General features: G+C 38.3%; 52 protein-coding genes. 25 read left to right on the forward strand and 27 right to left on the reverse strand.

Annotation, left to right across the window (positions count from 1 at the left end; genetic code table 11):
* Positions 1–189: 189 nt before the first annotated feature.
* Together F9U64_RS13795 and F9U64_RS13800 are read right to left on the reverse strand one after the other, a co-directional pair.
* A complete protein-coding gene (locus F9U64_RS13795) occupies positions 190–900 on the reverse strand; it encodes an EcsC family protein (protein ID WP_153404674.1) in 711 nt (236 codons plus the stop codon).
* A 131-nt stretch (positions 901–1,031) separates the two neighbouring features.
* Complete coding sequence (locus F9U64_RS13800) at positions 1,032–2,615, reverse strand: hypothetical protein (protein WP_153404677.1); 1,584 nt, start codon at positions 2,613–2,615, stop codon at positions 1,032–1,034.
* Positions 2,616–2,922: 307 nt separating this feature from the next.
* Between F9U64_RS13800 and F9U64_RS13805 the strand changes: the two genes are divergently transcribed.
* The 4 genes from F9U64_RS13805 (at position 2,923) to F9U64_RS13820 (ending at position 5,736) form a co-directional block, all read left to right on the forward strand.
* On the forward strand, positions 2,923–3,636 hold the full coding sequence (locus F9U64_RS13805; RefSeq protein WP_153404680.1) for a DUF421 domain-containing protein: 714 nt from the start codon (positions 2,923–2,925) through the stop codon (positions 3,634–3,636).
* An 83-nt stretch (positions 3,637–3,719) separates the two neighbouring features.
* A complete protein-coding gene (locus tag F9U64_RS13810; RefSeq protein ID WP_194287377.1) occupies positions 3,720–4,352 on the forward strand; it encodes an SIMPL domain-containing protein in 633 nt (210 codons plus the stop codon).
* 164 nt (positions 4,353–4,516) lie between these two features.
* Positions 4,517–5,383, forward strand: a complete 867-nt coding sequence (locus F9U64_RS13815) for an SDR family oxidoreductase (protein WP_153404685.1) — start codon at positions 4,517–4,519, stop codon at positions 5,381–5,383.
* Positions 5,384–5,556: 173 nt separating this feature from the next.
* Entirely contained in the window at positions 5,557–5,736 is a 180-nt protein-coding gene (locus F9U64_RS13820) for a hypothetical protein (protein WP_153404688.1), read from the forward strand.
* A 161-nt stretch (positions 5,737–5,897) separates the two neighbouring features.
* Here F9U64_RS13820 and F9U64_RS13825 read toward each other — a convergent pair whose 3' ends face one another.
* Positions 5,898–7,949, reverse strand: a complete 2,052-nt coding sequence (locus tag F9U64_RS13825; protein WP_153404691.1) for a catalase — start codon at positions 7,947–7,949, stop codon at positions 5,898–5,900.
* Between the two features lie 166 nt (positions 7,950–8,115).
* Here F9U64_RS13825 and F9U64_RS13830 point away from each other — a divergent pair, with 166 nt between their 5' ends.
* Positions 8,116–8,409 carry a phospholipase A2 family protein gene (locus F9U64_RS13830; RefSeq protein ID WP_153404693.1) on the forward strand — a complete coding sequence of 98 codons (294 nt, stop codon included), beginning with the start codon at positions 8,116–8,118 and terminating at the stop codon, positions 8,407–8,409.
* A gap of 77 nt (positions 8,410–8,486) precedes the next feature.
* On the opposite strand, the gene F9U64_RS13835 is transcribed toward F9U64_RS13830, so the two are convergent.
* Positions 8,487–9,719 (reverse strand): MFS transporter, encoded by a 1,233-nt coding sequence (locus F9U64_RS13835; protein ID WP_153404696.1) that lies wholly within the window; start codon positions 9,717–9,719, stop codon positions 8,487–8,489.
* A gap of 127 nt (positions 9,720–9,846) precedes the next feature.
* Here F9U64_RS13835 and F9U64_RS13840 point away from each other — a divergent pair, with 127 nt between their 5' ends.
* Positions 9,847–10,278: a MarR family winged helix-turn-helix transcriptional regulator gene (locus F9U64_RS13840; RefSeq protein WP_153404699.1), complete on the forward strand. Its 432-nt coding sequence runs from the start codon at positions 9,847–9,849 to the stop codon at positions 10,276–10,278.
* Positions 10,279–10,303: 25 nt separating this feature from the next.
* Here F9U64_RS13840 and F9U64_RS13845 read toward each other — a convergent pair whose 3' ends face one another.
* From F9U64_RS13845 to F9U64_RS13855, 3 genes are all read right to left on the reverse strand, one after another.
* Complete coding sequence (locus F9U64_RS13845; RefSeq protein ID WP_153404702.1) at positions 10,304–11,959, reverse strand: ABC1 kinase family protein; 1,656 nt, start codon at positions 11,957–11,959, stop codon at positions 10,304–10,306.
* Positions 11,960–12,018: 59 nt separating this feature from the next.
* Positions 12,019–12,315 (reverse strand): phasin family protein, encoded by a 297-nt coding sequence (locus tag F9U64_RS13850; RefSeq protein WP_153404704.1) that lies wholly within the window; start codon positions 12,313–12,315, stop codon positions 12,019–12,021.
* Positions 12,316–12,751: 436 nt separating this feature from the next.
* On the reverse strand, positions 12,752–13,555 hold the full coding sequence (locus F9U64_RS13855; RefSeq protein ID WP_228275728.1) for a glycerophosphodiester phosphodiesterase: 804 nt from the start codon (positions 13,553–13,555) through the stop codon (positions 12,752–12,754).
* Between the two features lie 311 nt (positions 13,556–13,866).
* Between F9U64_RS13855 and F9U64_RS13860 the strand changes: the two genes are divergently transcribed.
* The 7 genes from F9U64_RS13860 to F9U64_RS13890 all read left to right on the forward strand — a co-directional run bounded on the left by F9U64_RS13860 (position 13,867) and on the right by F9U64_RS13890 (position 19,182).
* A complete protein-coding gene (locus tag F9U64_RS13860; RefSeq protein WP_153404707.1) occupies positions 13,867–14,193 on the forward strand; it encodes a PadR family transcriptional regulator in 327 nt (108 codons plus the stop codon).
* Positions 14,193–14,609, forward strand: coding sequence for a permease prefix domain 1-containing protein (locus tag F9U64_RS13865; RefSeq protein WP_153404710.1), 417 nt, complete (start codon positions 14,193–14,195; stop codon positions 14,607–14,609). The genes F9U64_RS13860 and F9U64_RS13865 overlap by 1 nt, the downstream gene beginning before the upstream one ends.
* The gene (locus F9U64_RS13870; protein ID WP_153404713.1) at positions 14,606–15,244 is read left to right on the forward strand and encodes a hypothetical protein; all 639 of its coding nucleotides are present in this window, start codon (positions 14,606–14,608) and stop codon (positions 15,242–15,244) included. Before F9U64_RS13865 ends, F9U64_RS13870 begins: the two co-directional genes overlap by 4 nt.
* A gap of 411 nt (positions 15,245–15,655) precedes the next feature.
* Positions 15,656–16,858, forward strand: a complete 1,203-nt coding sequence (locus F9U64_RS13875) for a glycosyltransferase family 4 protein (protein WP_153404716.1) — start codon at positions 15,656–15,658, stop codon at positions 16,856–16,858.
* Positions 16,855–17,463 (forward strand): TVP38/TMEM64 family protein, encoded by a 609-nt coding sequence (locus tag F9U64_RS13880; RefSeq protein ID WP_153404718.1) that lies wholly within the window; start codon positions 16,855–16,857, stop codon positions 17,461–17,463. The genes F9U64_RS13875 and F9U64_RS13880 overlap by 4 nt, the downstream gene beginning before the upstream one ends.
* A gap of 25 nt (positions 17,464–17,488) precedes the next feature.
* Positions 17,489–18,520 (forward strand): LTA glycolipid anchor biosynthesis glycosyltransferase, IagA/BgsA family, encoded by a 1,032-nt coding sequence (locus F9U64_RS13885; protein ID WP_153404721.1) that lies wholly within the window; start codon positions 17,489–17,491, stop codon positions 18,518–18,520.
* Positions 18,521–18,645: 125 nt separating this feature from the next.
* Complete coding sequence (locus F9U64_RS13890) at positions 18,646–19,182, forward strand: HAD-IIIA family hydrolase (protein ID WP_407647328.1); 537 nt, start codon at positions 18,646–18,648, stop codon at positions 19,180–19,182.
* 38 nt (positions 19,183–19,220) lie between these two features.
* Here F9U64_RS13890 and F9U64_RS13895 read toward each other — a convergent pair whose 3' ends face one another.
* From F9U64_RS13895 to F9U64_RS13905, 3 genes are all read right to left on the reverse strand, one after another.
* Positions 19,221–19,799 carry a 2-phosphoglycerate kinase gene (locus tag F9U64_RS13895; protein WP_153404726.1) on the reverse strand — a complete coding sequence of 193 codons (579 nt, stop codon included), beginning with the start codon at positions 19,797–19,799 and terminating at the stop codon, positions 19,221–19,223.
* A gap of 118 nt (positions 19,800–19,917) precedes the next feature.
* Positions 19,918–21,018 (reverse strand): hypothetical protein, encoded by a 1,101-nt coding sequence (locus tag F9U64_RS13900; protein WP_153404729.1) that lies wholly within the window; start codon positions 21,016–21,018, stop codon positions 19,918–19,920.
* Between the two features lie 173 nt (positions 21,019–21,191).
* A complete protein-coding gene (locus tag F9U64_RS13905) occupies positions 21,192–21,962 on the reverse strand; it encodes an MBL fold metallo-hydrolase (protein ID WP_153404732.1) in 771 nt (256 codons plus the stop codon).
* 197 nt (positions 21,963–22,159) lie between these two features.
* Here F9U64_RS13905 and F9U64_RS13910 point away from each other — a divergent pair, with 197 nt between their 5' ends.
* Entirely contained in the window at positions 22,160–23,278 is a 1,119-nt protein-coding gene (locus F9U64_RS13910; protein WP_153404735.1) for a DUF4317 domain-containing protein, read from the forward strand.
* A gap of 197 nt (positions 23,279–23,475) precedes the next feature.
* Here F9U64_RS13910 and uvsE read toward each other — a convergent pair whose 3' ends face one another.
* The 5 genes from uvsE to F9U64_RS13935 form a co-directional block, all read right to left on the reverse strand.
* Complete coding sequence (gene uvsE, locus F9U64_RS13915) at positions 23,476–24,441, reverse strand: UV DNA damage repair endonuclease UvsE (protein WP_153404737.1); 966 nt, start codon at positions 24,439–24,441, stop codon at positions 23,476–23,478.
* A gap of 142 nt (positions 24,442–24,583) precedes the next feature.
* On the reverse strand, positions 24,584–25,312 hold the full coding sequence (locus F9U64_RS13920) for a nucleotidyltransferase domain-containing protein (protein WP_153404740.1): 729 nt from the start codon (positions 25,310–25,312) through the stop codon (positions 24,584–24,586).
* 22 nt (positions 25,313–25,334) lie between these two features.
* Positions 25,335–26,051, reverse strand: coding sequence for a YoaK family protein (locus F9U64_RS13925; protein ID WP_153404744.1), 717 nt, complete (start codon positions 26,049–26,051; stop codon positions 25,335–25,337).
* A 258-nt stretch (positions 26,052–26,309) separates the two neighbouring features.
* A complete protein-coding gene (gene chrA, locus F9U64_RS13930; protein WP_153404747.1) occupies positions 26,310–27,497 on the reverse strand; it encodes a chromate efflux transporter in 1,188 nt (395 codons plus the stop codon).
* Positions 27,498–27,643: 146 nt separating this feature from the next.
* Positions 27,644–28,663, reverse strand: coding sequence for an NADP-dependent oxidoreductase (locus F9U64_RS13935; RefSeq protein WP_153404750.1), 1,020 nt, complete (start codon positions 28,661–28,663; stop codon positions 27,644–27,646).
* Positions 28,664–28,808: 145 nt separating this feature from the next.
* On the opposite strand from F9U64_RS13935, the gene F9U64_RS13940 reads away from it, so the two are divergent.
* The 3 genes from F9U64_RS13940 to F9U64_RS13950 all read left to right on the forward strand — a co-directional run bounded on the left by F9U64_RS13940 (position 28,809) and on the right by F9U64_RS13950 (position 31,414).
* A complete protein-coding gene (locus tag F9U64_RS13940; RefSeq protein WP_153404753.1) occupies positions 28,809–29,249 on the forward strand; it encodes an Rrf2 family transcriptional regulator in 441 nt (146 codons plus the stop codon).
* A 59-nt stretch (positions 29,250–29,308) separates the two neighbouring features.
* Positions 29,309–30,211: an NAD(P)/FAD-dependent oxidoreductase gene (locus F9U64_RS13945; RefSeq protein WP_153404756.1), complete on the forward strand. Its 903-nt coding sequence runs from the start codon at positions 29,309–29,311 to the stop codon at positions 30,209–30,211.
* A 663-nt stretch (positions 30,212–30,874) separates the two neighbouring features.
* A complete protein-coding gene (locus F9U64_RS13950) occupies positions 30,875–31,414 on the forward strand; it encodes a hypothetical protein (RefSeq protein WP_153404759.1) in 540 nt (179 codons plus the stop codon).
* Positions 31,415–31,594: 180 nt separating this feature from the next.
* Here the strand turns inward: F9U64_RS13950 and F9U64_RS13955 are convergent, their stop codons facing one another.
* Both F9U64_RS13955 and F9U64_RS13960 read right to left on the reverse strand, forming a co-directional pair.
* Complete coding sequence (locus tag F9U64_RS13955; RefSeq protein WP_194287378.1) at positions 31,595–33,658, reverse strand: 5'-nucleotidase C-terminal domain-containing protein; 2,064 nt, start codon at positions 33,656–33,658, stop codon at positions 31,595–31,597.
* 93 nt (positions 33,659–33,751) lie between these two features.
* On the reverse strand, positions 33,752–35,725 hold the full coding sequence (locus F9U64_RS13960; RefSeq protein WP_228275729.1) for a purple acid phosphatase family protein: 1,974 nt from the start codon (positions 35,723–35,725) through the stop codon (positions 33,752–33,754).
* Between the two features lie 513 nt (positions 35,726–36,238).
* Between F9U64_RS13960 and F9U64_RS13965 the strand changes: the two genes are divergently transcribed.
* Both F9U64_RS13965 and F9U64_RS13970 read left to right on the forward strand, forming a co-directional pair.
* A complete protein-coding gene (locus tag F9U64_RS13965; protein WP_153404765.1) occupies positions 36,239–37,222 on the forward strand; it encodes a glycoside hydrolase family 43 protein in 984 nt (327 codons plus the stop codon).
* A gap of 177 nt (positions 37,223–37,399) precedes the next feature.
* Entirely contained in the window at positions 37,400–38,647 is a 1,248-nt protein-coding gene (locus tag F9U64_RS13970; protein WP_153404768.1) for an oligosaccharide MFS transporter, read from the forward strand.
* A gap of 47 nt (positions 38,648–38,694) precedes the next feature.
* On the opposite strand, the gene F9U64_RS13975 is transcribed toward F9U64_RS13970, so the two are convergent.
* Entirely contained in the window at positions 38,695–39,072 is a 378-nt protein-coding gene (locus F9U64_RS13975; protein ID WP_228275730.1) for a hypothetical protein, read from the reverse strand.
* A 147-nt stretch (positions 39,073–39,219) separates the two neighbouring features.
* On the opposite strand from F9U64_RS13975, the gene F9U64_RS13980 reads away from it, so the two are divergent.
* A complete protein-coding gene (locus tag F9U64_RS13980; protein ID WP_153404771.1) occupies positions 39,220–39,561 on the forward strand; it encodes a DoxX family protein in 342 nt (113 codons plus the stop codon).
* Between the two features lie 71 nt (positions 39,562–39,632).
* Here F9U64_RS13980 and F9U64_RS13985 read toward each other — a convergent pair whose 3' ends face one another.
* The gene (locus F9U64_RS13985) at positions 39,633–40,574 is read right to left on the reverse strand and encodes an NADP-dependent oxidoreductase (protein ID WP_153404773.1); all 942 of its coding nucleotides are present in this window, start codon (positions 40,572–40,574) and stop codon (positions 39,633–39,635) included.
* A 231-nt stretch (positions 40,575–40,805) separates the two neighbouring features.
* A complete protein-coding gene (locus F9U64_RS13990; protein WP_153404776.1) occupies positions 40,806–42,737 on the reverse strand; it encodes a fructose-1,6-bisphosphatase in 1,932 nt (643 codons plus the stop codon).
* Between the two features lie 256 nt (positions 42,738–42,993).
* Between F9U64_RS13990 and F9U64_RS13995 the strand changes: the two genes are divergently transcribed.
* Positions 42,994–43,203: a hypothetical protein gene (locus F9U64_RS13995; protein ID WP_153404778.1), complete on the forward strand. Its 210-nt coding sequence runs from the start codon at positions 42,994–42,996 to the stop codon at positions 43,201–43,203.
* Positions 43,204–43,849: 646 nt separating this feature from the next.
* A complete protein-coding gene (locus tag F9U64_RS14000) occupies positions 43,850–43,996 on the forward strand; it encodes a BH0509 family protein (RefSeq protein WP_153404781.1) in 147 nt (48 codons plus the stop codon).
* A 104-nt stretch (positions 43,997–44,100) separates the two neighbouring features.
* On the opposite strand, the gene F9U64_RS14005 is transcribed toward F9U64_RS14000, so the two are convergent.
* From F9U64_RS14005 to F9U64_RS14025, 5 genes are all read right to left on the reverse strand, one after another.
* The gene (locus F9U64_RS14005; protein ID WP_153404784.1) at positions 44,101–45,771 is read right to left on the reverse strand and encodes a glycoside hydrolase family 13 protein; all 1,671 of its coding nucleotides are present in this window, start codon (positions 45,769–45,771) and stop codon (positions 44,101–44,103) included.
* Positions 45,772–46,013: 242 nt separating this feature from the next.
* On the reverse strand, positions 46,014–47,039 hold the full coding sequence (locus tag F9U64_RS14010) for a LacI family DNA-binding transcriptional regulator (RefSeq protein WP_153404787.1): 1,026 nt from the start codon (positions 47,037–47,039) through the stop codon (positions 46,014–46,016).
* A 130-nt stretch (positions 47,040–47,169) separates the two neighbouring features.
* The gene (locus F9U64_RS14015; RefSeq protein ID WP_153404977.1) at positions 47,170–48,012 is read right to left on the reverse strand and encodes a sugar ABC transporter permease; all 843 of its coding nucleotides are present in this window, start codon (positions 48,010–48,012) and stop codon (positions 47,170–47,172) included.
* Positions 48,013–48,017: 5 nt separating this feature from the next.
* Entirely contained in the window at positions 48,018–49,265 is a 1,248-nt protein-coding gene (locus F9U64_RS14020; RefSeq protein ID WP_153404980.1) for a carbohydrate ABC transporter permease, read from the reverse strand.
* Between the two features lie 119 nt (positions 49,266–49,384).
* Complete coding sequence (locus tag F9U64_RS14025) at positions 49,385–50,677, reverse strand: sugar ABC transporter substrate-binding protein (RefSeq protein WP_153404790.1); 1,293 nt, start codon at positions 50,675–50,677, stop codon at positions 49,385–49,387.
* 313 nt (positions 50,678–50,990) lie between these two features.
* On the opposite strand from F9U64_RS14025, the gene F9U64_RS14030 reads away from it, so the two are divergent.
* Complete coding sequence (locus F9U64_RS14030; protein ID WP_153404793.1) at positions 50,991–52,745, forward strand: alpha-glycosidase; 1,755 nt, start codon at positions 50,991–50,993, stop codon at positions 52,743–52,745.
* A gap of 128 nt (positions 52,746–52,873) precedes the next feature.
* On the opposite strand, the gene F9U64_RS14035 is transcribed toward F9U64_RS14030, so the two are convergent.
* Positions 52,874–53,719: an alpha/beta hydrolase gene (locus F9U64_RS14035; RefSeq protein WP_153404796.1), complete on the reverse strand. Its 846-nt coding sequence runs from the start codon at positions 53,717–53,719 to the stop codon at positions 52,874–52,876.
* A 388-nt stretch (positions 53,720–54,107) separates the two neighbouring features.
* Between F9U64_RS14035 and F9U64_RS14040 the strand changes: the two genes are divergently transcribed.
* Positions 54,108–54,734, forward strand: a complete 627-nt coding sequence (locus F9U64_RS14040; RefSeq protein ID WP_153404799.1) for a flavodoxin family protein — start codon at positions 54,108–54,110, stop codon at positions 54,732–54,734.
* A gap of 185 nt (positions 54,735–54,919) precedes the next feature.
* Here F9U64_RS14040 and F9U64_RS14045 read toward each other — a convergent pair whose 3' ends face one another.
* Entirely contained in the window at positions 54,920–55,639 is a 720-nt protein-coding gene (locus F9U64_RS14045) for a 3-ketoacyl-ACP reductase (RefSeq protein WP_153404801.1), read from the reverse strand.
* Positions 55,640–55,917: 278 nt separating this feature from the next.
* On the opposite strand from F9U64_RS14045, the gene F9U64_RS14050 reads away from it, so the two are divergent.
* Positions 55,918–57,462, forward strand: coding sequence for a methyl-accepting chemotaxis protein (locus F9U64_RS14050; RefSeq protein WP_194287379.1), 1,545 nt, complete (start codon positions 55,918–55,920; stop codon positions 57,460–57,462).
* Positions 57,463–57,671 lie beyond the last annotated feature (209 nt).

The following is a 57,671-nucleotide window of genomic DNA, read 5'->3' on the forward strand; positions in this document are numbered from 1 at the left end:
TAAAAGAACAAATATGTATTATGTGAATTAGGTTGTTAACATTGTATCTATATTTACACATAAAAAAGGACTTGACTTTCAGAGACCTTCTCAATGCCTTGAGCGGATCAAAGATAGTGCGCTTTGGCATTGAAAGGTGGTTAAGCCAGAATACTTTCACTTGTCCAGAAGAATTGCTATACACTTTGCTTAATCCGTCAAAATTCTCAGTCGATAACAATTTTTCGCTGTCACCCCAAGCTGGTCGAGCAAATTATAATTCGCATATGCACCGACAGCGGCACCGATTCCAGGTATCATTTGAAATAATTTTACCAAGTCAATATAATCACGATATTCTTGTTGGAAACTGCGCCAGTCCATGTCGAGTAACTTCCCTTTTTCATCTTCCCAATTTCTCACTATATGGTAAGTTTCCCGTCGTTTATCATCATTCGAGAAAGCCAGCTGAAATACGTGGAGGAGGAATAGCCGCTCTTCATATTCTTTTGTATCAAAACCATAAGATGCAGCAACTTCAAACAAGAACTTCATCTTAATTGACAGCAGAAGCGGAAAGTCTGCCAATCCCAGCAAAATGCCTCCAGCACCTGTGCCAGCACCTTCAACTGCTGCTGTTCTTCGGTAGGAAGATAACTTTGCCTGGACTAAAGCTTCTTTTTCTTCTAAGCTTAAACCATCTGTTTTTCCTTTAGCTGTTGTAAAATCAGAACCAGTTAAGGTTGCTTTCACCATATGCTTTATTGCTTCCGTCACAACCTGGTGTGCTTTCTCCGGTATAAAACTGTTAAATTTATTTTGAGCCTTTTTGGAAAGAGATTGCACTAAACTTTTGTTTTTCAGTAACTTTAATTCCCAGTCCAGCATTTCTTGATATGCTGTTTGTTCATATTGATTCATCGTGTCATCTCCTTAAGGGTTTATTTTATTTACGCACTATAAGACAAAAGGTTTCTGCTTTTACCATAAAAAAGTTTTATTTCACTAGTAAGAAAAGCCCTCACTTTTCAGACAATAGTGAAGGCTTTTTTCTATAATTTAAAACGGGATATTTGCTTTAAAAGGCTGTCTGCGATGTGGGTAAGCTGGGAAGACTGGCCATGCAATGATGTCAACAGGTCTGCAAGCGCAACGGTAGTATCAGTTGTGGTTGCCGTTTGCTCTTTCAACATTTGGCGAATTGTCTCCATTTTCTTATAGACTTCTTCCACATCTTCCGTTGAAGAATCTTGATTTTTTTCTCTCACATACACTTCTAATTGATCAAGAAATTCGATAATATCGTCCAATTGTTCTCTTAATTGCTTTGTTTCCTTCATAGAGACAGTATACAAATGCTCAACAGACTTGGCTGCATCAGCTTCTAACAATACCGCCAGCCGTTGGGTTTGATATGCCTTGTTACTCGTTTCTTCCAATACATGATTTAAAGTCCTGACCATCTTATTCGCACTTTGGGAAAGCTGACTGAATTCATTTTCCTCATTTATCACACTTTTAGCTGTGAAATCTCCTGTCCCCAGCAATTGAACTTGTGTATTAATCGTTTGGATGTTTTGGAAAATACGATTAAAGAAAGTTGTAGTTAGTAAAAATAATAATAGAATAGAAAGAAGTCCAGAAATAACGAGTAATATTGAATGACGGTAAAGCGGCCCGCTTAACTCTCCATAATCCAAAGCAAGATAAATCACTTCTCCTCCTTCTGTCGGGATAAAAGACTTGTACACTCTTTTTCCATCTACTTCTGCATTATATCCTGTTTTTTCAGGTTTAACTGATAAGTCCAGAATCGTCTGTCTGTCTCTTTGCTGAAATAAATTAATTTCACCATATAAAACAGGAGAAGAATATAACCCGCCCTGAAGCGGCGAATTTTGAAATTCGTGCGGAGCTAATACGGCTATATCTAATATGTAAGGATTTATATTATTTGCTTCTGTTAATGCATCCGGCACCACATCATTAATGAAATGATGAATTTCTTTCGTTTTAATAAAAGCATTAATAATATAGTCAGTCCCTTGTACATGGTAATATGAATACTTATTAAAGAACATATCTGTTTCCTTTGCATCTGACTGAGTAATTGATAAAACATACATTCCTTTATCATAATAGCTGAGGATGTCTTGTTCAGAAGGGACTCTATCATTTAATATCGCATGGAGATTCTTGTTAATACTAGACACTTTTTTAAAGCTGAAGCCGACTTCTTCAGGCTCACTTGACTTTGCTACAACAAAATCATCAGCCTCACTGGGAACAATTAATGAAATTCCGGCTACACCTGCCTCTTCACGTATGGAGACTAATTCTTCTTCTCTTATTTCCTCTATCTTTTTGCCACCAAGTTTTTCGCCAATATAACGGGATAAGTAAATGAGGTTTAAATCAATCTGTTGTTCAATTGCTTTACTTGCTATATCCATTTCTTTAATTCCCTGCTCTATTCGGTCTGAGATGATCTCTCCCTGTTCCTTTATCCCTTCTTCTATTTGTTTATGAATAAAATTAAGTTGCATTGCTCCGATCGTAAGCACAACAAATAGTATGACAAGAAGGATTCTTTTAATAAATTGTCCCCTTAGTGTCGGTCTTCCTCTTCGCCCCACAGCTATCCCGCCCCTTTTCTCGTTGTCAACACACAATGTTAAAGAATTCGCTATTTTTCAAAAAATTCCTGCTCCTGCTTTTGCAATAAAGCCACAAATATTTCACTAATGACTAAAGACCTATTCATAGGTTTATAATACCATATTTCATTGCAATATAAATCTTTCTGGCAACTCTTATGATATTCAGTGAGCCACTGATGAATAGCTGATGCAATAAAACTTAGCTGTTCTTGCTTTTTCTATGTATGATTGCTGATTAATGAAACATGCTAAGAATTACCATGAACGGATGGAGGAATGTTCTATGTTGGAGGATATCATGTTAGTTATCGGAAGAGTAATTACTATTCTCCCTCTTATGCTGATTATTACATTATTTATGGGAAGAAGGGCAGTTGCGGAGTTGCCTGTCTTTGATTTTCTCATTATTATTACTTTAGCTTCCGTTGTTGGGGCAGATATTGCTGACCCGAATATTAAGCACTTCCCGACAGTTATTGCCATTATTGCAATTGGTATTTTGCAAAAGAGCGTTTCTTTCCTGAAATTAAAGAACCGTACATTTGGACATAAGATCACCCTCGAACCAATTATTGTGGTTCATGAAGGCATGTTAATCCAGAAAAATATAAAGAAAATCGGTTTTTCTATTGATAATATATTGCAAATGTTACGCCAAAAAGAAATATTTGATATTAGTGAGGTAGAGACAGCCATTATTGAAGCAAACGGATCAATAAGTGTATTGAAAAACAGAAAAAAAAGAGGAGTGACATTAGAGGATCTGCAAATATCCGGGCAAAACTCTTGTATCTCCTATCCTGTTATTGTGGAAGGAAAAATTTATACAAATGTATTAGACACATTTGAGCTTGATGAAACATGGTTACTAGAACAAATCCAGCTTCATAACCACCCTTTACAAGATATCTTTTTCGCAAGCATTAATTCACTGCAAGAATTACACATCTGCGCTTATGATGATATGCCAAAAGAATTGCCGCCAATTTATCACTGATGCAGGAAAAAAATCGTTATCATATTTTATTTCACTCTGCCATAAATAACAATATACTACTATTTAGAATGGAGAGAGAGCAGATGCATCCAATTCATTCATCGAACATTGTTGTTTATGGTACAGGAATTGTTACAGCCATTCCGGACCAGGCCACAGTGCAGCTTGGGGTCGTAACAGAAGGAAAAAGCGCTCAGGCTGTGCAGCAAGAGAACAACAACAGGATGACGCAGGTCTATCAGGCACTATTAGCTTATGGAATTCCCCAAGAGAGGATACAAACAATTGAAGTCTCCATCATTCCCCAGTATGAATATATTGACGGGAACCAGCAATTAATAGGATATCAGGCAACAAACAGAATATCTGTTCAAATAGACAATGTTGATCATATTGGTAATATAATAGACATAGCAGTTACTAATGGAGCAAATCAGATCTCTGATATCCAATTTCAAGTAGCGGATGAAAATCAATACTATCAAAAGGCACTGCAAGCCGCTTTATACAACGGCAGCCAGAAGGCGAGTACCATATCCCATACACTTTCACGTAACATATCCCTGCAGCCTGTCAGTATAAAAGAAATACCAGCTGACTCCCCCGCTCTATATAAAACGTATCAATCCTCCTTCTCTGCTAATGCAGCTGTCCCCGTGTCCCCGGGGCAATTAGAAATCGAAGCTAAAGTAAAAATGATTTACTGCTTCACTTAAGTTGATCATTAACCCTTTCTTCCAACACCGTTTCCCTTCTCTTCCGATCTTTCTAAATATTTCTTTTTGTAAACAAATGTTTATCAACACAAAATATCGGTTATGAAAAATACATGGATAATTTTAAAAACAAAAAGAAATGAGATATAGAGGAGGAGAAAATTATGAAACCACATGAAATGCAAAAAGAAGGAACACCTAGACAGAAACAGGATCGTCAGCCTGGTTTTGAATCAGAAATGACTCCATTGCCACACCAGCCGACAGATTATAAAGGTTCGGACAAATTAAAAGGAAAAGTCGCTTTAATTACTGGCGGAGACAGCGGTATTGGCAGAGCTGTATCCATTCTTTATGCAAAAGAAGGGGCGAAGCTTGCCATTGCCTACCTTGATGAAGATAGTGATGCAGAAGAAACAAAACGATTAGTAGAGCAAGAAGGTGGCGAATGCATTCTGTTACCTGGTGATATTAAAGATCCTGACCATTGTGAAAATTTAGTTAAAAAAACAGTCGATCATTTCGGCAAAATTAATATCCTTGTTAATAACGCAGCCGTTCAATTTGTGAGAGAAGACTTATTAGAAATCTCTAATGACCAACTAGAGGAAACATTTCGCACAAACTTCTTCTCCCAGTTTTATTTAACAAAAGCAGCTGTGCGGAATATGAATGCTGGAGATACGATTATTAGTACTTCTTCCATTAATTCTTACAGAGGACATCCTGTGTTAATTGACTATTCAGCCACAAAAGGTGCGATAACAGCCTTTATCAGAAGTATTGCACAAAATTTGGCTAAAAAAGGGATTCGAGCCAACTCTGTTGCACCAGGGCCTGTTTGGACACCATTAATTCCGTCATCATTTGATGAGGATAGTGTGGAAGAATTTGGTCAGGACAGCTTAATGGGCAGACCTGGACAGCCGTCAGAGCATGCATGGCCATATGTGATGTTGGCTTCTGATGAATCTTCTTATATGACAGGGCAAACCATCCATATTAATGGCGGTTCCTGGACCTCGTCTTAAGAAGATATAATTACAGGAACATTACAATTCCTTCGTTTAGGATTATAACTAAGATAAAGGGGTAATTAAACAATAACCGTTGTAAAGCTCTGATATTGTCAGGGAGGATTAACGGAAAGATTATCACCATCTTGTTGCAGTACAACTTTAAAAAATCCAAAGGAGGAATTGTAATGAAGTGTACAGAATGTGATGGGGTAGGATTAGTGCGTTGTCCAGATTGTTCAGGCGAAGGAATTGATTATGGAATTCATAAGTGTGAAGAATGTGCCGGTGAAGGAGAATTTGCCTGTGAAACATGTGAAGGTACAGGTAAAGTAGGTTTTCTTGATAAGGTCAAATCAAAGCTATAAAATGCAGCAGGATTATCATCAAAAAGTGGATAGAGGATGGGACATTATGTGTCCATACTGAAATCCGGGCGATTGAATGAATCGCCCGGATTATTTTACTTCCATTGCTGGGACTTTTAAATTAAATTATTGTTCGGTAATCAGACTCTCATATCTTTTTTTTAAACTACTTCTCTCTCCCAATGTCTGTGTGAAGCAATGGCGTCAACAAACTTCGGCACAAAGGATTTTTTATCATCTTCAATGATAACTCCAGGGCTTTTGTCCATTTCCGCTGCATTCAGCAATTTTCTGCCTTCCTCAGTTGCACCAATTGCTTTATAGTGTGAGAATGCTTCATAAATAAACAAGGTCGCTTTTTTATAAAATGCCTTATCTTCCTCTTTCCCGCCTATAATATAGACTGCATCAAACAGAACAGAGTCTGCTGTTAAGAAAGTATGTTGAACTTCTAATTCCGCTTTATCTCTTCCCATCACTTTTCCTAATTGATCGCTGACAACTTCTGGCTGTAATCCTTCATTCTTTAAGTCTTCCAGAATTGCCATTACTTCTCCATCTTTAAAACCATCACCTACAATTACAGCAACTTTTCTTGTTTTCGGTGAGTGTGTGGTGTTCTCCTGACTAAGTGCTGGAGATGCTTTTGTTACTGAATTTGATTGTTCCTGTGGCAATTCAGCGCCAATTGCTTTCGCAAAACCTCTTGCTAACTCTGTGCTTACATTTGCAAACATGTCCACAACTTGCTGTTGAACAGACTTACTTTCCACTTTCCCTAATTCAAAACTGAATGCCTGGATCATATGTTCTTTCTCTGCGTCTGACATACTGTTCCAGAAAAGGGTAGCCTGACTGAAATGGTCTTTAAAACTTTCACTGCGGGCACGGATTTTATGCCCCTCTACCTTTTCCTCATAATGCTTATAGCCGCCTTCTGCCTCTGTAGAAGTGGCTGGTGTATTTTGTGCGAGTGAATTTTTGTGATAGCTCACAGGTCCTCGATTGATCGTTTGTCTGCCGTAGCCGTCACGCTGATTGTTATGAAATGGACATACAGGACGATTGATTGGCAGTTCGTGAAAATTCGGGCCACCCAAACGGATTAATTGTGTATCAGTATAAGAGAATAAACGCCCTTGTAATAAAGGATCATTAGAAAAATCAATGCCCGGTACAACATGGCCTGGATGAAAGGCAACCTGTTCTGTTTCGGCAAAGACATTATCAACATTGCGATTTAATGTCATTTTCCCAATCAGCTTTACTGGTACATCTTCCTCTGGCCATAATTTGGTTGGATCTAAAATGTCAAAGTCAAAACGGAATTCATCCTCTTCCGGAACCATTTGCACACCTAATTCAAATTCGGGATAATCACCATTTTCAATCGCTTCCCATAAATCACGGCGGTGAAAATCAGGATCTTTCCCATTAATCTTCTGTGCTTCGTCCCAAACAACAGAATGTGTACCTAAAACTGGTTTCCAGTGAAACTTTACAAAATGGGATTTGCCTGCTTCATTCACAAAGCGGAAGGTGTGCACACCAAACCCTTCCATCATTCGGAAACTTCTCGGAATGGCCCTGTCTGACATTGTCCACATTACCATATGTGCTGATTCCTGGTTATTTGCAACAAAATCCCAAAAGGTATCGTGAGCTGAAGCAGCCTGTGGCATTTCATTATGTGGTTCAGGCTTTACTGCATGAACAAAGTCCGGAAACTTCATTGCATCCTGAATGAAAAATACCGGAATATTATTACCTACTAAATCATAGTTACCTTCTTCAGTATAAAATTTTGTAGCGAACCCTCTTGCATCTCTTGCAAGCTCTCCAGATCCTCTGCTTCCTGCAACTGTTGAGAAGCGGACAAATACTGGCGTTGTTTTCCCAGGGTCCTGCAGAAATCCTGCTTTGGTGAACTCTTTCATTGATTCATATACTTGAAATTCCCCGTGAGCGGCAAAACCGCGAGCATGGACGATTCGTTCTGGTATTCTTTCATGGTCAAAGTGAGTCATTTTTTCACGGAAATGGAAATCTTCCATTAATGTTGGCCCACGTTCACCAGCTTTTAGCGAAAATTCATCTTCAGATACTTTTACTCCTTGATTTGTCGTCAGTTTCTGATTTCTGTCATCTGTAGTAAACTGTTCTAATTGTTCCTTTTTGCTATTGCCGCCATTTACGTTTCGCTCGTTACTCATCATGTCCTTCCTCCCTTTAGGAATATTTCCCCTAAACTTATTTCCCTCAGAAAGTTGAAGTCAAACCAGTTTTCAGGGAACTTAACCTTTTTGTAATAATGTAAGCAAAGGACATAAACAAGCTTTTTAAAGTTCCCATAAAATAGAGAAAAAAGGAGGAATTTCTTTGTCTCATAGAAAAAAACGACTGAAAATCTGTATACCAAGAGGCTATAATTGGTGTGGTCCAGGGTGCAGCGGACAGGGAGCTCCGGTGAATGGTGTTGATGCTCTTTGCAAGCAACATGATTATTGTTATCAACATAGTAAAAATAAGTGTGAATGTGATCAAGCATTTCTAACAAAACTTCAGCCCAAAATAGACATGACTACAAGAGAAGGCAGACATGCCCACCTTATCTATCAATATATGAAGCTGCAAACATTCTTCACCTGTCATCCCACAAGAAAGATGAAATAAAGGGAGACTCAGTGATAAAGGTTGATAAAAAAGAGAAAGCTGCCTTTCCTATTATAAGGAGAAGGCAGCTTCCATCATTAATGTTGTCCCTTAATCTGATCAACATGTCCGATATGTTTGTGATTTAACCACAAGTACAAAACAGATAAAAATACAATAATGGCACCAACATAAAAAGGTACACTTGAATTAAACCTTTCTGCTAATTCACCTGCCAGGAATGGGGCAAGAGCTCCACCAAGAAAACGCAGGAAACTATAAGCCGCAGAAGCTGTTGAACGTTCCACAGGACTTGCATTCATTACAGCAGTTGTAATAAGGGTATTATTATTTCCTAACAGTGCCCCAGCTATGACAACTGCCGCTATTAATAACCATTTGGTAGAATTAAATATTCCCATTACAAGTAACACAAGTGCAAACAAAGTTAACATTGCACCAATTGATTTGATTGTGCCGAATTTTTTTTGTAACACTGGTGCCATAAAAACGGAGGTGATGGCGAGCAACAATCCCCAGCCCAGAAATACATAACCTAATCCATGCTCATCCAGGTGCAAAACAAAAGGAGAATATGCCAGCAATGTAAAGAAGCCAAAATTATAGAGTGCTGCCGTAATGCCTAGTACAAGCAAAGACCGATGTTTTAATGCCCGCAATGGATCGATTATGGATATTCTTTTCTTATTTTTGGACTGATTACCACCAGCTGCTTTCGGCATAAACACAGTAAGTCCTATGAAAGCAATCACCATTAATGCAGCGACACCCAGAAACGGACCTCGCCATGAGATGGCACCTAAAGCCCCGCCGATTAACGGTCCGACAGAAATGCCCAGTCCGATCGCTGCTTCATATAAAATAATGGCTTTTGCATTTCCGCTTGTTGACAGAGTGACGATAGCGGTTAATGCGGTTGCTACAAATAAAGCATTCCCAAGTCCCCAGCCGCCACGGAGAAATACCAGTTCCCAAATACCATTAGATAAGCCGCCTAAAGCGGAGAATAATGCAATAATAATAATTCCAGAAAGCAGTGTTCCTTTCATCCCAATTCGTGACGTGATCGCCCCTGTTATCAGCATCGCGATTGCCATTACGGCATTATAACTAGTAAATAACAGCGTGACCTGGCTTGGCGCTGCATCTAATTGGTCCGCAATCGCAGGCAAGATCGGATCCACCAGCCCAAGACCCATAAATGCGATAATACAAGCAAAAAACACAGCCCATACTGCTTTTGGCTGTGACAGAATATTTCCTTCCGAACTTACTTGAAGTTCTGCTGCCGTATTTATTTTTTTATTCATTCTTAACTTCTCCTAACTAAAAAAGGTTGTATAATACAATTACATTATTGTATCATACAACTAATTATGTTATTGTGTCAAATCTGCTATAATACTTAACAGATACATTAGTCAAGGAGGACCTTGTGTGAACAACAAATCGCTGGAATTAATTGAACAGGAATTAACCGACCTTATTCGGAGAATTGTTATATCAGAAAAAAGAAACGATAGTCTGGAGCGATCTGGCTATATATTGCTGCGCTTATTACTATCACATGGACCGGCTGGTGTGAAACAGCTGGCAGAAAAACTTCAGCTTGATATATCAACAATCAGCAGACAAGCTGCAGCCCTTGAGGCAAAGAAATATGTGGAGAGAGTTCCGAATCCTGCAGATAAAAGGTCTTACTACTATACCATCACAGACAAAGGCATCAAGGAGCTGGAAGAGAATAAACAAAGACGGTTTGACAGACTTGAAAGAATAATGGAAAGCTGGTCAGAGGAAGAGCAATATAATTTCGGCAAACTATTGAAGAAGTATAACGAGCATGTAAAAGAGAATCCAAAACGGTGAACTGTTTGGATTCTCTAACCCTGTACTAAAAGCGTCCTGATTTAAATATCGAGTACATCATCCATGAGAACATTAACATCGCGATAACAAATCCAACTTCAATTGCCGGAATATCCCATAATAGTGAGGTCTGTCTGCCTAACGCAGAACCAATGATTAAACCTACCATAATTAAGCTGAATGCTAATAAGACAATACTGAATGATAACAGATTCCCTATCCTGTCCAGTTTTTTGAAGAATGAATCAGCCTCAGGGATGCTGACTTGAATTGGCAGCTTTCTTTTCTTCACTAATGTTGTCAGTTCCTTTACCGCTATTGGTAAGTCATGGATGACATCCCCATATTCCTGGATCTGTTCAAATAAATCTTCGGCTAACTGTTTTGGGTGATATTGTTCTTTGATTAACTCTTTTCCAAAGGGTTCAGCCGTCCCCACGATGTCAGCCTCAGGGTCCAGCTGCTCAACAACCCCTTCCATTGTCAAAATTGCTTTGCCAACTAATGTTAGATCTGTTGGAATCGCAATATCATGTTTGTTTGCAATAGCATACAAATCTGTTATGGATTCCCCAAGTCTCATGTGTTTTTTCGATATGTTATCATATTTGATTAGAAATTGATCAATATCCCCGCTGAGCACATGATGATTAACACCATCCTTGACAGCACCCATTTTTTGAACTGCCTTTATCACTTCCGAAGATTTCTGTCTTACCAATGCAATCAATAAATGAGCCAACTGTGTTTTCATCTCTTGAGAAAGCCTGCCTGTCATCCCAAAGTCAATCATGGCAATTTTCTCACCAGGCAATGCCAGTAAGTTACCAGTATGCGGGTCACCATGGAAAAACCCTTCTTTAAAAATCTGCTTGTAGACCGCCTGCATGATTCTTTCTGCTAATCGTTTTGTATCATATCCCTTTTCCTGTAATTCAGTGATTGCATTCACTTTGATCCCATCAATATATTCCATTGTTAATACCCTTTTTGTGGTATAATCCCAATAAATATCAGGGATGATAATATGATCATCTGATTCAAATTGTTTTGCCATAAGGTCAGCATTACGGCCTTCACTGACAAAATCTAATTCCCTAATGATCGCATCAGACAATTCTTCGACTATCTCTCTCACCTGATATTTTCTTGCCCAATGAACGCGCTGGTCCGCTCTTTCAGCTAATTCTTTTAAAATCTCTATGTCTGTATGTATCGATTTTTTAATATTTGGTCGCTGAACTTTGACTGCCACCTGCTGTCCTGATTTTAAAACAGCTTGATGAACTTGTCCGATGGAAGCAACCCCAACTGGCTTAAAATCAAATTTCTGAAAAACTTTATCAGCAGGAGCACCAAGTTCCTGTTCTATAATCCGGTTAATATCTTCGTTATCCATTGGCCTGATGCCATCCTGAAGCTTTTCTAATTCCTTTATGATATTCTTTGGAATTAAATCAGGTCTCGTACTTGCCATCTGGCCTAGTTTAATGAAGGTGGGACCAAGCTCTTCCAAAAAGGACCGGATTCGCTCACCGGCAGTTTTCCGATGTTTCTGCTGATTCTTTTGCATAAAAATTCTTCTGGGCAATGAAAAAACCTGATCAAGGCCTAATTCTTTAACAAAAAAACCAAATCCGTTTCTGGAAAAGGCTACAGCAATTTCTCTGTATCGATCCATGTGTCTGATTCTATCTCTAAAAATGTTGTCCACCCCCTTTGCTTATGATCATTCTGTCATTATGGATGTATTTTTTGCTCTAATGCTGCCAGCCGCTGTTCGAGCGCACGTAAATCATCTTTTCTTACCACTTCAAGATCGTCTAACATTGCCTGAAGTTTCTGCTTTACTTTTTCATCCATTTTCCCTTGGCTTTCTTCCCCTTTTTGTCTTAACTGGGCAAAGATATCATTTGAATCTTCTCTAGATAATTCTCCCTTTTTGATTAATTCATCGATTATTTTCTCTGCCTGTTCCTTGCTTACTGCAGCCAGACCTAAGCCCAGCGATACACCTTTTCTGAATGTTTCTTTCATCAGTGAGCGCCTCCCTTATCTTTGAGCTTATCGCATAATTAAACCTTAATAATCACTACCCAAAAACACTTCATTAAAAACCCGTGTTGGATAGGTTTTACCTCTTCTTAAATATAAAAAACATACATACCAAAAAATACCCAAGTGGATTTTCAGCTCGTGCTGTTCCCGCTGGAGTCTCGCATTTTCCCCAGCTTTTTAGGGTTTTCTAAACTAATAAGTGGAACGAATATCATCCTGTTAAGACAGCCTCACTTATGGTAAGTTTAGGACGAACATCAACTCCGCTTAGAAGACTCTCTTCCAAAGCAGGGATCTGAGATGAAGTGGAGGATGAGAGATCCTGTTTTCATAAACACAAATAATCCGAACAGTGTTCGGATTACAGTATAAACAGACAAACTACTCTTGTCCCATCCTCTCTACTTCGCTTCTTTTATTTCCCTAAAACTTCACTCAATCGATCAGGGTAGTTAGTAAATATTCCTGTAACTCCCCAGTTTATTAATGCATTCATTTCTCGTTTTTCGTTAACAGTGTAAGCATGGAGTAACAGGTCTGCTTCACGGACATCTTTGATGAAAGATTCATTAAGATAGAGATAATTAACTCCTATTCCTGTTGCATATTCCCTCAGCTCACTTAATTCCCTTTCCGTTATTTGTGCAGGTTGTTTGTAGCTCAATAATTGAATAAGAGGGAGATCAGGTTCTTGTTGATGAATCTCCAGTAAACTTTCCTTACTGAACGATTGGATAACGATGGCACCCTCCCGCTCTGCTGGTATAAGCTGATACTCTTTCAATATCCTGATTAAGGCTGCCGTCATTCCCGGAGATTCGTCCGGCTGCTTTATTTCAATATAATAATTGGCATCTGATCCGAAATGTTCAAATACTTCTTGAAGTGTTGGGATCTTAAGCCCTTTGTAAGCCTCTTGTGCTGCTCCCGGAGATTCAAGGTTAAACCATGAACCAGCATCCATTTCTTTCAGTTCTTTTAATGTAAACGAATGGACAAAGCCAGTCTTGTCTGTTGTGCGGTCAATATCAGCATCATGCATGGCAACTAATTCGCCATCTTTAGTCATTTGCAAATCAATTTCTATGTAATCCGCTCCCATCTTCTCTCCTAATTCATATGCCTTTATCGTATGTTCAGGAGCATGACCTGACGCACCTCTGTGGGCAATGTTAATCATACGATTGACAGATAAAAGGGATTCAGATGAATTTTTCATGAAGGAAACTTCCTCTATTTTCTCCTCTTGTGGAATGATTAAATAGAGGACGAAAAAAAATAATACAATAAATACAGCAGCAAACATCCACTTTTTCTTCAGTTTTATCACCTGGCCATTGTAAGTAATTTCTATTCATTATCTCAGTCTGAACGGTAAGCGTTCGAGAAGATCTTAACACAATTTTCTTAAAAATCAACATCAGGACTGACCCGACAGGAAAAAAAAGTTAATAATTACTTTGACAGATAGAGCAATTTACAGTATTATTACTCTATGAGATAGAATAGTTAGGAGGAAGATACTGTCCAATGATAAGAAGTGATATTATACGCGGCCATTTAGATTCGATCATCTTGCGCTTAATTTTGGAAAAAGACAGGTATGGTTATGAAATATCCAAGGAAATCAGCACACGTACAAATAATCGATTCCAGATTAAAGAAGCAACCTTGTATGCAGTATTCCAACGGTTAGAAAAGAAAGATCTAATTGAATCCTATTTTGGTGATGTTTCTAAAGGAGGAAAAAGAAAATACTATAAAATTACTACACTAGGAAAAGCATATTTAAAAGAAGTGGTTGTTGAGTGGGGAGAAACAAAGGAAATAATTGATTTATTTATGGAGGGTTTATAGTGAAAAAAATTAGAGATTACGTAGATTATTTATTTAAAGATATACCAGAAAGTGAAAAAAAAGACGCTGTAAAAGAGGAAGTGATACAAAATTTAGAAGAAAAAGTCTGGGATTTGATGGATCAAGGCAAAGAGGAAGAGGATGCTGTAAATAAAGCAATTGTCGAATTTGGTGATATAGAAGATTTAAAGCAAGAGTTAGGGAGCAAGCCGCCAATAAAGAAAAAGAAGAATATGACAAAAATAAATCTTGGTTACTCTGTATGGGGCAGTGCTCTCATTATCGCCATGTTTGTGTTTATGAATTTCTACTATTCTCCTAATGTCATCTGGTTTGTCTACCCAACCTTTGCAGTAGTATGGTGGCCGTTAACAATGTATTTCCGCTGGTTGCGTACAAAGGAGAATGTAAAATGAAAAAATATGAATTAAGTTTTGCAGTTGTTGCGAGTGTAATCACGATCGCCTTTTTACTTGTCGTTAATTTAATCACAAGCACTGCTCATCTCTGGTTTATCTATCCGGCATTTGTGATCTTATTTTGGCCAGTTAGTTTATACAGTCTGAAAAAAGGCAAGCATAAGCAATTTTCCATCCTCTGCAGTTTGCTTCTTATTGCCTTTCTTGTTGTAATGAATTACATCAATACTCCAGAATATCCCTGGGTGATTTTTGGACTCTTTCCTATTTTGTGGTGGCCTATTCTTGTATTACTAGGAGACCGCGCGAAAACAATCCAAGTAGCGTTGATTGGAAGTTCCAGTATTATTCTCTACTACATCTGCTTAAATATTATTATGGGAGCACAGCATCCCTGGGTTATTTACCCGGCATTTGTAGTGTTATGGTGGCCGCTCGCTGTCTACCATGGACAAAGAAAAAGCTATTTTGCATTCTCTATACAAGCAAGCATCTTAATAAGTGTTTTCTTTATTACTGTTAATGCGATCACCTCACCACAAGCGATATGGGCAATCTATCCAATCTTCTGTGTGCTATGGTGGCCGTTAAGCATGTATTACTTTGTTTACAAGAAGAAGGCAGGAATTTAATGCTTGAAGGGATGGTTACATGATCAAAAAAATGATTTATTTTCTGTTCAAGGTACCATTACATCAACAGACATGCAGATTTGACAGGATAGCTTTAACAAATTATAGTGATATTTCATTTCAAAAAATTAATCCTTCATGATCATATTTCAGCATTTAATCGCGTATTTGCAGCTGCACCCTCTGGGAATAAAATTTTTTTGAAACTTTTACCTAAGAGTTTTCGTCATATATATATAGGTAAGAATTAATATGTTATTATAATACTAAAATAAAATAAATTTCCAAATTGTTAATAAAACTTTATCGTTTTTTTATATTTAATTAATACAATGTTAAGAATACTCAATTATACTATTTATGGACTATAAAGCATATTGTTTTTCATGAGTAAAAACTGGGGGACTACATATGAAAATTTTAATTACAACGGAATGGTATTCTCCTGTAATTAATGGAGTGGTGACTTCAATTGTCAACCTGAAGAAGGAATTAGAGAAATTAGGCCACGAAGTCCGGGTTCTCACATTATCAGATGAAGCAAAATCCTACGTAAAAGATGACGTCACATATATTAGTTCTTTAGGTGTTGGTAAAATTTATCCTGGCGCACGTGTCACATTATTTAAGAATTACAAATACCTGCAACAATTAATAGATTGGCGTCCAGATGTTATTCACTCGCAATGTGAGTTCAGCACCTTCCGCTTAGCAAAACATTTAGCGAAGTGTCTTCGTATTCCAATCATTCATACCTATCATACGGTATACGAAGATTACACACATTATTTCTCTCCAAACCAAAAATGGGGAAAAGCAATGGTAGCCATTTTTTCGAGAAAAGTTCTTAAAAATGCTACATATGTTATCGCACCGACAGAAAAAGTTAGCAATTTATTGCAGGATTACGGGGTAAAGCAGCCGATTAAAGTAATTCCAACAGGGATTGATTTATCCAGCTATCAACAATTTAAAACAGACCAAACAAGAAATACTATACGTAAACAACTAAATATTCCTGAGCAGGATAACTTACTGATCTTTGTCGGCCGCTTAGCAAAAGAAAAGAATCTGGAAGAAATTTTGTCTTATTTTTCACAAATAGATAATAAGAACATGTCATTACTGATTGTCGGAGATGGGCCGCAAAGGCAGCATCTTGAGAAGTATGCCAAAAAACTGAATATTGAAAACAAGGTTATCTTTACAGGGATGGTACCACCAAAGGATATTCCATCTTATTATCGGACCGCAGATGTTTTTGTGAGTGCATCCAATAGTGAGACGCAAGGACTGACCTATATTGAAGCACTGGCAAGCGGCCTGCCTGCATTATGCAGAAAGGATCCTTGTTTAGAAAGTGTTGTGGAAAATGGCGTAAATGGATGGCTTTTCGAAACTTTCCGTGAATTTGAACACTATATGAAGAATATATTTGAAGAGCAAACTGTCTACAAAGAGCTTTCAGCAAATGCAGAAAAGACTGCTTATGATAATTATTCTTCTGTTGCCTTTGCGAAAAACATAGAAGACACGTATTATGACGCAATATCTTTATATAATCATCCGAAAAAGGATATTGTTTATTTCAACCATAGTGGAATTAACCAATGAACGACACACAACTAAAAAATCAAAGGCTATTCAAGTTTATATGGAACACCATTACAACCATTAGTTTAATCGGTTGTATTCTCTTTTTCATTTATGGGATCAAGAGTGAACTTTTTTACTCACAAGAAGCATTAGAAGACTTTCTCAAACAGTTTGGTGTATGGGCACCTTTGCTTTTTGTCGCCCTTCAATTTGTCCAGGTGATTATACCAATCGTACCAGGCGGGATCAGCTGCCTTGGCGGTATTTTAGTTTTCGGACCTGTTATGGGATTGATTTATAATTATGTTGGAATTTGTTTAGGTTCCATTGCAGCGTTTCTCATTGCGAAGAAGTACGGCGACACCGTTATGTACTTTTTGTTTAAACCCAAACTGCGGGAGAAATATCGCCGCTGGGTTGACGATCGGAGATTTGGACTTTTTTTTACAATCATGATTTTCTCTCCGATTGCACCAGATGATTTTCTCTGTTATTTAGCTGGCACAACTAAGATGTCATTAACAAGATTCACCATCATTATATTAGTCGGAAAACCATTGCCAATTGCTATCTACAGCTTTGGACTTGAGTTGATTTTCCGTTATATCGTTACTTTCTTTTAACAGTTAACACAAGGGGGATTTGAGTGTGAAAGTTTTATTGTACGCAGGGTCATTAAATCTTGTGAATAAAAGCGGGATTGGTCAGGCGATCCGTCATCAGAAGAAAGCATTAGAACATTTAAATATTACACATACAACCGATAGGAAAGAGGATTTTGACATCGTACATTTAAACACGATTTTCCCTAATTCTTTATTGATGAGCTGGTGGGCAAAAAGAAAAGGCAAGAAAGTTGTCTATTATGCTCACTCTACAATGGACGATTTCCGCAATTCTTTTATTGGTTCGAACCTGATCGCACCATTCTTTAAAAAATGGATTTCTTTTTGTTACAAAAGTGGAGATATTATTATCACACCGACAGAATATTCAAAGTCCATCCTTGATACTTATGGTTTGGACCGCCCTATTTTCAGCCTTTCCAATGGAATAGATACTCAATTTTTCCAAAGGAATGCTGAAGCAAGAGACAGGTTCCGCAAAAAATATAATATAGATGATAAGGAAAAAGTAGTCATCTCTGTCGGACACTTTATGGAGCGAAAAGGAATTGATGATTTTATTGAGTTAGCAAAACAATTGCCGGAGTACAAATTCTACTGGTTTGGCCATACAAGCATGAATCTTGTTCCAGCAAAGATAAAGAAAGCAATGAGGCAGGAGATCCCTAACCTGTATTTTCCAGGGTTTATTAACCGTGAGGATCTGCGCGATGCTTATTGTGGCAGTGATTTATTTCTCTTCCTGACACACGAAGAAACAGAAGGCATTGTCCTGCTTGAAGCATTAGCTGCAAAAATACCAATCCTTGTCCGCGACATACCGATTTATGAACAATGGCTTACTGACAATATTCATGTCTACAAAGCAAAACAGTTTGATTCGTTTAAAGAGCAAATTGCCAACATTGTCGAACAGAAAGCAACAGATCTGACAGACAATGGGTACAAGCTTGCTTTGGAGAAGGATATTACCAATATCAGCAAAAGACTAGTCGAATTATATTATGTGAGTGATAAGGCAACAGCGGAGAATGAAAGAGCCGCAGAACGATAATCGCGTTTGGACAGAGAAATATCGTAATGAACCAGCAGCATCCTTTTCTTGACATTAGTCAATGTGAAAAAAGGGTGCTGTTTATCAGCTTTTAAAAAAATCCATTTTATCAGGAGGAGATCTATTTGCCAAAAGCAATTTTCATCGATCGGGATGGTACAATCGGAGGAACAGATAAGGTTGTTTATCCAGGTGAATTTCAACTCTTTCCCTTTGTTGACAACACTATATCGAGATTAAAAGAGGCCGGAAACCTTATTTTCTCTTTTACAAATCAACCAGGAATCTCCAGAGGAGAAGCAACCAGAGAAGACTTTGAAAAAGAACTGAAAAGCTTTGGATTTGATCAGATCTATCTATGCCCCCATCAGCATAATGAAGGTTGTCTGTGCCGAAAACCTTCCGCTGCAATGCTGTCTCAAGCTGCATTAGAAAATGATTTGAATCTAACAGAATGCATCGTCATTGGTGACAGGTGGACAGATATGCTTGCAGCCCAAGAAGCAGGTTGTATGAAAATCTTAGTCAAAACAGGTGCTGGAGCAGAAGCTTTTCAGAAATATAAAAATAACGATTATTATGGTAAATATGCTGAAGTAACTCCTGACTATATCGCATCAAATTTTAAAGAGGCTGTTGATTGGGTTATTTCCGCTACATAATGATGGTAGAAGGATTTATTGAAGACAGGGAAGTCACCTCAAGCTCTTTTGTTATTAGTTTTTTCATTTAATAACACTTTTTCTTCGATATATGCATAGGCTTTTTTTATTTCTTGTGCATAATCTTGTGTAATTTCGAAAAAATTGGCACTATGAGCTATACAATTGTTTCTCAGTTCCGCATGTTCTGCGATAAATTGGCTGATCGGACGTTCTTCCTCCCCTCTTTTTTCAATAATGTTTCGATAGGGAACAATATGGGAGGCAAAATGCTGTTCAATGTAATCTGCTGAAAAAAGCAGATAAAGAGAAACAATATCATCTGGATAGATCTTTCGTAATGATTCCACCTGTTCTGGCAACATGTAGCAGCCTTCGATAACAGCATGTTGCTGATTTTCTATCATTGTTTTAATCATTTCCCTTACTATCGGCCATAATTTTTCTGCTATCTTTTCTTCACTGTCTTCAGGCGTAAACCCGCAATTCTTATCACTTCGGTAAATGCCCATCTTCAGATGATCAATCGAATAATAAGGAACATGATATTTCTCCAAAAGTTTCTGGGCCATATTCGTTTTTCCTGTACAACTGACCCCGCCGATTAAAATAATCATTACTATATCTCTCCTTCGAGAAGTTTTATTCCGCCCAAGGCTGCTTCACTTAATTCTCAAATATATCTGGCGCCAAATCCCGCCACATCAATAAGGCTAAATTTGCTTACTACTCTATTCATTTAAGATCCCTTTTCGCTAAATAATCAGTGACTGTCTCAAAAAACAGGTGTGATTGATCCATTTTAAAGTAAATGGAACGGATGATTTTCTTCAAACCAAATAGTTGGCGAATCTCGACAGGTTCATTTAATTCAATCACATAGGGAATTGGCTCTTGTTCGAGACCATGCAGTGCAAGCGAGATACTCTCACGGTCTTTTGCTGTTTCTTTTGGTGATTTCTCATTTTTTCTTAGTTCACTAATTTGTTCCCATGTGATAAAACCATATTGTCTTATCCCTTTTTGAAAATGAAGCCCTTTTTCATCAAGTACTACTGGTGACAGACGAATGGCCTGATAATCAGCGATAATAAACAATAATGCAAATATATCAAAGAATGTCAGAATCCATGCAGCAACATGGCTAACCTGTGAAACTAAAATGTGGACAGCGATAACTTCAAGCACCATTGCATGGACAAGCATAAAAAATACACCTTGATAGCCGCCATCTTTATGGAAAGTAAAGGTATGTCCGCTATCCGCAACAGGAGCTTTTTTCCGCCAGCTGAACAGACTATAGTAGATTGCCGCAATATCTGTAGCAAAAACCCTTAATATCAGCTGGAATTTATTGATGTGTTTATTTTTAAAAGTAAAGGTTTTGACAATCGCAACGGAAAAACTGCTTAGAAAATGATAATGCTGTTTCTTTTCGGTGTGATAACTTTGAATAAGCCTTGGCATTCTTCTTACAATAGCGATAAATAAAATAACTTCAACCAAAATGACAGCAGCTTCTAACATAATGACAGAATAATTAAAATAGGTGAGGTATCCATCAGCTTCATTTGGAATCATCCAATTAGCGAGAAGCAATCCCCAGAAGATAAATGCACACAACACAAGCCATGATACTCTTTTCTTAAAGCCAAGAAAATAGATTGCTAATGGCAGAATGATCACAAGATCAATCGCTGTACCAATCCCAACCAAATCATCAACAGGACCGACCAGCTGCACCTGCATGACGAGATAATTGGGTACTAGAATAATGAGCAAAAATATGATAATGCGCTTCCAATCAATATTGTTTACTGGAAAAGTTCCAACCATTTTATCCCTCTTCTCCCTTTTTCCATTTATTATATAGGAATTAGATGGGGAATTTCAGGTTTTTTTAATGAAAGTCCGAAAATGTTCACAAGTGTATAAAGAAGAGTGAATATGCACTTAAAAAAACTACAAAAAAACCGACAGAACTATCTCCATTCTGTCGGTTTTCTCTATTAAAATTTGAATGATTCTCCATTTTCTGCTACTTCTACGCTAGAAGCGAATCCATTTTCTTCAATAAAGCTTTTCAGTTCAGCTTTGGATAATGTCCAGTGGTTTACAGCTTCCATATGGACAGCAATAATTTTTGCATCTGGTGCCGCGTTGTGCACTTCTTTGACATCCTCTGTGCTCATTACAAGTGATCCACCTTGAACAAATTGGTTGTCTCCAGCATTGACGATAATCACTTCTGGATTATGCTTAGCGATTTCTTGTTGCACCCCATCATACCAAACAGTATCTCCAGCAACATACAATGTTTTCTCTGATTCATGCTTGAATACAATACCACATACATGTCCAGCCGCTTTCAGGATTTCTCCTCTGCCGTGCTCGCCTTGTGTTTTAACTAACTGGATACCTTCAAAAGTGGTCTCTTCTGATAGAACTTCTACGTTTTTGAAACCAGCATCGCGGATAGCAGTTGCATCTTCTTCGTTTTGCGTAAACAGTTTAATTTCTTTAGGCATCATTTCTTTCGCTGCTTCATCCCAATGGTCAGGGTGAGTATGTGTCACGATAACTGCATCTACATTAATAATATCGCTAACAGATACTGGAAGATCTTCTAAAGGAAAGTTTTGATCTCCTTGCGGCGCATCTGGAGATGGATTTGGCATCGGAGGATAAGCACCCTTGTCTGCCAGCATCGGATCAATCAGGAATTTTTTCCCTGCATATTCGACAATAATAGTTGCATTACGTATTTCTTGTATCTTCATCTATAAAAACTCCTTTTAATATAAATTCATATTAACTGCTACATGTCTATTCTAACCTGTCTCCACCCGAGCGTTACAGAGATTAAATAAAGAGTTTTGCCCTTTTCACTTTATTATTTAAATTGTTTCACTAAATAAATCCGTGTTGGAAATATATTTGATCAATAAGGTATAATAAAACTTGGGAGTGGATGATAATGAATAAAAAAGATATTGCTGCAATTCGCAGACAATTTAAAGTGGAAAATGATTTATTGAGAATACACGATATTTACAATGTTTATATTATGAAAGAATCGAGCGACATTTATCATCAGGAATTCCAGCCTTTTTCTTTGCTTGAACAAGACCAGCAAGAGCTATTTATGACTAATTTTAAAAAAGTGCTGACAGGTAATTTAGATGAAAAACTATTTGAACTCAAATTCCAGTCCAATATAGAAAATTCCAGTCAGCTGATTTTACATAAAGGATTACTTAGTGGAGAAGTAACAGAATGGCAGACGCAAATGCTTGAGCTTGTTGAGAAAATGCTGCATGAAAGACAGTATGAAGTAGATATTGTTGTTACATTTATCCGCGCTGAATATATGAAACCAATGAAACGAAGCAATGAGGAAACAGAAGAAAGTGACCGGGATTCCGTCTACTCGCATCCCTTTATCCTCTGCAGTATCAATAAAACACAAGATCCGAAAAAAGAGCTTCACTTCGATTATGTTGAGAAGGAGTTCAAATACCATGTTGTGGTGGATCCTGTGATTAATCTGAATGCACCTATTGGAGGGTTTTTATTCCCATGTTTCACGGACAATGAGCCTGATCCGGAATTTATTGAAGATGTCCTCAACGCAGAAGAAACACTTACTGCAAAAGATGATAAAATTGTTTTCGAAGAAGTTGTCAGAGATGCTGTCGGCCATCAAATCAGTACAGAAAAACTCGCGAATATGTATGAGGAAATTAACCGTGTGGTCGAAGAAAATGAAGAGGGAGATACACCAAAGCTTGATTACAGAGATGTAGAAAAAGTTCTTAAGACAAGCGGGATTGATGATGTTACTCCGGAGAAAGTAGAAACTGCCTTCAAAAATGTCCTTGATGACGAAAAATATGAGCTGAAAGCACGAAATATTGTACCAAAATTCACATCTAAATCAATTAAAATAAACACAAAAGTAGCCAACATTGCTGTAAGTCCCCAAGATCTGAAATTCGTCAAACAAATTCAGCTGGATGGTAAACGTTATTTAATGATCGAGGTAGAAGAAGAAACGATTGTCGATGGATTTACGATGATTCCGGAAGCATTTTAAGGGAAAGATGTTGAGACAAAAATAGTTTGGCCATACTGTACCACCGCCCCCCGGTAAAGACAGATCTACTCAAGAGACGTTTGCTTGAGTAGATCCATTGGATGCAAGCGAGTATTCCCCCAACGGTATTGGCATCACTATCTATATAAGTACTTATTGTTCGTCTTTTAGTCTGTTTTGTTCTGTATAAAATGTCTCTACTTTAATTCAAACGTCGATCCATTGATCATTTTAACGTCATCCCTTAGTTGGATTTGTTTTATCAGCTTAAATAGTGCTGCATCTTTTTGCTTTGCCTCGATCATGCAATCAATTTGCGGCACTGTGCCGTTTATTTCTTTTAAAAAGTCAAAGAACATGTCGATATCAATATAATCTGCATGGTGTCGTATCTTTTCATTATCTTTCGGACTGGATATATGCATTTTGACTGGTAGGTTGGAATGCTTCCATGTCTGCAAAATACGGACCCAGTTTTCTGCCCAATTTTCCGTTTTGTGATGGACTATGTGATGATGATAGTCAAACACAAGGGGGATTCCTAATTTTTCGCATAAAAACAGGGTATCATCAAGTGTAAATGAGGTATCATCATTTTCCAGCATGATCATCTTTTGAATGGCACTTGGAACGACCATCCAGTTATCAACAAATCGTTCCAGTGATTTCTCTGTTTCTTTGTAGTTTCCGCCAACATGCATCACACAGCGGTGCTCAGGATCAATTCCCATTCCTTTCAGTAATAAATAATGCATTTTTAATGTCTTTACTGAATTTTTCAATACTTCCTCTTTAACAGAATTCAGCAGGACAAAATGATCCGGATGAAAGTCAACACGCATCTGGTGCCGCTGCACAAACTCTCCTATCTCTTTTAATTTCTCCTTAAGTGGCTTGATATAATTCCAATCAGGCAGTTCTTCATGGTTCGCTAATGGAATCAATCTTGATGTCAGTCGGTAGAAGAAGATATCTGAGGCTGCATTATGCTTCAGAATTCTTGATGTGTTATGTAAATTATCTAAGGCAATTCGCTCTAATTTGCGAATGGCCGCCTCTCTGTCACGAATCTTTTCGAATTGCTTAAAGGTCATCGTCTGGGATGGTGAGGCATTTTTAATATATTTACTCATTGCAACATAGCCAAGGCGAACAATGGTCATTTTTACCTCCGGGTTATTTTTGAATGTTTTTACCTATAGCTTTGCCTAATAGAGAGGAAATTATTATGTAAGTCACTATAATATTATACGGAGTTAAAATATCATCCATCATATTCATTGCATTAGGGGATTACAGACACTGTCATAATGTCAGTGCTTTTCGGTTAATATCGATTAATACATTGTTGATCTTTTTATAATCGGCTGTGGCGGGCAATGCAGATTGTTCCCCCGCTGTCTTTAATTCATCGTTATATATATCAATCATCTCCAGTGCCTCTTTTAAAGAATATTTTCCATTCCGGCAATCAAGCAACAACTTCCGATTCGGTCTGTATGTACAAAAATCGCCTGTATTCAATATTTCGATCGCACTTGTCAGAAGCCTGATACTGTGCATAAAAAGCTTAGTATCATATTTACCATCATGATCTGCCCCATTTTTCAGCTTTTGAATTTGCGAGTACGCATAGCCGCTAAACCGCTTTTGAATATATTTAGACAAAAAAAGATGCCGATTATCTATTAACACTTGCCCAGATTCTGTTACTTTCAGGTAATCTTCTGGACGGACAAACAAAAGTTCAATATTATTCGGCACACCTTGCATCGCATCTTTGACAAATTTGTTAATATGCATAATGATAATGTCAACATCATCTTTCGTGTTTTTAAAATTCTTGCCGCCTGTTGTATTGTATTCATTGAATGATTGTAAGCCAAGATAATAATCTACTGGCGGGATACAAATGCCTTTATAGTCGCGATCAGATTGGGCTGTGTTTGTTCCATAGGCATAACTGCCAACAGGCGCTAACAGGATTGTTCTATCCTCAAGCCAGTCAATATTCGAAGCTTCTATCTCTTTCATTTGTGTCTCTCCTTATGTTCGATCAAAAATCGATTCCCTTCTTTTTAACAGGTTTACGGAAATAGCCTTTATCCTTATGGTAAAGAATTAGTGCAACAAATAAAATCGCTGCTGCAATCCAGATAGAGATGTAACCTAAATAGGTTGTGGAAATCGTACCAATAAGGGCACCAATCAGGAATGCTAGTATAATCAGAATAAATTTCTTTGATCTTTCCTTCGCTTCCTTGTCTTTATCGACTATTGCGGAATAGGCTGCTTGAAAGGCTGTGCGCAGGTTCCCTGTCGTCATAGTCGAGTTGTATGACCACTTATCCAGATAGTTGAATGTAGATATTTGAACAGACGAAACAAAAGAAATACTTACTGTCACAACCATATTCGGTATACTGCCAGGCAATAGCCCGACAATGATTAACACAACACATTCCAGTAATAGAATTGTTCTTCTGTAACTATACAGCCAATTTCTCAAGTTGGATTTCTTAAAAAGCTCCGCTACTATAACACCTAGAAAAAAAGCGAGGATCGGCGGAATATATATAAGGCAGTTCTTCCATTCACCAGTTCCTATATTTATTGCAAGTAAGACAATATTGGCTGTCTGCGCATTTGCGAATACTCCGTCCCTGCTGATAAACGTATACGCATCAAGAAATCCCCCGACTAGTGTTAACAAAAATGCAAGATATACCGAGTTTGATGACAATGAAGGAATAATTGTATGTTTATTTTCCATTACCCTATCTCCTTTATCCCAGGAAGATATCCTGCCCGATTTCCTCTCTTTCATCATAATCTCCTGTTCCCGCCATTTCAAATTATTCAAAGAAAGAATAGGACGATCTTTCCCATACCTGACGAAGAATTTTGATGTTTAAAAGACTTTTATTCTTCATTTCTCTAATTTCGGGTGCGGCTTTTGATGTTTATACATATCTATCCCATACTCTTTCCTAAAAAAAACGGAACAAGTCGCCTTATTCCGTTTTTTTCATTATAATAATGTCATCAGTGCGCCACCTGCTGCTCCTGTCACCACCACAATCCATGGTGGAAGCTTCCAGAAAACTAACATACTGAACAAAACAGCAGCGAAAGCAAAATCAATCGGTGCCAGAATAGAACTTGTCCAAATTGGATCATAAAAGGCAGAAATTAAGATCCCGACAACTCCTGCATTGACTCCCATAAGTGCACCTTTTATCTTAGGATTCCTGCGCAAGCCATCCCAAAATGGCAATGTTCCTAGAATAAGTAAAAATGCAGGCAGGAAAATCGCTGCAGTTGCCAGCAAACCGCCAGTCCATCCATTCATAACCGCCCCTAAATAAGCGGCGAAAGTAAACAATGGACCTGGAACAGCCTGAGTTGCCCCATAACCTGCAAGAAACGCCTCTTCACTCAGCCAGCCTGATGGGACAAACTCTTGTTCAAGCAATGGTAAAACAACATGCCCTCCACCAAATACTAAGGCACCAGAACGGTAAAAACTGTCAAACATAGCGATCCACTGAATGGACGTAGCTTCTCTTAACAGGGGAAGCAGAATCAGTAAACTGAAAAACAGCACTAAACAAACAGTCGCGAAACTTTTGGAAATGGCTAACTTAATACTGGATGCAGCTTCATCCTTATGATTACGAAAAATGATAAATCCAATAATTGCTGATAAAAGGATTACTCCAACCTGTGTATAGGTAGTTTGCCATAAAAGTGTTATGACTAGCGCTAATAGTGCGATCGCTTTTCTGCTCAAATCTGGAGTAAGTTTTTGTGCCATCCCTAATATAGCATGTGCAACTACAGCTACTGCCACAATTTTCAGACCGCGAATCCAGCCTAAATCACTAACATCCATTCCTTGCAGTATAATGGCGAATATAATTAGGGCAGCAACAGATGGTAAGGTAAAGCCAAGAAAAGATACAAAGCCGCCCAGGATACCTCCTCTAATCACCCCTATTCCAATACCAACCTGACTGCTGGCAGGGCCAGGAAGGAATTGACATAATGCCACTAAGTCTGCATAGGCTTTTTCGTCCATCCACCTTCTTCTGCGGATATATTCTTCATGGAAATACCCTAAGTGTGCAACAGGACCGCCAAATGATGTGAATCCTAACCTTGTCGATATCATGAGAATCTCTAATAATGTTTTAAATAATCCTTTGTCATTGTTCATTTATTCATCTCCTTCCAAAATAACATTATAAAACGAATCGTACCATAAGAGCATAGACCAAGGAAGCCGTTTACAAAAATTTAATAATAATCTTTCCCCAAAAAAATAGCCCACAACTTTTTGTGAGCTATTAAAGCCATTTTTATTTATTTAGCAGATGGTTCCGAAACTTTCACTAACAATTTCCCAATATTGTTTCCTTTAAACAAATCAAGAAAGGCATCCGGAATATTTTCAAATCCTCCTTTAATCGTTTCTTCATAGGTTAATTTCCCCTCGTCAAGCCATGAAGCAAGAGCTCTTGTCCCTTCATTAAATCTGTCAAAAAAGTCACCAACCGTAAATCCCTGCATAAGAGCACTTTTCTTGATTAACACAGTCTGAACTCTTGGGCCAAGATCTGTTGTCTCTTTATTATAACTGGATATTGCCCCACAAACCGAAATACGGGCAAACTTATTCAATTGGGTGAATACCGCATCAGAGATTTCCCCGCCGACATTATCAAAATAAACATCGACACCATCAGGGCATGCCTCTTCTAAAGCTTTTTCCATATTCTCTGTTGTCTTATAATTGATTGCTTCATCGAAATGCAATTCTTCTTTTAAATACTTTATTTTTTCGTCCGTACCCGCGATTCCAACGACTTTTGCACCTTTGATTTTAGCAATTTGGCCAACAACAGAACCTACCGCACCAGCAGCACCTGAGATAACAACTGTTTCTCCTTCCTGCGGTCTCCCTATCTCAAGCAATCCAAAATAGGCAGTTAATCCTGTCATACCAAGGATACCTAAATGGGTAGATATTGGTGCAATATCTTTATCTATCTTCCGCACTTCATCTTCTTGGGCAGTATAGAATGTTTGCCAGCCGAATCCGCCAATAACAATATCTCCTTCACTAAAATGAGAGGATTTAGATGAAATTACTTCACCGATTGCGCCACCTTCAATCACTTCATTTAATTGATAAGGTGCTACATAAGAAGGGGCATCTACCATTCTTCCGCGCATATATGGATCAACGGAAACATATAATGTGCGAATCAGCAATTCCCCATTCTCGGGCTGATTAATCTCTTTTTCTTCAAATGTAAATGTATCCTGATCTGGCGTACCTTCTGGCCGTTTCGCTAAAAGAATTTGCTTATTTTTTTCCATTCTCCCACTCCTTTGCCTCATGTTATTATAAAAGTAACAAAAAATGGAGAGTAACAAAAGATACATGCTCAGGACGTGCTAATTGACTCTTTTTTGTAATGAGTATATTATAGACTCGTAAAGTCTATAATTAGGGGATGAGAAAGTGAAGTATTCAAAAGCAACAAATTATGCACTCCACACCATTGCTTACATAGCCCTATTGCCATCAGGGAAAACGATTGGTGTGAAACCATTAGCAGAAGTCCAGCAAGTGTCTCCTTCCTATCTTTCTAAAGTGTTAACTAACTTAGTCAAGGCAGGGTTTATCGAATCCATAACAGGTGTCAAAGGTGGCTATAAATTAATCAGGAAAGCTGATCAAATCACTTTTCTAGATATAATTCAAGCAATTGAAGGGACATCTTCATTGTTTCATTGCAGTTTGGATCATGCGACAACAAAGAGAGAGAATTGTCTGATCGAGAAAGTGATGAATGAGGCAGAGCAGAAAATGGTGGACCACCTCAACTCGGTAACCATCCAACAGATTACAAAACAGTTTGACGAAAATATCGTACATTCATTTCTTGGAAAAGCAAACTAATTTTTTTACCCTTATTATAGACTATATATATCTTTAATATCTTTAAAGGAGATGATTCAATGGTTTACGATTGTGCTATTATTGGCGGCGGGCCTGCCGGCTTAAATGCAGCATTAGTCTTAGGGCGGGCTCGAAGAAAGGTTGCTCTCTTTGACAACAATCAGGCAAGGAATTCGGTAACACAAGAGTCCCATGGATTTATTACAAGAGATGGCGTGTCTCCTGCAGAATTCAGAGAATATGCCCATCAGGATATACAGAAATACCCTTCCGTAGAGTTTGAGTCATGCACCATTGAAAAGATTGAAAAACAAGAGGATCATTCTCAATTAACCTCCAACAATGGCAAGACCTTTTCCAGCAAAAAAGTAATTCTTGCCTATGGATTAAAAGAAGATTTACCGGATGTAGAAGGGCTGAAAGATTTTTATGGAAAAAGTGTGTTCAGTTGCCCTTATTGTGATGGCTGGGAATTAAGAGATCAACCGTTAGTATTAATCGCTGAATCAGAGCATGCTGTCCATATGGCGAAAATGATTTATCAATGGAGTAAGGATTTAGTTATTTGTACGAATGGCTTGCAGATCATACCAGATGATGAGGCGGCATCACTGAAGAGCAAAGGACTGCAGATCCAGGAAAACAAGATTTCCCACTTATCAGGTACTGATGGAAAGCTATCAAAAATAGTTTTTGAGGATGGAACTGAATTGCATAGAACTGGCGGCTTTGTTGTTACAGAACTAAAGCAGCCAAATAACCTGGCTAGTTCCCTTGGTTGTGAACTGAAAGGAAACTTAGGAATTATTGTCGACGATTTAGGAAGAACGAATGTAGAAGGTGTCTATGCAGCAGGGGAAACATCGAATATTGGCCCAGCGCAGTTAATCATTGCAGCCGGCCACGGAGTTCGCGCAGCAGCTGGAGTGAATTATGATATGACAATGGAGGAATTTAAATAAGCTTGGGAAGTGTAAATAGAAGAAATATAGTAATGATGAAAAAACAAAGAGGATGGGACAGAAGTAGTTTGTCCATACTGTAATCCGCATGATCATTCCATTGAATTAGTCCGGATTATTACTTACAGAAAAAAGAATTTTTCATCCTCCACTTGATCACAAATCCTTGCTATGGAAGAGAGACTTTCAACAGAATGGATAATCGTTCCAAACTCAGCTTAAGTAATGCTGTCTTAATGGAACAATATTCGTTCCACTTATTAGTCTAGAAATTATAAAAAGCTGGGGAAAATGCGAGACTCCAGTGGGAACAGCACGAGCTGAAAATCCACTTGGTAAAGTGACTTTCTTTACCAAGTTAGTTGAAGCCGTGCCCACGGAAAGCGAGTATTTTCCCCAGCGGTGATTTAGCATTACCTATATTAGTACATTAGTGAATGGCTATCTTGTGTATTTATTGTTCGTTTTTTTGATTATCTATTTTCGTTATGTGCCATCCTCGTTTAGATTTTAATTTTCTTCCATTTCTTTTCGGTTTTTCTTCATCAATTTAGACAATATCTCATACACGATTGGTACGATGATTCTGAGAAGCTATTATTTCAATTTTATTATACTTATTTTTCCAGCTATGAAACCAGATTTGATTTCGCCAGAGTCTTAGTGAAGGATCAGGCTATTTCACTTGAAATCGAGCCACTATCAAAATTAATTAAATATGACAAACATATGAATGCAATTGTTTTTTCATTAGTATCCAAACAATTCAGTCATATACCTCCATTAATGCATCCTGATATTGTTTATACAATTAAAGGATTCCTTAAGTTATATTCAGAGCTATTATTTTTATCTAACTATCCTATTGATTTGGAGATACTGTGCAACACATTAGTGGAACGAACACACGTTATTGCTGAACACTCAACTATACCAATTCTTACTGAAGAGTTCTTTGCTATTCCTTACCCTGAAGTATTGACACCGACCAATGACCAGCTAGAGGATTTATTAATAAAGACTAGTAAAGAAATTACGGATGATACAATCCAGGAATCAATCGTATTATTAAAGCAAAACATATATGAAAGAAACCTCCCTAATGCCGTTGTACAAGGACTTTTAAACAATTTAAGAAGGGACCCGCATTGTAAATGGGCTGCATATTTATACGAATTATATATGGAGAAGACGCAAGATTAAGTTATACCACTGAATGAATTCAGAACGCCATTCATTTCTCAGCAAGCAGACCTCTCTTGTCCCGTTCTGCTCCACTGCAAATAAGGTCATGAGTACCATTCAGTTATCTTACCTTGGTACTCATGACCTTTTTACACGTTAGGAAAGCATATAATTACTGCAGGGTCTAGTAAAAGCGTACTATTCTTCAGTTCCGTTCATTATCACAATTCTTCCCTCTAACTCAGGACTGATACTGCCTTGCTCTTTCACATACTCCGAGAATGCATCACGCAGGAAATGCTTCGTTTTCAGCACTTCAACAGTGTCCTCCTTCAGCATTGTGAACAGGTCGCCGCCGCCTGTTAAAAAGTCATTAGCAGCCACTGTGTAGGTCTTATCTACATCAATCGGCTCACCGTTGACAAGGACTTCTACTACTCTGGAACCTGGATCAAGTGAAGCATCAAATGTATATGAAAGTCCCGAGACTTGCAGAAAACTGCCTGATGCAGATGGATATGCTGCGACTCCATGCTCCAATGCTTCCCAAACAGTCTGTCCGCTCGCTTCCACCATAACGACTGTATTATCAAACGGAAGGGATTCATATATATTTTCCAATCTAATCTCACCCTGCGGAATACTGGCCCGGACACCACCACCATTTTGCAAAGCAATATCTGCTCCTGTTAAGGCTCTTAAACTATCCGCAATTGCATTTGCAAGATTTGATTCTTGCAATCTTACTGTTTCACGTTCACCATTTAGCGCAACACTCGACTCGCCAACAACTGTTTTCATTTCTTCATCAATTTGACTTTCATAATTCCGGATAATAGATTCAACTTCAGGATCATTCGCTAGATTATGTGTCATAAAAATGTGGGCAAAATTAAATCCGAGCATTTCATCACCAAGCATATGAATATTGATCTGATTCAACGTTTCCGAATGCTTCCCTGGTGCGATCAGCCATGACTGGTCAATTTTTTGCGGAAAGTCAACGATATCCTCTCCTCCACCGATAATTATGTCAAATCCATCTACCTTTGTTGGCAGAACTTCATTATCTGTATGAAGATGCGATAAACCAATGACAATATCCGCCTGATCTCTCACAGTCTGAACTGTTTCTTCTGCTGATGTAAAGTGATCGTCAAATGAAATCCCCTCTACATTTTTCGGATGTGTAAAATGATGACTCTGATCATCTGTTACACCTACAATCGCAATACTTGTCCCATTGATTTCCTTCATTATATAAGGTTGAAGGAACGCTGGGTGTTCTCCCTCATAAAGCGTATTGGCAGATAAAAAAGAAAATTGAGCTAATCCTTCATTACGCTGCATAACAGAAAACGGAAAGTCAAAATCATGATTACCTAACACCATAGCATCATAACCCATTTCATTCATCACATCTATTGTTGCTGCACCTTCCGAAAGGTTCGCGATATTTGTATTATATGGTGCATCTCCTGCATCAATCAGTAATGTATTCGGTTGTTTTGCACGGAATTCCTTCACAATATGGCTCATCTTAGCCAAACCGCCAATTTCCTGTTCTGCACCTGATGGGACATATGGCTGTAAATGCCCATGAATGTCTGCCGTTGCAAAGACCGTGATAATCTGGAAATCGGGATGTGATAAGATATCATACAAATTTTGCGCTGCTTTCCCACGGGTAATTGGTTCATTTTGCTGTACTTCTTCTTGTGTAAGAAAATCAGCTTCCACAAGCTTTTGATCAAAGTCGATTGTTTGCTGAGCACCGAAGATGACCTTTCCGATCATATCTGCCCATTCCTTATAAGTCACAGCCTCCTCAGGGTCATACTCCTCTTTAGAGAATTCGAGTGCTCTAATTTTAAACAATCCTTCTAACTCTTCCAGCGCCCAGTGAGTCTGCAAATTCTTAACGGTAGGAATAGTGAAAGATTCGTCAATAACGGCGAGGGGATCTTGATAGGTTGTCTTTTTTTGTACCGTGGGGTCTATCGGTGTTGTAGGATGGATTTCTGCTAATTGAAAGCCGCGATTAAGCATAACGGCAGCTTCAGCACGAGTTAAAGCCCGTTCAGGGTCAAAATTTCTATTTGGCATACCATTTAATATGCCCATTGACGCTAATTGATTTATCGCCTTCTTGTAAGAAGAGTCAGCAATGTCATTATAAGCATCACCAGTTGCTGCTGATGCCGGAAAAGCAGTAAGAAAACTTATAAACAGAATTATTGCGAAAACAAATAATTTCTTCAAGATTTCATCTCCTCCATCTTTTTTATAATAGTATCCAAACAAAAGGCAGCACAAGTGTTTACCTTAGCTGCCTTTTGTTGAATCAGCACTCCCTTATTTTGCGGAGATACTTACAATATTGCCACTTTCATCAAAATGAATAGTTTGTACATCATCATAAACTCGACGTTCTGTACTGATTAACTCGTAATTGTCATCAAGAACCGGGAAAATGTACACAGGGGATAATTTTAAAGCTGCACCTGTTTCCGTTTTTTCCAGATCCATTTGTAAGTGCCCGTAATGTAAACCGCCATCAATTAAATGTTTCACACCATTTTCATTTGTCTCCCACAATTCAGGTTCATCTCGTGTGGCACTCCATCTTGTATGGGTGTTATAGCCTTGCGGGACATATTTTCCTTCTTCATCTTTGATCATTTTTTCTCCACGCAACCCATCTGCTGCAACACCAACATCATAAGAATAGAAACCAATACCATCATCATTTAAATCTACGAAGCTGCGTTCAAACATTTCATCATGACCGCTGATAACTACAGATACACCATATTCTTCAAACAATGGCGTATACACTCTCATTGCGATACCTGACTGGTTATCTGCATGCTCATGATTAGGCGGTGCACCGTGAACACCAATAGAGTAAGCAGCATGATGGAATTGAACAAGAATAATCTGACCTTTTTCACGCGCATCTTTCAACTGCTCTTCTACCCATTTATATTGCTCTGTACCCGGGTTAAAGTTTGGTAAATCACTATCTTCTGCTGTTGTCCCTTCAAATACTTTGGTAAATGCCTCATTATAGTCTTCTGTCGTAAACTCACCTTGTGTATCTGTGGAAATATACGGATCACCTGCCGCCCCTTGCTCTGCCCACACTGATTCATTTAATACAGAATCATCCTCACTGTAAACATCGCCAGAGTATGTGTCTGTCTTCGTTGATTCATCAGGTATTCCATTTGTTGAATCTAGTGTTAACAATGTAACAGGACCGATATCAGTTCGATAATAGGAATCTTTATATTGCGGGTTATTCGCATCACCTGGTGTATCAAAATATTCATGGTACTTGTTACGAGAGATAACCGCAGGGCTGCGGTCTTCGTCACTGCCGTATCCGCCATTAATCGAAGCATACGTTTCCCAGTTGCCTAATGCAGTAAGAAGTGGCGTATTTGACGCGATTGTATTAAAGTCACCTGAGAAATGACGCCAGAACTCATCCCAAGCCGGCTGAAAACCAGCCCCTTGTGATAAATCTCCTGCGATTAACAGCGCATCCGGATTTGCTGCCTGAATGTGTTTTAAATTTTCTTTTAATGCTGTTTGCTGGTCAAGCGGATAACGAACCAAAAACATCCCGTTTCTTGATTTATTTCCAAATTTCTGATCGAAAAGTGATGCTTGTCCAGGACGCTCTTCTGATCCGGCAGCATATGGATTGACTGTATGAAGTTCCCACTCACGATGTTCCAGAGCACCATATGGTTCTGTTTCCGTATCCGAGAAGGCAACTAAGGTTAACTTGTCCCAATCACTATTTTCAGGATAAGTTTTAAATGATTCTGTGTGACTTTCTTCTCCTTGCTGTACAGTATATTGGTATGTTGAATTCGGTTCCAACCCTTCAATTGTTACAGAATGTTTATAGTTAGCATTAGACTCTAACCAAGAACCTTTCGTTAACGACTCTCTCGTCCAGTTACCCGGCGCATAAGTTAGTTCCTGTTCCAGTTCTTTGCCCGTATACTCCATTAAATTCATATAGTAGGGGTCTGATGTTAATGTTTCTGTCGCTGAAATTCCAGGACCTGATACAGTTACCGTTCCAGCTTCATCTAGTTCAGATACCCAGTTGATTGTCATAGAAGTACTCATCGGTGACTGCAGATAAGGCAGCACACGGAAACCTGTTTTCGGTTCTCTGAGGACACTCTGTGAAACTTCCTTTTCTGCTGCATTTACAGGTGTGACTCCTGTTGATACAAGGCCAGTTGCAGCGATTGATAGACTTAATGCGGAAATAGCCATTCTTCTTAAAAACAACTTTTCTTTCATAAAATCTTCCTCTCTAGCATATTTTAACTCTATTCTATCAATCGATTATTATAGAATTGATACGTATATGTAAATTGTATGTAAAGTATGATTTTCCATCGTTCTCTTCCCCAAAGAGAAGGAACCGCTTCCCTAGCATTTCCTCTCTCTGCATACCCTTTTCCGCATGCCTGCCAGCAAACTTGTTCGGTAATGATTTTTCCCTCTCACACAAAGTTGTATTACTTGTTGCCCCACCCTTGCACTATAAGGGTTATTTTCCTTGTTTCCAGGCACAATAATAAGTGAAATCATACAACTTCACAGATTTAATATAATAAGTTATACAACTTATTGTTCGATTATAATTGACACTTATACGTATGAGTGGTACTATTCTTGTATAGAAGATTACTTACTCAATTAAAAGGTAAAAGATACTTTAGCGTTCTACCTGAAAGTTTACCAATCTATGAAAAGGTTTAACTTTTTAATCGTTAACAAAATTCGATAAATTAATTAGGAGTGGTTTTTATGGCAAAAGAAATCTTGAATCCAATTGTATTACAGCGAGCTGATCCTTTCGTATACAAACACTCGGACGGCTATTATTACTTTACTGGTTCTCACCCGCTTTATGATCGCATTGTATTAAGAAGAGCAAAAACACTGAATGAACTGCATGACGCAGAAGAAACAGCTGTCTGGTGGAAACATGAAAGCGGTCCATTAAGCGAACTGATTTGGGCACCGGAAATCCACCGCGCGAATGATAAATGGTATATTTACTTCGCCGCAGCACCTGATACGAACATCGATGATGACACATTCAATCACAGGATGTATGTTCTTGAAAGCGCATCAGACAATCCATTGGAAGGCGAATGGGTTGAAAAGGGAGAAGTGGATACAGGAATGTCCACATTTGCATTAGATGCAACAACCTTCTTCCATAAAGGTGAGCTATATTATGTATGGGCACAGCAAGATTTAGAGATTAAAGGACATTCGAATTTATACATTGCAAAGATGGAAAATCCATGGACATTAAAGACAGAGCCTGTAATGCTCACAAAACCAGAACTCCCTTGGGAAATCAAAGGTTTTTGGGTAAATGAGGGACCTGCTGTATTAAGTAAAAATGGCAAAGTCTTTATTACCTTTTCTGGAAGTGCCACTGGAGTGGATTATTGCATGGGGCTTCTCACAGCAAATGAAGATGATGATTTATTGAATCCGGAATCATGGACGAAAAGTCAGGAACCTGTTTTCCAGAGCGCTCCTGAAAACGGCCAATACGGTCCGGGACATAATAGTTTTACAGAGTCTGAGGATGGAAATGATACTATCTTAATCTATCATGCCAGAAATTATACCGAAATAGTTGGAGACCCTTTATACGATCCTAACAGACAAGCTAGAGCACAGAAAATCGAATGGGATGAAAACGGTAACCCTGTCTTCGGCAAACCTGCTCCAGATGACAGATGGACACCGAAAACACGAGACGTTCTATAAGCACGCGGGCAAAAAGTCGGCAAATTAAAAGCAAGAAACTTGAGGCGGTACAGCGAGGAGCATCGGAACCTAGGCTTTGACTACGGGAGAAGCGGACTCGCAAACCAACGAAGAGATTCAGCGCTTATCATTTGTTGGCTTTTTGAACACGCTCTATAAGAGAAAGAAGGTATACACATGAATAATTTAAAACAACTAAAATTTTGGAACTTCGGGGGCATGTATTATTTTTACTTTATGATTTGGGCATTAATATTTGCCTTCCTGCCATTCTGGTTAAATAATGTCGCAGAACTCAGCACAAGTGTAGCTGGTCTGGTATTCTCAGCAATGGCTATTACCGCCTTGATTCTTGAGCCGATATATGGAATTATCCAAGATAAACTTGGCTTGAAAAAATATTTATTTGGATTTGTTGTACTATGTCTATTATTTATTGGTCCTTTTGTCCAATATGCTTTTATACCATTACTTGAAACGAACGCAATATTCGGCGCAATCATTGGTGGCGCCTACCTAAGCTTATGTTTAAATGGCGGGGTCGGGGTCGTAGAGGCATATATCGAGCGCTCATCACGTGCAAGCAATTATGAGTACGGACATGTACGTTTATTCGGTTCACTTGCTGGTGGTACCGCTGCATTTATCGGTGGTATTATGTTTGTTCGAAACCCATACAGCATATTCTGGGCATGTACAGTTTCAGCAGTTTTACTTGGGGTACTCTTATGGACTCTTCGTGTCAAAAATACAGCAGATGAGCCAAATGCTTCTGCAGAAAAAGAAGCTGAAGAACCAGTTACTAAGGAAAACATTCTCCAAGTATTTAAGAATCGCAGTTTTTGGGGTTTCGCAATTATGATGATCGGTATTGCTACAATGTTTGATGTTTTTGATCAGCAATTCCCGAACTATTTTGCCAGCTTTTTTACTGATGAATCTCAGGGAGAATTAGTATTTAGCCGAATCACTTCTGTACAGATTTTCATGGAAGCAGGCTTTATGGTTATCGCACCATGGTTCATCAATAAAATTGGCGCGAAAAACGGTCTTATTCTGGCAGGGGTTGTTCTGTTTATCCGAATTCTCGGATCTGCTTTTCTAACAGAAGTCTGGTTGCTGGCATTTTGGAAACTTTTGGCGGCGGTGGAGATGCCATTAATGCTTGTCTCCATTATGAAATATATTACTGGTGTATTTGATGTTCGTTTATCTGCAACTGTTTATATGCTAGGGTTTAACTTTTCGAAACAGGTTGGAATCACGGTCTTCTCCTATGTAATGGGATTATTATATAGCGAAATCGGATTCCAGAACGGATATATCGCACTATCTGTATTCGTGCTGACCTTCGTCATTGCAGGTGCTTTGATTATGAGAAGCGAAAGTTATTATACGAAGAAAAAGAATCTGTCTGCTGCTTAGTCAGGCAAAAAAAAATGGGACTCTGATAACAGGGTTCCATTTTTTTATTAACTTGCTATGGAAAGATATAAGCACAAAACAAAGGTAAGGAAAGACAACGGCGTCATCACATACCGCTCCTTCTTACTTCGGGAAATCAGATTAGCGATAGTATTTATCCCCAGAAAGACTGTAATTCCCCAAATAAGTATCTTCACAGAAATAAGATCAATGCCGCTGATAATATTAGAATGCAACAAAAGAACAACCGCAAAAATCAACAGTACAAGTGCGTTGACCCCGCTTACCACTCGAAGTTTCACTGGCAACACTTTATAATATCCGCCCAAAGCAAATTCACCTAAAGGATAACCGCATGCAAGCAGGATTTGAAAAACAGAAATGCCGACAAAGATAATAGCAACAACCATCGATAATAAAGCCACTATACCCCCCCTCCATCCTTTTGTTCATATATACGTCAGATTATTAAGAGGGTTTCGTTATTTTTATCATGAATTTCTTAAGATATTATTGGCATAGGTTGTCCTCCCCTTCGCATACATATTAGAAAAAAGGAAGGAGGCTGTTCTATGCATAATCAGCTCATTCGTTATGCTGTAGGCTATGTTTTCATCGCTTCTGCCATGATGAAATTATTTGTTGCAGACTTAACTAGTGCTTTCGCCAGCTACGGGTTACCTTATCCTGATGTTGTTGTATTGATTGTCGCAATAACTGAATTGGTGTGCGGCATTCTGATCGTATGTAATTATTATGTGAGAAAAGCAGCAATGCCATTGTTAGCTATTATGATTGCTGCACTTCTGCTTACCAAAATCCCTCTGCTTCACAACGGCTTTTTTCAGTTTGCTTTTGAAGCACGGTTGGATATCGTGATGTTAATTTTGTTGTATATTCTCTGGAAAAAATAATCCCTCTGGACTGGTGTATGTTCAGAAATACCCAATAGTCAGCATGGCTGCTGACTATTGGGTATTGGGTGTTAATCAATACTGATAACAATTTTCCCTGCTGCATGATGTGTTTCACTTAATGCATGGGCATCATATACACCTTTTCGGGAAAGTGGAAAAGTGCTGCCAACAATGCTTTTCATTTTACCTTTTTCCAGTAAATCAGCCAACTTGCTGAGCTGATTGCCATCCGGCTGAAGCCAAATACCTTTTGCTTCCGCATTCTTTTCTTTTGCTTTATCTTGGTCTGGTTCACCGACGATGGAGATCAGACGCCCATTTTCTTTCAAAACCTCAAAACTGTCATTTTGCGTTTCACCGCCAATAGTATCGAAAACCAGGTCGATATCTTTTAATACATCTTTAATATCTGTTGTATGATAATCAATCACTTCATCCGCTCCCAATGTTTGAAGCAAATCATGATTTTTCGGACTAGCTGTAGTATAAACGTATGCACCGGCTTCTTTTGCTAATTGAATTGCAAATGAGCCAACACCACCGGCACCTGCATGAATGAGTACCTTTTGTCCTTTTTCCAGCTTACCATGATCAAATAATGCCTGATATGCAGTCAATCCAGCAAGCGGCACTGCTGCTGCTTCCGCAAATGAAATGTTGGCAGGTTTCTTCGCTAATAAATGGTCATCTACAATGGTGTATTCTGCATATGTTCCAAGCTTTGTCGTATCAGGTCTGGAAAACACTTCATCTCCTACTTTCCAATCAGTTACCGCTGAACCTGTCTTTTCGATAATCCCGGCAACATCCCAGCCTAGAATAATCGGAAATTCCCAATCAAACATTTGCTTCAAATATCCCTCACGAAGTTTCCAATCAATCGGATTAATGGATGTAGCTTTTTCCCGAACAAGCACCTGGTGTTCACCAAGTTCCGGTAATGTCACTGTGCCTTCTTCTAATACTTCCTTGTTGCCATATTGATTAATGATGACTGCTTTTGTTTGCATTTCCGTTCACTCCCTTTAAAGAATTAGTGTTATCTAAAGCACTATCTATTGTTATTATTACCACAAAATGTTCTCGGCAAATACCAAAATGCTTATACTATGTTGGATACCGAGTGAATGCCGCTTGGCTGGAAGTGCGGTGTTTTGATGCTATGGACTCTCCATTAAACCTATGCCATCTACCATCGATCAAAAAAAGAAAAAGAACACCTCAAAGGCATGCTTTCTAGTTTAATGCATATAACGATATTCCATCAGTTTCTTCAACATTGAAATTTCTTGCTGCAGTTCCTTCCCAACATTGGTTTCACCAACTTTTTTCCGTTCCATTTCCTTATCAACAACGCGTCTGACGGAAAGGACATCTGCTCCGTTATGGATCACTTCGTCTTTTGAATTAAAATGCTGGTGTGCGACAAGCTGCATGCCGAATGAATTATAAAGCAAGGTATAGCCGGCAATTCCTGTTGTGGATTGATAAGCTTTGGAAAAACCGCCGTCAATGACAATCATTTTGCTGTTTGCTTTAATCGGGTTCTCACCCTCCACTTCTTTAACAGGGGTATGACCATTAATAATGTGCCCATGGTCAGGATCCAAATCGAACTCCTCCAAAATTCTGCGGCAGACCTCCTCATTCTCTCTTAAATAATAATAATGATTTTTTACTTCTTTATGGGATGCTTTATCTTTGATAAAATATCGTTCAAATGTTGTCATGGCACGTTTTCCGAATAAGGACGAATACTCTCCCGTCCATAAATACCACACCATATCTGTTGCCAGATCATCTGTCTCCTCACGATGAGAAAAGGCATAACGCAAATAGGATTCAAACAGATCCAGCAGCGCGCGCCCTTTGTATACTTTTCCTTCAATCTCCATCTGTTCCAGTTCACCATCTTCATTAAGCGGAATACAGCCATGAATAAGCAAGTTTCCGTTGTATGGTAAATACAGATTTCCTTTTTTCATTAAAAACTTCATATGGCGGGCCAGTTTCTCTGAATGCTGGACAGAGACTAATAATTTATTGATAACCTCCTCTTCTTCCGCTAACAATTTCGCCGGGTCAGAAGGAACCATTGTGGCAAAACAGGTATTTTCCAGCGGATATGTTTTGCCGTAAACTGTAATCTCATTTTTTTCATAATCAATTTTCTCAAGCACTAAGCGGTCTTCCATGTTAAAAAAGTCGCGCCGTTTGATAATCGGGCTTTCTAATTTAAATTGAATCATGGCAATTGCCTGATGAATTTTGGTAATCTGCAAGGCTTCATGTCCGGATAATGGTCTGTCTTTATGCTCTTTCGGACGGAAAGCCGGATTATCATCATAATATTTTTCCGCCAATGTAAGCAATGGGCGAAGATTAATGCCATAAGCATCTTCAATAATATCCAGATTATTATATCGGGCACAAATCCGGATAATATTGGCAAGGCAAACTTTTGATCCGGCATAGGCACCAAGCCAGAGCACATCATGATTGCCCCACTGGATGTCAAGCGAATGATAATTTATGAGTGTGTCCATAATTTTATCAGGGTCAGGGCCACGGTCATAAATATCCCCAACAACATGAAGATGATCAACAATCAGGCGCTGAATCGTGTAAGCAAGCCCTGTAATCAGCTTATCAGACTGGCCGAGTGTAATAATCTGCTCCAGAATTTGTTCATAGTATGTTTTCTTGTTGGAATATTTATCTGATTTATAGAGCAATTCTTCAATAACAAAAACAAATTGCTCGGGCAATGCTTTTCTCAGCTTAGATCGAGTATATTTGGATGAGGCGTATGGAATCAGTGTGATCATGTCACAGATCACTTTTTGATACCAATCATGCAATTCTTCTTTATTTGTCAATTTACTTTTAATTAATTTGATTTTGTCTTCTGGATAATAGACAAGTGTGGCAAATTCATTAATTTCCTGTGCTGTCATTTTATCTTTAAAGATGTCCATGATTTTTTCCTTCACCTTACCTGAGCCATTGCGAAGAACATGTTGAAAAGCGTGGTATTCTCCGTGTAAGTCACTGACAAAGTGCTCCGTTCCTTTTGGCAGATGGAGAATTGCTTCAAGATTGATGATCTCTGTTACGACTTTTTCTTCGGAATCGTATTTCTCAGCTAATAAATCTAAGTATTTTGTTTTCAACTTGAGGGCTCCTTTCGGTTATCGGTCCATTATTTATACGCTATATTGTATCAATAAATACAACATATATCTAGAATTATTTCTTATTTAGTGCAACACAAATAAAAAATACAACGAAAATAACTTTATATAGTATGCGTTTATTCGAAGTAACATAGCTCTATTAATGTAAAGATTTTTTGCTATCAGATAAATATTATGAAGAATATGCGTCAAACTAAAACAAGCATATATTTTCTTAGAAGGAGGAAAGCCTGTGGATGAAGTACTGAAGTTTCATAAGAAAGATATTAACAACTCTAATAATACAGAGTCTGCCTTTCAAGTATTTCTTGAGGAAAATTTGATTGCAGAAGTACGCGGAACTAATCCAAACCAATTTACGGTTATCCCAATGAGACAATTAGATGGCTATAAGGAAGATAAGCTTGATGAATATATCGTCAAAGTTCTCTCAAGTGAGTAAGAATACAACAAGGTTGAGACACGACATAAATAGTGAATAAAAATTAAAAAACAAGCGATTCATTCACTAATGTACTAATTTAGATATTGCTAGCACACCACTGGGGAAAACACTCGCTCTCCGTGGACACGACTTCAACTGGAGTTTCGTATTTTCCCCAGCTTTTAGTGATTTTCTAGACTAATAAGCGGAACAAATATCAGCCTGTAAAAGCAGCATCACTTCAGGTAAGTATAGGTACGATCATCTATTCCACCTGAGAGCCTCTTTTCCAAAAGCAGGTATCTGAAATTAAGTAGAGAATGATAGTCCTTGTTTTGAGAAATTAAATTATCTAATGGAATCGTCTGGATTACAATATGGACATACTAATTTGCCCCATCCTCAAATAGGAAATTTTATAATAAACAGCAGTAAATCACATGCGGCTAAACGCAGTGATTTCAGCTGTGTTTATACGGGTTAAACTTTCCCACTCCAATCAAACTCTGTTATGAATAACCTAAACATAACAACTTTCTATCACTACAGTTTAATTAATCTCAAATTGATATTTGTATAATCTCATTTATAGATGTATAATAAAATCAATAAATGAAAACGCTTTAAAAATATACAATCTTTCACACTAGGAGGAGGACTTTATATGACACAAATAGAAAGAAATGACAAAATGCAACTTCTGCTAGACAAAAATAAATTTAATAAGGAAACTTTATATAGTTTGACAGACGAGCAAATTGAATATTATCACTGGCTTTATTTCGAAGAATCTGTTTATGATTATATGTGATAATCGACAAGACCCAGTCGCTGTTTCTAGATTGAGAATAATATAAAAAGTGGAACCTTTTATCGAAACGAAAAGATTCCACTTTTTTTTGGTCATGCTGTTAATCAGTCCAGGAGATAAACCCTTGCTTCAAACGGTTGTAGTGTTACCTTTGCTATTGATTCTTTATGAACCACATCATAGTTGGATAACGCCAGTTGTGCTGTGTAACCCTTCAGGTTCTCAGGTAAATGGAACTCTGCATTTTCCTCAAACAAATTGATCATTATTAATGCTTTTTTCTTATCGAATGTACGAGTATAGGCAAAGATCTGTTCATCGTCTTCCAATATCAAATCATAAGATCCATAAATGAGGGTCTCTTCTGCTTTTCTGAGCTCGATTAAACGCTTATAATAGTGGTAGATAGAGTCTGGCTGGTCCAATTGACTGCCTACATTGATTGTTTGATAATTCGGGTTTACCTTTAGCCAAGGGGTTCCAGTGGAAAATCCGGCATTTTTCTTATCATTCCACTGCATCGGTGTCCGGGAATTATCGCGGCCGCTTTTCCAGATATCTTGCATAATCTCCTCATGCGCTTTCCCTTCTTCTCTCTCATTACGGTATTTATTTTTAATCGCCACATCATTATAATCTTCAATCGATTCGAATTGGACATTGGTCATTCCAATCTCTTGCCCTTGATAAATAAATGGCGTTCCTTGCATGAGGAAATATAAAGTTGCCAGACCTTTGGCAGATTTATCCCACAGCTCGCCATCACTTCCCCATGTCGAGACAGAACGCGGCTGGTCATGGTTCTCAAGGAAAAGCGCGTTCCACCCTAATCCATCTAAACCTTTTTGCCATTTTGTTAAGGTTTCTTTCAATGCGGCAAGATCAAGTCCCCCATCAACTTTGTTGTCCCACAAGCCCAGATGTTCAAATTGGAAAATCATATTAAATTTCCCATTCTCCTCGCCAACCCATTCGTCTGCTTGTTCAATAGTAACACCATTCGCTTCTCCGACAGTCATAATATCATATTTATTAAACGTTCTTTCTTTTAATTCTTCCAGGAACGCCTGGATTCCCTCTCGATTCATATGGCCGTCAAATGAAGGTACATATTTTTTCTTTTCGGGGTTTGGCATATCCGGGTAACCAGGTACTTTTTTAATATGAGAAATGGCATCAACCCGGAATCCGTCAATCCCTTTATCCAGCCACCAATTAATCATCTCATATACTTCATTGCGAACCTTTTCATTTTCCCAGTTTAAGTCTGGCTGCTTACGGGAGAATACGTGCATGAAATATTCCTTCGTCTTTTCATCATATTCCCATGCCGAACCTCCGAAGATCGATTCCCAGTTATTCGGTTCTGATCCGTCTTCTTTGCCTTTATGCCAGATATAATAATCTCTGTACGGATTATCTTTAGAAGAGCGGGCTTCAACGAACCATGGATGTTCATCAGAAGTATGATTGATAACCAAATCCATGATAAGTTTCATCCCCCGCTGATGCACCGCTTCCAGCAGTTGATCAAAATCAGCCATTGTACCGAAATCGGCCATGATCCCTTTATAATCACTAATATCATAACCATTATCATCATTCGGAGATTGATAAATCGGGCAAATCCATATAACATCAATCCCCAGCTCTTTAATATAATCTAATTTAGAAATAACTCCCTGAAGATCACCGATTCCGTCACCATTGGAATCCATAAAACTCCGTGGATATATTTGATAGGCAACAGCCTCTTTCCACCACATCTTCTTCATCAAGTTTTCCTCCTCGTTGTCCGTTCCCCGCTTATGACAGATTTCTTTTCGCAAAATAAAGAGAGGTGCACAATACGATTGCACGATTATTCCAGTTTTCCAAAAAGTCAGCGCAATCGATTGCACACAGCGGGATTCTTATCCACCCTAACACCATAGTATAAGGTAAATAAGAAAAATAGTTACCGCAATCCTCTCCCAATCACTTTATCAGGTAATGACGACATCTAATTTATTGTTACTCAATCCTCTATTTTCTTTGTTGACTGACGATACTTTATATAATGAGGTACAATAATTCTTTTTGCAGGCTCATCCTTTATTTTTACTTTTTCGATAAGACATTTGGATGCATGCACACCCATTAAATAAATCTGTATATCTACCGTTGTTAATGGCGGCCTTGTTATTTCAGATAAATACACATTGTTAAAACTAGCGATCGAAATATCCTCAGGCACACTAAAATTGAGCTGCTCAAGCATATTGATAACACCAAGACTAACCAGGTCATCCGCTATGACTAACCCTGTCGGCGGCTGATCTAAAGAAAAAAGCTCTTCTACCGCTTTACGACCGCCAGACTCCAGAAATTCTGTCTGGATCTTGTATTCATCCCTGTCAGGCAATCCAGCTTCTTTTAACGCAGACACATACCCCTGCATCCTGTCTACAGTTACCAGACGCTCTGTAGAACCTCCAATAAAGCCAATATGCTGGTGTCCAAGATCAATCAGATGCTGGGTAAGCTCTCTGCTGGCCCGCACATTGTCATTATCAACATAGGTGATTTGATTTTCATCGCGGTAAGGCTTGCCTACAATGACAAAAGGAAAATTCTTTTCGAACAGAAAATTCGTTACTTCATCATTTGCACGGGAATACAAAAGGATAATCCCATCTACTCTGTTACCAAACACCATCCGTTTTACTTCTTCAAATTGCTCTTCTTCTGTCCCGCCTGTTGATACATATAAGGAATATTCCATTTCATGGGCAACTGAGCCAATCCCTCTTAAAATCTCAGGGAAAAATGGGTTTTGTAAAGCCTTGTCAGTAGAGGAAGGCATTACTACACCGATTGCCTGAGTAGAACGTATCGCCAGGTTCCTTGCATTTACATTTGGATGATAGCCCAAATCCTTCATTGCTTTTCTTACTTTCTTCTTTGTCTCCAAACTGATGCGAGAATTATCTGCTATTACTCTAGATACAGTGGATGGAGCGACTCCTGCTAATTTTGCTACATCTTTAATTGTTACGGCCACAATTCTCACCCTCAAATAGCTGTTCAATACAGCCAATCCTAATTTTTTAGTACAATTATACAAGATTTCTACTTATTTATATACCTATTGATAGATACATCATCCACTATTCAATCTTCTAATCTCTAACCTATCCTTTTGTTGCCCCGGCAGTTAACCCGCCGATCAGGTATCGTTGCAATAACAAGAATACTAACGCAATTGGTACTGCAATTAAAATGGCACCTGCTGCGAATATCGTAAAGTTGGTCGAGAACTGATCATTGATAAAGTTATATAAACCTAAGGCAAGTGTATACTTCTCAGGACTTGTTAACACAATTCTCGGTAATAAGAAATCCATAAACGGAGCCATAAAATTAAACAATGCAACTACTGCTAATATCGGTTTTGCTAACGGAAGCATAATTGTCCAGAAAATTCGCAAATGCCCTGCACCATCAATCATAGCTGCCTCATCCAACTCTTTTGGAATCGTATCAAAATAACCTTTAACAAGCCATGCATTAAACGGAATTTGACCGCCTAAATAAATTAATGTTAAACCTACTAAAGAGTCTGTTAATCCAATCGTTGTTAATAGAATATATAAAGCAACCATCCCCATCAGTGCCGGGAACATTTGTAACAATAAGAACATATATAATCCATATTTCTTACCAACAAATTTATACCTTGAAAATGCGTAGGCAATTAATGATGTTAATACAATGGAACCTAATGCATTGGCAACTGCTACACCAAGGCTGTTTTTATACCATGTCAGATAATCACTGTTCGGATCGGTAAATAACCATTTATAATGTTCTAAAGTTGGGTTATCTGGTATCAATTTCGTCACAAGCATGTTCGAACCTGGATTTAAACTCATCATAATCGTCCATAATAATGGATAGGCAATAATGATAAACATTACCAGAAAGAATAAATATATGAACGTTACTTCGATCTTTGATTTTGTTTTTGCTTTCATCGCCATTAGTAACGCCCCTCCTCTTTAAATGCAGCAGTTTTTCTGAATTGGAAAAATGCAAAAACAGAAATAACAAGACCCATTATAATCGTAATGGCTGCTGCCATGTTATAGTTGTTCGTTTCAAACGTTAATTTATATACCCACGAAATCAAAATATCGGTTCCTCCGGCGTTCTGCCCCCGGACCGGCGGGTTACCTTCATTAAATAGATAGATAATATTAAAGTTATTAAAATTTTGCGCATATTGCATGATTAATAGTGGCGCTGTCGCAAACAAGACATGCGGCAATGTGATAAAACGAAACTTCTGCCACCTTGATCCTCCATCGACATCAGCTGCTTCATACATATCGGATGGAACACTTTGTAAAACACCGGTAAATAATGCGAAAACAAACGGGAATCCTAACCATGTTTGAATCATAATAATCGCAATCTTCGCCCAGAACGGGTCAGATAACCACGGGATCATGACATCAAATTGACTTAAAATATCTCTGTTAATCGCACCGAACGTTGGATTAAATAATGCGGAGAAAATTAAAATCGATACAAATGCCGGCACTGCCCATGGTAAGATCAGCACAGTACGGATTGTTCGCTTGAATTTAATTCGCTTATCATTCACTAATATAGCTAAAAACAGACCAAGAACAATTTGCAGTGTAGTCGCAACCACTGTCCATACGATTGTCCATGTGAATACGCTCATGAATGTATCTTTCCATATATCCACATTTACCAGATTGACAAAGTTATCAAAACCGACCCAACTCAACAAGTTTCTAGGCGGCGCATTATACTGATTATAATCCGTAAAAGCCAGACCCAGCATAAATGCTAATGGCAATACAACGATAAACAAGAGCATAATAAAACCTGGTAATATTAAAAAGTAGGGAAATCCACCATTATAAAAATCCAAAAAACCTCTAAATAAGGTGGGATTAGGTCTTCCTTCTTCTCTTGCAATGGCATCTTTCCTTGCATCCCTTATATTAAATAAATAAATCGCTACTAAGAAAAATAATACGATCAACGATATTAAACCTTGGATTAATAATTGAATTGAATGATGTTCTCTTTCAATTGTACCTAATGTAAAGAGCCCCCATAAACCGATGTCAAGGTAATTCCATGTAGTGATAAGAAAAGACAATATAATAGTAAAGATTAATATCCCTTTGACAATCCGTCTATTGTAGATTTGCCCTAAACCCGGAACGACAATAGACAATAATGTTGCCATATTTCGAGGTTTACTAAGTTTGAATTTGTCATTCTCTTTGTTAGTTGCCACAACCTGTTCCCTCCTTAGATAAAAATGATATATGGAAAGTGATACTCCCCATATATCATTTTTTCTTTTTACTGATTAACTCCCGAAGCGGAAATATTATCTTTTATAATTTGAACAGCCTCATCTAATACAGGTTCTACAGGCTCGCCTTTCGAGATAAAGGAAAGGCCATTATTGATCGGATCCCAAATTTGTTGTACAGCCGGAACAGACGGCATTGGCTCACCAAATATTGCTTGTTCAGCAAATGCAGAGTAGATTGGATCATCTGCGATTAATGGGTCATCAATGGAATCTACACGTGTCGGCATTTCACCTGCTACTTCGTAATAAGTCATTGAATTTTCCTTGTTAGTAATATAAGCCATTAAATCCTCTGCCCACTCTTTGTTTTCTGAGTAATAAGAAAGCAAATATGCCTTCACACCTACAAACGACTTAGGATTTTCACCGTTCTCAAGGACAGGAAGCGGCGCAGCTACCAGATCTTCGCCCAATGCATCTGCATATTCTCTTACCATCCATGGACCATTAATTACTGCAGCTACTTTTCCTTCTTTAAATAAACCATTCATAATGTCCGGAGTTAAATCCTGCGGAATATAACCGTTTTCATACCAAGACTGAATTAACTTACCACCTTCTACTGCACCTTCATTATTTAAACCGATATCATTAATATCATAGTTTCCGTTTTCATTCTTAAATACGTATGCTCCGTTACCAGAGAAGAATGGATAGCTGAAATAGAAGTTTGCTGCTTCCATCAGGAAACCGTATTTGTCCTCACCAGGAACAGTATGCTCTTCAGCAATTTGCATTAACTCGTCCATTGTAGCTGGTGCTTCCTCGATTAATGATTTGTTATAGAATAATGCATATGTTTCTGTTACAGCTGGATAACCCCACGCTTCTCCATCATAAGTCACTGCGTTCACTGCAGTCTCTGTATACTCTGACGCTTTATCACCTAAGTTTACCGGATCAACAAGCCCGCGTAATACTAAGTCACCAATACGATCGTGCGGCTGGAAAATAATATCTGGTCCGTTTCCAACAGGTCCTTCCACATCTAACTTTTCAATTTGGTCTAACATGTTAATCGGAATCGCTTCCACTTCAATACCTGTTTCTTCTGTATACTTTGCTGTAATTTGTTTTACTGCTTCCTCTTGTTTCTCTTCCGCGTTTACCCAGATTGTCAGCTTTTCAGGCTTTTCAGGCATTCCTGACTCTTCTCCACCCTGCTCTGTATTAGACCCTTCTGTCTCACTTGTTGGTTGAGTCTCTTCAGGCCCACATGCTGCCAACATCCCAATAATAATCATTAATCCAAATAGAAATGCTATCTTTCTTTTCATCTAATAACCTCCCAATATATTATATTGTATTTATTTTGCGCATTTTGCGAAAACGTTTGCGCATTTGATGATTATTATTATACATACCCCTCTATCATTTGGCAACCATAAAAATTAAAAGTTCGTAAAATTTTATAAATCAAGTATTAATAATAAAGTTATCGCTTACAATTTCATATAAGTTTGTTATAATAGATTCCAGATCACTGAAAATCTATCCTGCCGAAAGACCGAAAATATCTATTTTTCAACAATTATCGCTAAAACTTTCTATATCATTGTGCAATCGTTTGTACATAAAAGGAGGATTATAATGAACAAAGCAGCAATTTATCATCGTCCCAAAAATAATTTTGCCTATGCATATGACGAAGAGACACTACACATTATCATTCAATCCGGCAGGGATGACCTGCTCTCCATTGATTTAATATATGGGGACCCATACCAATGGGAGAACGGAAGCTGGCTAAGTAACGCTGTCAGCATGGAAAAATCCGGATCAACAGAACTTCATGATTATTGGTTTGTCGCCATTAAACCAGAATACCGCAGGATGAGATATGGATTCAGATGTGTCAGCAAAACGGAAAACTGGACTTACACAGAAAGAGGTTTTTATAAAGAACCCCCTAATGACAGCGCGCCATTTTTCTGTTTCCCATACTTACACGCTCAGGATGTTTTTCAGGCACCAGCATGGGTAAAGGATACAGTCTGGTATCAAATTTTCCCTGAGCGATTTGGAAATGGAGACTCCTCCAACGACCCAGAAGGGACATTACCATGGGCCAGCACAAAACCTGCCACTGATAATTTCTTTGGCGGGGACTTTCAAGGAGTGATTGATCATTTAGATCATCTTGTAGAACTCGGCATCACCGGCATTTACTTTACACCAATCTTTAAAGCATATTCCAATCACAAGTATGACACCATTGATTATATGGAGATTGACCCACAGTTTGGTGATAAAGAAACTTTTCGCAATTTAATAAAAGCATGTCACAACCGCGGCATTAGAGTAATGCTTGATGCGGTTTTTAATCATAGCGGCTATTATTTCATGCCTTTTCAAGATGTTTTAGAGAAGCAGGAACGATCAGAATATAAAGATTGGTTTCACCTTTGGGAGTTCCCTTTAGAAACAGAAGATGTACCTAATTATGATACATTCGGATTTGTCCCAAGCATGCCAAAGCTAAATACTGCTAATGTGGAAGTTCGTAACTACTTATTGGAGGCAGCGCGCTACTGGATCGAGGAATTTGATATTGACGGCTGGAGATTAGATGTTGCCAATGAAGTAGATCATGTATTTTGGCGCGACTTCAGAGAGGTAGTAAAGTCTGCTAAACCTGATGCCTATATTTTAGGGGAAATCTGGCATGACTCAATGCCATGGCTGCAAGGGGATCAATTTGATGCCGTAATGAATTATCCATTCACAAATGGTGCCATTGAATTCTTTGCCAAACAAGCAATAAATGCAAATGACTTTGTCAATATACTGACAGATGTGTTGCATATGTACCCAGCCAATGTGAATGAAGTTTCGTTTAATTTACTGGATAGCCATGACACTCCAAGAATTCTGACATTGGCCAACAATAACCGTCAACGAGTAAAATTATTATACCTGTTTCAATTGTCATTCATCGGAACTCCTTGCATTTATTATGGAGATGAAGTTGGCATGGCTGGTGATGAGGATCCTGGTTGCCGGGCATGTATGGTATGGGAGAAAGATCAACAAGATCGTCAGCTTTTTGATTTTGTTAAACATCTCATTCACTTACGCAGAACAGTCCCTGCTTTCGGCAACAAGGGGAGCTTTCGTTTTCTGTCAGCAGATAGCCTGACAAATACGATTGTTTATAAAAAATCCACTCAAGATGAGCAAATTATATTTGTATTAAATAACAGTGAAAAAAGCAGTAAAGTGTCGGTAAGTGAGTTAGAAAACAAAACAACGAAAGAATTAATCACGAATAATCGAGTTACCTTTGAGGAAGACACTGTCGTTAATTTGGAACCATACGGTTATTATTGTTTTAGAATCTTGTAAGAAAAACAATATAAAATGAGATTTTGATTAGTGGGGGTTCTTATATCCCCCACTCAACATCTTCGTGAACTCGATACTCTTCGTTTAGGGTGACAGACAGTTAGCGCTGGACTGAATTTTTACATACCCTACACCCTCTGATCCATCCACTTCACAATATCAGCAATTGTCTTCCGATAATATTCAGGGTGCAACAGATGATGAAAACCATCATTGAATGATAACCATTTCTTGTCAAGTACTTCTAATTTGTCTAAAAAGTCCTGAATGATAACAGGCTGAACAATTGGGTCTCTCTTGTCATACACACAAAGGACTGGATTGCGAAAGGAAGCGGCGTCTGTTAATGCACTCATTCCATTTCGCAGCAGTTCCGCTAACCATTTCGGAGTAATCTCTGCCGTCATATGCGGATCATACTGAAGGGCTTTCGGCTGAGGTATGTATGGTCCCAATTGCCCCATCTTTCTGATAACAGACTGCCATTTCATCGGATTAATTGAAAATGCCGGTATGAACCTTGATGACAGGTCGATTGCCTTTTTGGCGATTAAAGGAATTTTCAGTCGCAATGCCAATGCAGGTGCTGATAAGATAATACCTTTTGTCTCAGTGGGATAAATTTGGCTGTAGCGTATTACCACTAAACCACCTAGACTGTGGCCAAATAAGAAAATCGGCAAATCATTAAAGTTAGTTGATACCCTTTGAATCAGTCTATGCAGATCATCTATATATTCCTGAAAATTATTGATATGCCCCCGCACACCCTCTGATTGGCCAAAGCCTCTTAAGTCAGGAGCAACGACAGCAATATCTCCTTTCACACACTGTTCACTAAAAAGCTGATACCTGCCCGAATGCTCTCCTGTACCATGAACAATGATAATAACGGCTTTTGGCTTAGAAGGTGACCAGGTCTGGCAGAAAAGGCTAAGACCATCTGGTGACTGGATATAGTTACTTGCGTGCATGGTGATTCCTCCACTTATCTTGATAAATTATTGAATTATTATATTCAGTAATCACTATTTGTTGAAACGAATGGCAATGTTCTTAAATAGCCAGGACGATTGGAAAGGCTGAAGATTGGTTAACGAAGAACTTTTCATATACAACGGTTAAGTGGTTCATGTTCCGTTCTTTTTAACACACTTGGGATGTGTGATAGACAAAATATATTTTCCCTTCTTGATAAAATTATAAACTTGATTTTGTGTTATTTTTTTGTGAAAGGATTGTGTTCTTGCCTTGCTGTTAGCATTGGTTAAAATGAAAGAACTATACTTGTGTACTCCAGTTAATCATACAATGTTTAAAATATCCCGAACGAGGAAAATGTTCATTAAGGAGAGTGATAACATGAAACCAATTAAAGCATTATTTTTGAACACTTCATTAAAAAAATCTTCTGAATCCTCTAATACACAGGCGCTGGCAGATGAAGTTTTAGCAATCCTTTCAAAGGAACAGGCTGAAATAGAGACCATCAGGCTGGCGGATTATAATATCTCACTGGGAATTAGTCCTGATATGGGAGATGGAGATGAATGGCCCAAAATTTTCGAAAAAGTAAAGGAAGCGGACATTCTTATTATCGGTACACCAATCTGGCTAGGCGAAAAAAGCAGTCTGGCTACATTGGCAATTGAACGATTATATGGCAGCAGCAGTGAAACAAATGAGAAAGGACAATCCATCTTTTATAATAAAGTTGGCGGGGTTGTGGTGACTGGAAATGAAGATGGTGCCAAACATGCAGCAGGCTCTATTTTGTATGGTCTTTCGCACATTGGGTTTGTTATCCCGCCAAATGTGGATACGTACTGGGTTGGGGAAGCCGGACCTGGGCCTTCCTATATGGAAGGAGAAGGAGAAGAAAACTCGTTTACAAAACAGCATGTAGAAATGCTTGCATATAATACACTTCATCTTGCGAGGATTTTCAAGGAAAACCCTATTCCTGCTGAAGGGAATGTACAGGAGTAAACAGAAGATCCTCTAATCAAAATGCTGTAAAAAAACAGACTCCCCGCTCTGGAAGTCTGTTTTTGCTCTTCTATAAAATTTGTACTTCTGATCTATCTTTAGCTAAGACTTATAGGTTTTTATTTGATAAACAGCCGAGGATAAAAAATTCCCCGCCTCTTGTGAGCTGGAGATTTTATTTCTTCTTACGGATTTGTTGACCATAAACCAGCAGATTTAATAAATACTCTTGGATGCAATTTTAACTGGGCGATGATAAATTCTGCTAAGTCTTCTGGCTGCATGACTTTTTCCGGGTTTCCATCAGTCAAATTTTCCTTGTAAGCTAACTCTGTTGCGACAGTACTTGGAGTAAGAGCAGACACACGGATATTATGTTTACGTACTTCTAATGCAAGTGATTCTGTCAGACCAAGCACTCCAAACTTAGAAGCACTGTACGCACTTGTTACAGGGGCACCTTTTTGCCCTGCAGTGGAAGAAATGTTAATAATATCTCCGCCATTTTTGTCGATCAATTGCGGCAGGACAGCACGAGTAACATAGTAAACACCCATTAAATTGATATCAATAATATTTTTCCATTCTTCTGGTGAAAGGTCCAGGAACTTGCCGAATTTTCCTACTCCGGCATTATTGATTAGGATGTCTGTCGTACCTAGTGTGTCTTGCAATTTTTCAACAGCTGCATTCACCTGATCAATTGAAGATACATCTGCGGTTGCATAAGCTGCTTTCACACCCAATTCTTCTACTTCTTTAGCCACAATTTGCAAGTCCTGCTCCGAACGTGCAAGCAAACCAACATTTACCCCTTCTTTTGCTAATGCAATTGCAGTTGAACGGCCAATACCTTTCCCTGCACCAGTAACTAACGCCACCTTACCTTGTAATGATTGTGCCAATTTGTAAAACTCCCTCCGATATGTATCGTATCAGCAATATTATCTAACAAAATCGAAATTTAAGTCAAAAATTATGACTGAACTCTAGCAGTTTTGTACAGCATAGCCCAAAATAAACATTGATTTCCCCTGCTATAACTAAATGAGTATTTGTATTTATAATATATGACAATTAAGGATTATAAAAACAGTGTGATAGTTCAAATTACCTTGCAATAGATTACTAATATCATTACAATTAGGAAAAAGATAAAGTTTGAGAGAGAAAGGGGAAGATGATGAAAAAGGAAAGAAATACACTGATGCACTGGGTTGCTGGTGCTGTTATTTTACTTGCTGTTTTAGTGAATTTATTAGGCAGAAAGTTTCATTTGTTTGATTTTTCACATACAAGTGGCGATTTTGTTCCTGCAACGGAAATTGAGGCCCAATATGGGGAAATCCTTACAATACTTCTTGTTATTCCGATCGTCCTGTACTTGCTAAGTCTTATTTTATATCGCAATAATACCAATCATTCTTTTATTCCGTATATACTGGTACTAGCGCTGGCATTTGCGAGTATTAGCATCATATCAGGGGGAAGCGGAAGAGTTGAATTCCACTTTAGTATATTTATGGTGGTCGCTGCCGCAGGATATTATCAGAATATTAGGCTAATTTTTATGATGACCATCATTTTTGCTGCCCAGCATATTATCGGACTCATCTTTATCCCTGAAGTGGTTTTCGGTGTAGAGAGTTACATGTTTTCTATGTTTTTATGGCATGCTATCTTCCTAATTCTTACTTCAAGTGCTGTCAGCTGGCAAATATTCAGCGGGAAGAAGATTGAAACATATTATCAGGAGAAACAAGAGAACCAGCGTACAATTATAATTGAGGAGATTGTGGGCAGGCTTTCAACTACAACAGAGCAAATCTCATCAGTATCTGATACACTTTCCATTAATACAAAGAACTCCTATCATGAAAGTGGCAAATTAACAAGTGTGATATCAGATGTCTCCTCAAAGATAGAGCAGCAGCTGAACATAATGCAGGAGAACAGGAACACCATTACTCAGATCAATGATGGGATGAACAATATTCATATCACCGCCCGTACTGTTGCAGAGAATACCACTATTTCTGCAGAAGCGGCTCACAACGGAAGTGAATTGATTAAACAATTGTTACATCAAATAGAAGAAATAAATAATGATGTTGATCTTTCTTATGAAAAAATCAAAGAACTGCTGCAGCATTCTCAATCTATTGAAGGAATTATCAGTATCATTTCCGACATCGCAGATCAGACAAATTTACTGGCTTTAAATGCATCAATCGAAGCAGCCAGAGCTGGGGAGTCCGGAAAAGGATTTGCAGTGGTCGCTGATGAGGTTAGGAAACTTGCGGAACAATCTTTACACTCCTCAAAGGAGATTTCTAAACTAATCCAGACAATTTTATCAGAAACAGATCAATCTGCTGATTCCATGAAAAATGTGAAGAGTTCCACATCAGAAGGTCTAAAGATTGCCGAGAAGTCCAATGAAGTTTTCACCCATATTTCAGCAACAGCAAACAATGTAGCAGCACAGGTACAAAGTGTATCCTTGATTACCGAAGAATTAGCAAAGTCATCTTCACACGTAAATTCATCCATTCAGCAGATAACTGAATCAGCACATGCTTCATTTTCAGGTACAAAGGAAGGAATCCAATTTGCCAATCAGCAGCATGAAGTATCAGAAGCAGCATTCGACATTTCGCAAAAGTTGAACAAGTTAACGACAGAGTTAGAGGGTGTGATTTTGACGCTAAGAAGTGAAATGAAGTAGAATTCTCCTGATATGCTGTATCAAGGATTAAGGTCCGGCAGGGTACTCATTCACACACCAGCCGGAACTCCTCTAACTCATCTCTACTATCTGTCTTCCCTTCTTTCCATAACAGATATTCATTTGCATCTTGATCATAACAAGTAAATATTGTGCTTCATCACTTGGTTGATTCGGGACAGTCATAATTGAAAACAACTATATATGCT

The organism is Gracilibacillus oryzae (genome assembly GCF_009498735.1).
GTDB lineage: Bacteria > Bacillota > Bacilli > Bacillales > Amphibacillaceae > Gracilibacillus > Gracilibacillus oryzae.

Bases quoted from the DNA above. Each gene is read 5' to 3' on its own strand.
- F9U64_RS13905 (WP_153404732.1), bottom strand. From the start codon at position 21,962: ATGAAGATACAAGAAATACGTAATGCAACTATTATTGTCGAATATGCA.
- F9U64_RS13810 (WP_194287377.1), top strand. From the start codon at position 3,720: ATGCATCCAATTCATTCATCGAACATTGTTGTTTATGGTACAGGAATT.
- chrA (WP_153404747.1), bottom strand. From the start codon at position 27,497: ATGAACAATGACAAAGGATTATTTAAAACATTATTAGAGATTCTCATG.
- F9U64_RS13835 (WP_153404696.1), bottom strand. From the start codon at position 9,719: ATGAATAAAAAAATAAATACGGCAGCAGAACTTCAAGTAAGTTCGGAA.
- F9U64_RS13845 (WP_153404702.1), bottom strand. From the start codon at position 11,959: ATGGATCGATACAGAGAAATTGCTGTAGCCTTTTCCAGAAACGGATTT.
- F9U64_RS13900 (WP_153404729.1), bottom strand. From the start codon at position 21,018: ATGGTTGGAACTTTTCCAGTAAACAATATTGATTGGAAGCGCATTATC.
- F9U64_RS13935 (WP_153404750.1), bottom strand. From the start codon at position 28,663: ATGGAAAAAAATAAGCAAATTCTTTTAGCGAAACGGCCAGAAGGTACG.
- F9U64_RS13965 (WP_153404765.1), top strand. From the start codon at position 36,239: ATGGCAAAAGAAATCTTGAATCCAATTGTATTACAGCGAGCTGATCCT.
- F9U64_RS13815 (WP_153404685.1), top strand. From the start codon at position 4,517: ATGAAACCACATGAAATGCAAAAAGAAGGAACACCTAGACAGAAACAG.
- F9U64_RS13895 (WP_153404726.1), bottom strand. From the start codon at position 19,799: ATGATTATTTTAATCGGCGGGGTCAGTTGTACAGGAAAAACGAATATG.
- F9U64_RS14015 (WP_153404977.1), bottom strand. From the start codon at position 48,012: ATGAAAGCAAAAACAAAATCAAAGATCGAAGTAACGTTCATATATTTA.
- F9U64_RS14020 (WP_153404980.1), bottom strand. From the start codon at position 49,265: ATGGCAACATTATTGTCTATTGTCGTTCCGGGTTTAGGGCAAATCTAC.
- F9U64_RS14030 (WP_153404793.1), top strand. From the start codon at position 50,991: ATGAACAAAGCAGCAATTTATCATCGTCCCAAAAATAATTTTGCCTAT.
- F9U64_RS13795 (WP_153404674.1), bottom strand. From the start codon at position 900: ATGAATCAATATGAACAAACAGCATATCAAGAAATGCTGGACTGGGAA.
- F9U64_RS14025 (WP_153404790.1), bottom strand. From the start codon at position 50,677: ATGAAAAGAAAGATAGCATTTCTATTTGGATTAATGATTATTATTGGG.
- F9U64_RS13875 (WP_153404716.1), top strand. From the start codon at position 15,656: ATGAAAATTTTAATTACAACGGAATGGTATTCTCCTGTAATTAATGGA.
- F9U64_RS13910 (WP_153404735.1), top strand. From the start codon at position 22,160: ATGAATAAAAAAGATATTGCTGCAATTCGCAGACAATTTAAAGTGGAA.
- F9U64_RS13960 (WP_228275729.1), bottom strand. From the start codon at position 35,725: ATGAAAGAAAAGTTGTTTTTAAGAAGAATGGCTATTTCCGCATTAAGT.
- uvsE (WP_153404737.1), bottom strand. From the start codon at position 24,441: ATGACCATTGTTCGCCTTGGCTATGTTGCAATGAGTAAATATATTAAA.
- F9U64_RS13920 (WP_153404740.1), bottom strand. From the start codon at position 25,312: ATGAAAGAGATAGAAGCTTCGAATATTGACTGGCTTGAGGATAGAACA.
- F9U64_RS13980 (WP_153404771.1), top strand. From the start codon at position 39,220: ATGCATAATCAGCTCATTCGTTATGCTGTAGGCTATGTTTTCATCGCT.
- F9U64_RS14000 (WP_153404781.1), top strand. From the start codon at position 43,850: ATGACACAAATAGAAAGAAATGACAAAATGCAACTTCTGCTAGACAAA.
- F9U64_RS13870 (WP_153404713.1), top strand. From the start codon at position 14,606: ATGAAAAAATATGAATTAAGTTTTGCAGTTGTTGCGAGTGTAATCACG.
- F9U64_RS13860 (WP_153404707.1), top strand. From the start codon at position 13,867: ATGATAAGAAGTGATATTATACGCGGCCATTTAGATTCGATCATCTTG.
- F9U64_RS13925 (WP_153404744.1), bottom strand. From the start codon at position 26,051: ATGGAAAATAAACATACAATTATTCCTTCATTGTCATCAAACTCGGTA.
- F9U64_RS14050 (WP_194287379.1), top strand. From the start codon at position 55,918: ATGAAAAAGGAAAGAAATACACTGATGCACTGGGTTGCTGGTGCTGTT.
- F9U64_RS13985 (WP_153404773.1), bottom strand. From the start codon at position 40,574: ATGCAAACAAAAGCAGTCATCATTAATCAATATGGCAACAAGGAAGTA.
- F9U64_RS13855 (WP_228275728.1), bottom strand. From the start codon at position 13,555: ATGAAAAATTCATCTGAATCCCTTTTATCTGTCAATCGTATGATTAAC.
- F9U64_RS13850 (WP_153404704.1), bottom strand. From the start codon at position 12,315: ATGAAAGAAACATTCAGAAAAGGTGTATCGCTGGGCTTAGGTCTGGCT.
- F9U64_RS13825 (WP_153404691.1), bottom strand. From the start codon at position 7,949: ATGAGTAACGAGCGAAACGTAAATGGCGGCAATAGCAAAAAGGAACAA.
- F9U64_RS13970 (WP_153404768.1), top strand. From the start codon at position 37,400: ATGAATAATTTAAAACAACTAAAATTTTGGAACTTCGGGGGCATGTAT.
- F9U64_RS13880 (WP_153404718.1), top strand. From the start codon at position 16,855: ATGAACGACACACAACTAAAAAATCAAAGGCTATTCAAGTTTATATGG.
- F9U64_RS14005 (WP_153404784.1), bottom strand. From the start codon at position 45,771: ATGAAGAAGATGTGGTGGAAAGAGGCTGTTGCCTATCAAATATATCCA.
- F9U64_RS13820 (WP_153404688.1), top strand. From the start codon at position 5,557: ATGAAGTGTACAGAATGTGATGGGGTAGGATTAGTGCGTTGTCCAGAT.
- F9U64_RS14040 (WP_153404799.1), top strand. From the start codon at position 54,108: ATGAAACCAATTAAAGCATTATTTTTGAACACTTCATTAAAAAAATCT.
- F9U64_RS13945 (WP_153404756.1), top strand. From the start codon at position 29,309: ATGGTTTACGATTGTGCTATTATTGGCGGCGGGCCTGCCGGCTTAAAT.
- F9U64_RS13805 (WP_153404680.1), top strand. From the start codon at position 2,923: ATGTTGGAGGATATCATGTTAGTTATCGGAAGAGTAATTACTATTCTC.
- F9U64_RS14035 (WP_153404796.1), bottom strand. From the start codon at position 53,719: ATGCACGCAAGTAACTATATCCAGTCACCAGATGGTCTTAGCCTTTTC.